General features: G+C 70.0%; 60 protein-coding genes and 1 pseudogene (2 of these 61 running past the window's edge). 31 read left to right on the top strand and 30 right to left on the bottom strand.

The window, feature by feature from the left end:
* The 6 genes from EFL95_RS11165 to EFL95_RS11145 all read left to right on the top strand — a co-directional run.
* Positions 1-1,165, top strand: partial view of an acyl-CoA dehydrogenase family protein gene (locus EFL95_RS11165; protein WP_246004906.1) — the 3' portion only. 1,052 nt of this gene lie to the left of the window's left edge; the window shows 1,165 of its 2,217 coding nt (coding positions 1,053-2,217); the start codon falls outside the window, past its left edge; it ends in the stop codon at positions 1,163-1,165.
* A complete protein-coding gene (locus EFL95_RS19730; protein ID WP_221176368.1) occupies positions 1,162-1,665 on the top strand; it encodes an FAS1-like dehydratase domain-containing protein in 504 nt (167 codons plus the stop codon). Before EFL95_RS11165 ends, EFL95_RS19730 begins: the two co-directional genes overlap by 4 nt.
* Entirely contained in the window at positions 1,662-2,063 is a 402-nt protein-coding gene (locus EFL95_RS19725) for a Zn-ribbon domain-containing OB-fold protein (RefSeq protein WP_246004905.1), read from the top strand. Before EFL95_RS19730 ends, EFL95_RS19725 begins: the two co-directional genes overlap by 4 nt.
* Positions 2,060-2,449 carry a MaoC family dehydratase gene (locus EFL95_RS11155; protein ID WP_123234033.1) on the top strand — a complete coding sequence of 130 codons (390 nt, stop codon included), beginning with the start codon at positions 2,060-2,062 and terminating at the stop codon, positions 2,447-2,449. The genes EFL95_RS19725 and EFL95_RS11155 overlap by 4 nt, the downstream gene beginning before the upstream one ends.
* Positions 2,446-3,612: a lipid-transfer protein gene (locus EFL95_RS11150; RefSeq protein ID WP_123234032.1), complete on the top strand. Its 1,167-nt coding sequence runs from the start codon at positions 2,446-2,448 to the stop codon at positions 3,610-3,612. The genes EFL95_RS11155 and EFL95_RS11150 overlap by 4 nt, the downstream gene beginning before the upstream one ends.
* 106 nt (positions 3,613-3,718) lie before the next feature.
* Positions 3,719-6,352, top strand: a complete 2,634-nt coding sequence (locus EFL95_RS11145) for a hypothetical protein (protein ID WP_123234031.1) — start codon at positions 3,719-3,721, stop codon at positions 6,350-6,352.
* On the opposite strand, the gene EFL95_RS19535 is transcribed toward EFL95_RS11145, so the two are convergent.
* The 5 genes and pseudogenes from EFL95_RS19535 to kstD all read right to left on the bottom strand — a co-directional run bounded on the left by EFL95_RS19535 (position 6,341) and on the right by kstD (position 10,384).
* Positions 6,341-6,772: a VOC family protein gene (locus tag EFL95_RS19535; RefSeq protein WP_246004904.1), complete on the bottom strand. Its 432-nt coding sequence runs from the start codon at positions 6,770-6,772 to the stop codon at positions 6,341-6,343. The genes EFL95_RS11145 and EFL95_RS19535 overlap by 12 nt on opposite strands.
* A 21-nt stretch (positions 6,773-6,793) precedes the next feature.
* Positions 6,794-6,898 (bottom strand): annotated as a pseudogene (locus EFL95_RS19910) (VOC family protein); the annotation flags it as partial.
* Between the two features lie 206 nt (positions 6,899-7,104).
* Entirely contained in the window at positions 7,105-7,836 is a 732-nt protein-coding gene (locus EFL95_RS11135) for a dienelactone hydrolase family protein (RefSeq protein ID WP_246004903.1), read from the bottom strand.
* A gap of 2 nt (positions 7,837-7,838) precedes the next feature.
* Positions 7,839-8,723, bottom strand: a complete 885-nt coding sequence (locus EFL95_RS11130; protein ID WP_123234029.1) for a MaoC/PaaZ C-terminal domain-containing protein — start codon at positions 8,721-8,723, stop codon at positions 7,839-7,841.
* Positions 8,723-10,384 carry a 3-oxosteroid 1-dehydrogenase gene (gene kstD / locus EFL95_RS11125; RefSeq protein ID WP_123234028.1) on the bottom strand — a complete coding sequence of 554 codons (1,662 nt, stop codon included), beginning with the start codon at positions 10,382-10,384 and terminating at the stop codon, positions 8,723-8,725. Before kstD ends, EFL95_RS11130 begins: the two co-directional genes overlap by 1 nt.
* Positions 10,385-10,419: 35 nt before the next feature.
* On the opposite strand from kstD, the gene EFL95_RS11120 reads away from it, so the two are divergent.
* The 3 genes from EFL95_RS11120 to dmpG are packed head-to-tail and all read left to right on the top strand — an operon-like array spanning position 10,420 to position 13,215.
* Positions 10,420-11,229, top strand: coding sequence for a 2-keto-4-pentenoate hydratase (locus EFL95_RS11120; RefSeq protein WP_123234027.1), 810 nt, complete (start codon positions 10,420-10,422; stop codon positions 11,227-11,229).
* A 2-nt stretch (positions 11,230-11,231) separates the two neighbouring features.
* Complete coding sequence (locus EFL95_RS11115) at positions 11,232-12,134, top strand: acetaldehyde dehydrogenase (acetylating) (RefSeq protein WP_123234026.1); 903 nt, start codon at positions 11,232-11,234, stop codon at positions 12,132-12,134.
* A gap of 1 nt (position 12,135) precedes the next feature.
* Positions 12,136-13,215, top strand: coding sequence for a 4-hydroxy-2-oxovalerate aldolase (gene dmpG / locus EFL95_RS11110; protein WP_123234025.1), 1,080 nt, complete (start codon positions 12,136-12,138; stop codon positions 13,213-13,215).
* 66 nt (positions 13,216-13,281) lie between these two features.
* On the opposite strand, the gene EFL95_RS11105 is transcribed toward dmpG, so the two are convergent.
* Entirely contained in the window at positions 13,282-13,884 is a 603-nt protein-coding gene (locus EFL95_RS11105; protein WP_123234024.1) for a hypothetical protein, read from the bottom strand.
* Positions 13,885-14,132: 248 nt separating this feature from the next.
* Here EFL95_RS11105 and hsaA point away from each other — a divergent pair, with 248 nt between their 5' ends.
* The 8 genes from hsaA to EFL95_RS11065 all read left to right on the top strand — a co-directional run bounded on the left by hsaA (position 14,133) and on the right by EFL95_RS11065 (position 20,381).
* On the top strand, positions 14,133-15,299 hold the full coding sequence (gene hsaA, locus EFL95_RS11100) for a 3-hydroxy-9,10-secoandrosta-1,3,5(10)-triene-9,17-dione monooxygenase oxygenase subunit (protein ID WP_123234023.1): 1,167 nt from the start codon (positions 14,133-14,135) through the stop codon (positions 15,297-15,299).
* Between the two features lie 5 nt (positions 15,300-15,304).
* Complete coding sequence (gene hsaD, locus EFL95_RS11095) at positions 15,305-16,198, top strand: 4,5:9,10-diseco-3-hydroxy-5,9,17-trioxoandrosta-1(10),2-diene-4-oate hydrolase (protein WP_123234022.1); 894 nt, start codon at positions 15,305-15,307, stop codon at positions 16,196-16,198.
* Positions 16,195-17,094, top strand: coding sequence for an iron-dependent extradiol dioxygenase HsaC (gene hsaC / locus EFL95_RS11090; RefSeq protein ID WP_123234021.1), 900 nt, complete (start codon positions 16,195-16,197; stop codon positions 17,092-17,094). Before hsaD ends, hsaC begins: the two co-directional genes overlap by 4 nt.
* A 33-nt stretch (positions 17,095-17,127) precedes the next feature.
* Positions 17,128-17,772 (top strand): flavin reductase family protein, encoded by a 645-nt coding sequence (locus tag EFL95_RS11085; protein ID WP_246004902.1) that lies wholly within the window; start codon positions 17,128-17,130, stop codon positions 17,770-17,772.
* A gap of 62 nt (positions 17,773-17,834) precedes the next feature.
* Positions 17,835-18,245 carry a DUF1003 domain-containing protein gene (locus EFL95_RS11080; protein ID WP_123234019.1) on the top strand — a complete coding sequence of 137 codons (411 nt, stop codon included), beginning with the start codon at positions 17,835-17,837 and terminating at the stop codon, positions 18,243-18,245.
* 16 nt (positions 18,246-18,261) lie between these two features.
* The gene (locus EFL95_RS11075) at positions 18,262-18,687 is read left to right on the top strand and encodes a TetR/AcrR family transcriptional regulator (protein WP_123234018.1); all 426 of its coding nucleotides are present in this window, start codon (positions 18,262-18,264) and stop codon (positions 18,685-18,687) included.
* Positions 18,688-18,739: 52 nt separating this feature from the next.
* Positions 18,740-19,597, top strand: a complete 858-nt coding sequence (locus EFL95_RS11070; protein WP_123234017.1) for a type IV toxin-antitoxin system AbiEi family antitoxin domain-containing protein — start codon at positions 18,740-18,742, stop codon at positions 19,595-19,597.
* 10 nt (positions 19,598-19,607) lie between these two features.
* Positions 19,608-20,381 (top strand): GNAT family N-acetyltransferase, encoded by a 774-nt coding sequence (locus EFL95_RS11065; protein ID WP_123234016.1) that lies wholly within the window; start codon positions 19,608-19,610, stop codon positions 20,379-20,381.
* Here the strand turns inward: EFL95_RS11065 and EFL95_RS11060 are convergent.
* Positions 20,378-21,262 (bottom strand): HpcH/HpaI aldolase/citrate lyase family protein, encoded by an 885-nt coding sequence (locus tag EFL95_RS11060; protein ID WP_123234015.1) that lies wholly within the window; start codon positions 21,260-21,262, stop codon positions 20,378-20,380. The genes EFL95_RS11065 and EFL95_RS11060 overlap by 4 nt on opposite strands.
* A 3-nt stretch (positions 21,263-21,265) precedes the next feature.
* A complete protein-coding gene (locus EFL95_RS11055; RefSeq protein ID WP_123234014.1) occupies positions 21,266-22,360 on the bottom strand; it encodes an HpcH/HpaI aldolase/citrate lyase family protein in 1,095 nt (364 codons plus the stop codon).
* A gap of 68 nt (positions 22,361-22,428) precedes the next feature.
* Between EFL95_RS11055 and EFL95_RS11050 the strand changes: the two genes are divergently transcribed.
* The 3 genes from EFL95_RS11050 to EFL95_RS11040 all read left to right on the top strand — a co-directional run bounded on the left by EFL95_RS11050 (position 22,429) and on the right by EFL95_RS11040 (position 23,676).
* Positions 22,429-22,992, top strand: coding sequence for a LysR substrate-binding domain-containing protein (locus EFL95_RS11050; RefSeq protein WP_246004901.1), 564 nt, complete (start codon positions 22,429-22,431; stop codon positions 22,990-22,992).
* 106 nt (positions 22,993-23,098) lie between these two features.
* Positions 23,099-23,329 (top strand): WhiB family transcriptional regulator, encoded by a 231-nt coding sequence (locus tag EFL95_RS11045; protein ID WP_221176367.1) that lies wholly within the window; start codon positions 23,099-23,101, stop codon positions 23,327-23,329.
* Between the two features lie 122 nt (positions 23,330-23,451).
* Complete coding sequence (locus EFL95_RS11040) at positions 23,452-23,676, top strand: three-helix bundle dimerization domain-containing protein (protein WP_123234011.1); 225 nt, start codon at positions 23,452-23,454, stop codon at positions 23,674-23,676.
* Here EFL95_RS11040 and EFL95_RS11035 read toward each other — a convergent pair.
* Genes EFL95_RS11035 through EFL95_RS11020 form a run of 4 tightly spaced genes read right to left on the bottom strand, consistent with a single transcriptional unit; the run spans position 23,673 to position 28,169 of the window.
* Complete coding sequence (locus EFL95_RS11035) at positions 23,673-24,584, bottom strand: acyl-CoA dehydrogenase family protein (RefSeq protein WP_123234010.1); 912 nt, start codon at positions 24,582-24,584, stop codon at positions 23,673-23,675. The genes EFL95_RS11040 and EFL95_RS11035 overlap by 4 nt on opposite strands.
* Positions 24,584-25,453 carry an acyl-CoA dehydrogenase family protein gene (locus EFL95_RS11030; RefSeq protein ID WP_123234009.1) on the bottom strand — a complete coding sequence of 290 codons (870 nt, stop codon included), beginning with the start codon at positions 25,451-25,453 and terminating at the stop codon, positions 24,584-24,586. The genes EFL95_RS11035 and EFL95_RS11030 overlap by 1 nt, the downstream gene beginning before the upstream one ends.
* Positions 25,450-26,622 (bottom strand): acyl-CoA dehydrogenase family protein, encoded by a 1,173-nt coding sequence (locus tag EFL95_RS11025; RefSeq protein WP_123234008.1) that lies wholly within the window; start codon positions 26,620-26,622, stop codon positions 25,450-25,452. Before EFL95_RS11025 ends, EFL95_RS11030 begins: the two co-directional genes overlap by 4 nt.
* Positions 26,619-28,169 (bottom strand): FadD3 family acyl-CoA ligase, encoded by a 1,551-nt coding sequence (locus EFL95_RS11020; protein ID WP_246004900.1) that lies wholly within the window; start codon positions 28,167-28,169, stop codon positions 26,619-26,621. Before EFL95_RS11020 ends, EFL95_RS11025 begins: the two co-directional genes overlap by 4 nt.
* A 90-nt stretch (positions 28,170-28,259) precedes the next feature.
* Here EFL95_RS11020 and EFL95_RS11015 point away from each other — a divergent pair, with 90 nt between their 5' ends.
* From EFL95_RS11015 to EFL95_RS10995, 5 genes are read left to right on the top strand one after another with little or no spacing between them, the layout of a single operon-like run.
* Positions 28,260-29,426, top strand: coding sequence for an acyl-CoA dehydrogenase family protein (locus tag EFL95_RS11015; RefSeq protein WP_123234007.1), 1,167 nt, complete (start codon positions 28,260-28,262; stop codon positions 29,424-29,426).
* Positions 29,423-30,226, top strand: coding sequence for an SDR family oxidoreductase (locus EFL95_RS11010; protein ID WP_123234006.1), 804 nt, complete (start codon positions 29,423-29,425; stop codon positions 30,224-30,226). Before EFL95_RS11015 ends, EFL95_RS11010 begins: the two co-directional genes overlap by 4 nt.
* Positions 30,204-30,815, top strand: a complete 612-nt coding sequence (locus EFL95_RS11005) for a TetR/AcrR family transcriptional regulator (protein WP_123234005.1) — start codon at positions 30,204-30,206, stop codon at positions 30,813-30,815. Before EFL95_RS11010 ends, EFL95_RS11005 begins: the two co-directional genes overlap by 23 nt.
* Positions 30,808-31,971: an acetyl-CoA C-acetyltransferase gene (locus EFL95_RS11000; RefSeq protein WP_123234004.1), complete on the top strand. Its 1,164-nt coding sequence runs from the start codon at positions 30,808-30,810 to the stop codon at positions 31,969-31,971. Before EFL95_RS11005 ends, EFL95_RS11000 begins: the two co-directional genes overlap by 8 nt.
* A 29-nt stretch (positions 31,972-32,000) precedes the next feature.
* Positions 32,001-32,330: a hypothetical protein gene (locus EFL95_RS10995; protein WP_123234003.1), complete on the top strand. Its 330-nt coding sequence runs from the start codon at positions 32,001-32,003 to the stop codon at positions 32,328-32,330.
* A 3-nt stretch (positions 32,331-32,333) separates the two neighbouring features.
* On the opposite strand, the gene EFL95_RS10990 is transcribed toward EFL95_RS10995, so the two are convergent.
* Genes EFL95_RS10990 through EFL95_RS10970 form a run of 5 tightly spaced genes read right to left on the bottom strand, consistent with a single transcriptional unit; the run spans position 32,334 to position 37,086 of the window.
* The gene (locus EFL95_RS10990) at positions 32,334-33,578 is read right to left on the bottom strand and encodes a lipase family protein (RefSeq protein ID WP_123234002.1); all 1,245 of its coding nucleotides are present in this window, start codon (positions 33,576-33,578) and stop codon (positions 32,334-32,336) included.
* Between the two features lie 7 nt (positions 33,579-33,585).
* Positions 33,586-34,653 carry an NAD(P)H-dependent flavin oxidoreductase gene (locus EFL95_RS10985; RefSeq protein WP_123234001.1) on the bottom strand — a complete coding sequence of 356 codons (1,068 nt, stop codon included), beginning with the start codon at positions 34,651-34,653 and terminating at the stop codon, positions 33,586-33,588.
* On the bottom strand, positions 34,650-35,438 hold the full coding sequence (locus tag EFL95_RS10980; protein WP_123234000.1) for a CoA-transferase subunit beta: 789 nt from the start codon (positions 35,436-35,438) through the stop codon (positions 34,650-34,652). Before EFL95_RS10980 ends, EFL95_RS10985 begins: the two co-directional genes overlap by 4 nt.
* The gene (locus tag EFL95_RS10975) at positions 35,435-36,331 is read right to left on the bottom strand and encodes a CoA transferase subunit A (protein ID WP_246004899.1); all 897 of its coding nucleotides are present in this window, start codon (positions 36,329-36,331) and stop codon (positions 35,435-35,437) included. The genes EFL95_RS10980 and EFL95_RS10975 overlap by 4 nt, the downstream gene beginning before the upstream one ends.
* Complete coding sequence (locus EFL95_RS10970; protein ID WP_123233999.1) at positions 36,328-37,086, bottom strand: enoyl-CoA hydratase family protein; 759 nt, start codon at positions 37,084-37,086, stop codon at positions 36,328-36,330. The genes EFL95_RS10975 and EFL95_RS10970 overlap by 4 nt, the downstream gene beginning before the upstream one ends.
* 67 nt (positions 37,087-37,153) lie before the next feature.
* On the opposite strand from EFL95_RS10970, the gene EFL95_RS10965 reads away from it, so the two are divergent.
* The gene (locus EFL95_RS10965) at positions 37,154-37,900 is read left to right on the top strand and encodes an SDR family oxidoreductase (protein WP_123233998.1); all 747 of its coding nucleotides are present in this window, start codon (positions 37,154-37,156) and stop codon (positions 37,898-37,900) included.
* 10 nt (positions 37,901-37,910) lie between these two features.
* Entirely contained in the window at positions 37,911-38,792 is an 882-nt protein-coding gene (locus tag EFL95_RS10960) for an SDR family oxidoreductase (RefSeq protein WP_123233997.1), read from the top strand.
* An 8-nt stretch (positions 38,793-38,800) separates the two neighbouring features.
* Here EFL95_RS10960 and EFL95_RS10955 read toward each other — a convergent pair whose 3' ends face one another.
* Together EFL95_RS10955 and EFL95_RS10950 are read right to left on the bottom strand one after the other, a co-directional pair.
* Positions 38,801-39,589 carry a hypothetical protein gene (locus EFL95_RS10955; RefSeq protein ID WP_123233996.1) on the bottom strand — a complete coding sequence of 263 codons (789 nt, stop codon included), beginning with the start codon at positions 39,587-39,589 and terminating at the stop codon, positions 38,801-38,803.
* 93 nt (positions 39,590-39,682) lie between these two features.
* Complete coding sequence (locus tag EFL95_RS10950) at positions 39,683-40,846, bottom strand: steroid 3-ketoacyl-CoA thiolase (protein ID WP_123233995.1); 1,164 nt, start codon at positions 40,844-40,846, stop codon at positions 39,683-39,685.
* A gap of 158 nt (positions 40,847-41,004) precedes the next feature.
* On the opposite strand from EFL95_RS10950, the gene EFL95_RS10945 reads away from it, so the two are divergent.
* On the top strand, positions 41,005-42,237 hold the full coding sequence (locus tag EFL95_RS10945) for a cytochrome P450 (RefSeq protein WP_123233994.1): 1,233 nt from the start codon (positions 41,005-41,007) through the stop codon (positions 42,235-42,237).
* Between the two features lie 68 nt (positions 42,238-42,305).
* Positions 42,306-42,608 carry a hypothetical protein gene (locus EFL95_RS10940; protein ID WP_123233993.1) on the top strand — a complete coding sequence of 101 codons (303 nt, stop codon included), beginning with the start codon at positions 42,306-42,308 and terminating at the stop codon, positions 42,606-42,608.
* A 1-nt stretch (position 42,609) separates the two neighbouring features.
* Here EFL95_RS10940 and EFL95_RS10935 read toward each other — a convergent pair whose 3' ends face one another.
* From EFL95_RS10935 to EFL95_RS10910, 6 genes are read right to left on the bottom strand one after another with little or no spacing between them, the layout of a single operon-like run.
* The gene (locus EFL95_RS10935) at positions 42,610-43,131 is read right to left on the bottom strand and encodes a hypothetical protein (RefSeq protein ID WP_221176366.1); all 522 of its coding nucleotides are present in this window, start codon (positions 43,129-43,131) and stop codon (positions 42,610-42,612) included.
* Positions 43,132-43,175: 44 nt separating this feature from the next.
* Positions 43,176-43,943 carry a type I methionyl aminopeptidase gene (gene map / locus EFL95_RS10930; RefSeq protein ID WP_123233992.1) on the bottom strand — a complete coding sequence of 256 codons (768 nt, stop codon included), beginning with the start codon at positions 43,941-43,943 and terminating at the stop codon, positions 43,176-43,178.
* Positions 43,944-43,960: 17 nt separating this feature from the next.
* Positions 43,961-44,749 carry a maleylpyruvate isomerase N-terminal domain-containing protein gene (locus tag EFL95_RS10925; protein WP_123233991.1) on the bottom strand — a complete coding sequence of 263 codons (789 nt, stop codon included), beginning with the start codon at positions 44,747-44,749 and terminating at the stop codon, positions 43,961-43,963.
* Between the two features lie 45 nt (positions 44,750-44,794).
* Complete coding sequence (locus EFL95_RS10920; RefSeq protein ID WP_123233990.1) at positions 44,795-45,964, bottom strand: thiolase domain-containing protein; 1,170 nt, start codon at positions 45,962-45,964, stop codon at positions 44,795-44,797.
* The gene (locus EFL95_RS10915; RefSeq protein WP_123233989.1) at positions 45,964-47,016 is read right to left on the bottom strand and encodes a thiolase domain-containing protein; all 1,053 of its coding nucleotides are present in this window, start codon (positions 47,014-47,016) and stop codon (positions 45,964-45,966) included. The genes EFL95_RS10920 and EFL95_RS10915 overlap by 1 nt, the downstream gene beginning before the upstream one ends.
* Before the next feature lie 15 nt (positions 47,017-47,031).
* Positions 47,032-47,967, bottom strand: a complete 936-nt coding sequence (locus EFL95_RS10910; RefSeq protein WP_246004898.1) for a Zn-ribbon domain-containing OB-fold protein — start codon at positions 47,965-47,967, stop codon at positions 47,032-47,034.
* Between the two features lie 103 nt (positions 47,968-48,070).
* Between EFL95_RS10910 and EFL95_RS10905 the strand changes: the two genes are divergently transcribed.
* Entirely contained in the window at positions 48,071-49,117 is a 1,047-nt protein-coding gene (locus EFL95_RS10905; RefSeq protein WP_123233987.1) for an LLM class F420-dependent oxidoreductase, read from the top strand.
* The gene (gene fadD8, locus EFL95_RS10900; RefSeq protein WP_123233986.1) at positions 49,114-50,757 is read left to right on the top strand and encodes a fatty-acid--CoA ligase FadD8; all 1,644 of its coding nucleotides are present in this window, start codon (positions 49,114-49,116) and stop codon (positions 50,755-50,757) included. The genes EFL95_RS10905 and fadD8 overlap by 4 nt, the downstream gene beginning before the upstream one ends.
* 81 nt (positions 50,758-50,838) lie before the next feature.
* Here fadD8 and EFL95_RS10895 read toward each other — a convergent pair whose 3' ends face one another.
* The 5 genes from EFL95_RS10895 to EFL95_RS10875 all read right to left on the bottom strand — a co-directional run.
* A complete protein-coding gene (locus EFL95_RS10895) occupies positions 50,839-51,345 on the bottom strand; it encodes a hypothetical protein (RefSeq protein WP_123233985.1) in 507 nt (168 codons plus the stop codon).
* A 1-nt stretch (position 51,346) separates the two neighbouring features.
* Complete coding sequence (locus EFL95_RS10890; protein WP_123233984.1) at positions 51,347-51,598, bottom strand: DUF4242 domain-containing protein; 252 nt, start codon at positions 51,596-51,598, stop codon at positions 51,347-51,349.
* Between the two features lie 14 nt (positions 51,599-51,612).
* On the bottom strand, positions 51,613-51,846 hold the full coding sequence (locus EFL95_RS10885) for a hypothetical protein (RefSeq protein WP_123233983.1): 234 nt from the start codon (positions 51,844-51,846) through the stop codon (positions 51,613-51,615).
* Between the two features lie 90 nt (positions 51,847-51,936).
* Positions 51,937-54,492 (bottom strand): ATP-binding protein, encoded by a 2,556-nt coding sequence (locus EFL95_RS10880; RefSeq protein WP_123233982.1) that lies wholly within the window; start codon positions 54,490-54,492, stop codon positions 51,937-51,939.
* Positions 54,493-54,553: 61 nt separating this feature from the next.
* Positions 54,554-54,640: the end of a DUF4242 domain-containing protein gene (locus EFL95_RS10875; RefSeq protein WP_123233981.1), read on the bottom strand. The gene runs 162 nt beyond the window's last position; 87 of the gene's 249 nt are visible here — the last part of the coding sequence; the start codon falls outside the window, past its right edge — the gene reads right to left on this strand; the stop codon is at positions 54,554-54,556.

Here is a 54,640-nt window from a genome sequence, read left to right as displayed (position 1 = left end):
CAGCGAGTCGCAGCGCGCCTTCAAGGACGAGGTCCGGGCCTACTTCTCCACGCTGGTGAGCGCGGAGGACAAGCTCGAGATGATGGAGAACCGGCACGGGCCGGCGTACCACCGCAACATCAAGCAGATGGGCTCGGACGGCTGGATGGGCGTCGGCTGGCCGGTCGAGTACGGCGGCAAGGGGCTCGGCGAGACCGAGCAGCAGATCTTCGCCAACGAGGCGGCGTACGGCGACATCCACCTGCCGTCCGTGACGCTGCAGACGGTCGGCCCGACGCTCCAGGCGTTCGGCACCGACAAGCAGAAGGACCTGTTCCTCAACAAGATTCTCGCCGGCGACGTGCACTTCGCGATCGGCTACTCCGAGGCCGACGCCGGCACCGACCTCGCCTCGCTGCGCTGCAGCGCCAAGAAGGACGCCAACGGCGACTGGGTCGTCAACGGCCAGAAGATGTGGACCACCGGCGGGCACGCGGCCGACTACATCTGGCTGGCCGTGCGCACCGACCCGGACGCCCCGAAGCACAAGGGCATCTCGGTGCTGATCGTCGACACCAAGGACCCGGGCTACTCCTGGACGCCGATCATCACCTGCGACGGCTCGCACCACGTGAACGCGACGTACTACAACGACGTCCGGGTGCCCGCCGACATGCTGGTCGGTGTCGAGAACGAGGGCTGGCGGCTGATCACCACCCAGCTCAACCACGAGCGGATCATGCTCGGACCGGCCGGTCGCCTCGAAGGTCTGCGTGACGAGGTCGCCGCCTGGGCGCGCGACCGCAAGGCCCCCGACGGGACGCCGCTCCTCGAGGTGCCGGCCGTGCGCGACACCCTGGCGCGGGTGACGGTCTCGTTCCGGGTCAACGAGCTGCTCAACTGGCAGGTGGCCGGCGGTGGGCACGACGACCCGAAGCAGGCGGTCGCGGACGCGTCCTCCTCGAAGGTGTTCGCCTCGGACGAGGTGCAGCGCCTCGGCCTGGCGCTGGAGGAGGTCGTCACCGCCTACGGTGACCCGGCCGACCCGGAGACCGCCACGCTGCTGCACTCGCTGGACGCGACCTCGAAGCGCAACCTCGTGCTCACCTTCGGTGGTGGCGTCAACGAGGTCCAGCGCGAGCTGATCGCCATGTTCGGCCTCAACCTCCCGAAGGTGCCCCGATGACCGACGACCTCCACGCGCAGATCATGGCCGAGGCGGAGCGGATCATCGCGCTCGGCGAGGCCTCGGAGTCGCAGGCGCCCTACCCGGTGAGCCAGGCGACGATCGGCCCGTGGCTGGACGCGATGGACTACCGCAACGACCGGTTCATCGACAACGAGGCACCGCCGTCGATGGCGCAGGTGTGGACGATGCCCGGTCTCGGTCGTCGTCGCCCGCCGGAGGACCCGTTGTCCCGGATGACCGAGTTCCTGACCGAGAAGGGCTACACCGCCGTTCTCGGCACCAACTGCGAGCAGACCTACGAGCGCTACCTGCGCATCGGCGAGCAGCTCCGGGTGACCAGCGCGCTGGACTCGGTGGCCGGTCCCAAGAACACCGCGATGGGCGAGGGCTACTTCGTCACCTCGCGCAACACCTGGTACGTCGGGGACGAGAAGGTCGCCACGATGCTGTTCCGGGTGCTCAAGTTCATCCCGCGCGACAAGGGAGAGACCGCATGAGCGTCGTCCGCCCGATGATGAACCGGGACTCGCAGTTCTTCTGGGACGGCACCGCCGCCGGAGAGCTGCGGATCCCGAAGTGCAACGCCTGCGGGACCCTCCGGTTCCCGCCCGGCCCGGCCTGCCAGGCCTGCGACGCCTACGACCGCGGCTACCAGGTCGCGGCCGGCACCGGCACGGTCTACTCGTACGTCGTGCACCGGCACCCGCCCGTGCCCGGCAAGGAGCTGCCGATCGTGATCGCGCTGGTCGATCTCGACGAGGGCGTCCGGATGGTCGGCGAGGTCGTCGGGGTCGACGACCTGGAGATCGGCGACCGGTTGCGCGTGGACTACAACCGCATCGACGACGACCTGACGCTCCCCGTCTGGAGACTCAGCAACGAGGAGGGGCGATGACCGCGCTCGAGGTAGGGCAGGTGCTGCCCGAGTGGAGCCTGCCGATGACGCCCACGACGATCGTCAGCACGGCCATCGCGACCCGGGACTGGCAGGACGTCCACCACGACCGTGACATCGCGCAGGCGGCCGGCTCGAAGGACATCTTCATGAACATCCTGACCAGCAACGGCCTGGTCGAGAAGTTCGTGGTCGACAGCCTCGGCCCGGACACCGAGCTCAAGGGCATCGCGATCCGCCTCGGAGCGCCGGCGCACCCCTACGACACCCTGACCTTCAGCGGCAGCGTGACCGAGATCGCGGACGGCATCGCCACGATCGCCGTGGTCGGCAAGGTCTCGCTCGGTGACCACGTCACCGGAACCGTGAAGGTGGTGGCCGCGTGAGCGCGCTCAGCGGCAAGGCCGCCATCGTCGGTATCGGCGCGACCGAGTTCTCCAAGGAGTCGGGTCGTTCCGAGCTCCAGCTCAGTGTCCAGGCGGTCCGTGCAGCGCTCGCCGACTGCGGATTGACCGCGGCCGACGTCGATGGGCTGACCACCTTCACGATGGACACCTCGTCGGAGATCGCGGTGGCCCGCGAGCTCGGGGTGCCGAGCCTGCGCTTCTTCAGCCGGATCAACTACGGCGGCGGCGCGGCGTGCGGCACGGTGCAACAGGCCGCGATGGCGGTCGCCACCGGTGTCGCGGACGTCGTGGTCTGCTACCGCGGCTTCAACGAGCGCTCGGAGAGCCGCTTCGGGCAGTTCAGCCTGTCGGCGGCCACCCAGGTGAACACCAACGGCCTCGACAACGCCTGGTCCTACCCGATGGGCCTCGGCACGCCGGCGGCCACGGTCGCGATGCAGGCCCGGCGCTACATGCACGAGTACGGCGCGACCTCGGAGGACTTCGGCGCGGTGGCCGTCGCCGACCGCCGCCACGCGGCGACGAACCCGAACGCGTTCTTCTACGGCAAGCCGATCACCCTGGAGGACCACCAGGCCTCACGGATGATCGTCGACCCGCTGCACCTGCTCGACTGCTGCCAGGAGAGCGACGGCGCGGTGGCGATCGTGGTGGTCTCGGCGGAGCGCGCCAAGGACCTGCCGCAGAAGCCGGCCTACATCACCGCGGCGGCCCAGGGCAGCGGCCGGGACCAGTACGTGATGACGTCCTACTACCGCGACGACATCGGCATCCCGGAGATGGGCGTGGTCGGCACCGAGCTCTGGCGCCAGTCGGGTCTCGGCCCGGACGACATGCGGATGGGCATCCTGTACGACCACTTCACGCCCTACGTGCTGATGCAGCTGGAGGAGCTCGGCTTCTGCAAGCCGGGTGAGGCCAAGGACTTCGTCAAGGACGGCGCCATCGAGGTCGACGGCCGGTTCCCGCTGAACACCCACGGGGGTCAACTCGGCGAGGCCTACATCCACGGGATGAACGGCATCGCCGAGGGAGTCCGGCAGATCCGGGGCACCTCGGTGAACCCGGTGGCTGACGTGCAGCACCTGGTCGTCACTGCCGGGACCGGCGTGCCGACCAGCGGGCTGATCCTCAGCGCCTGAATCGCTCAGGTCGGCCCGGCGCGCGCCGATAAGCGCAGACCAGCCACACGCTTGCGCGTGCCCGGGCACGGATGCCCGGACGGCTCGTTGCCACGGAAGGTGACACATGCCGCTGCTTGCCCGAAAGCCGCTCGCCCGTCTCGTCGTGACTTTCTTCGCCGCGCTGCTCGCGGTCCCGCTGCTTCTCGCGCACGCCGGGCAGCAGGGACGGGCTGAGCAGTGCACGGCTCCGGCCAAACCGATCAGGGTCGGGAACACGATCGCGTGCGCGCATGCGGACGAGGCGCCGCAGGGAGTGGACGTCACCGAACGACCGAGCACGACGGAGCTCCAGGACCGCGCCGGCGCCGGCGCGGCGGCGTACGCGGCGGCGCAGGACCTCGGTGTCCCGGCGACGTACGTGGCCACCACCGCCAGCAGCCCGAGCGTGACCTGCGACGGTGACGGCACCTCCGGCTACCGGGTCCAGGCGATGTACGTCGTGGAGGCCGACAAGACGAACCGCTACGACGCGTTGAAGAGCAGCTTCCAGCTCTGGGCCGCGGGAGTGGACGACGTGGTGAACCGCTCGGCCGCGTTGACCGGGGGCGTTCGGCACGTGCGCTACGTGACCGAGGCTGGAGGCGGCGGTTGTGTCGCGAAGGTGCTGAACGTGACGGTCCCGGCGGGCTCGATGGCCAGCTTCGGCGCCACCATCTCCGCGGTGCAGGCGCTCGGCTACAACGCGCCCGGACGCAAGTACCTGATGTGGACCGACGCCACGGCGCTGTGCGGGATCGCGTCGATGTACACCAACGACACCGCGAGCCAGGCGAACCCGAACAACGGGTCGTACCCGCAGTACGCCCGGATCGACTCCGGCTGCTGGGGCTTCGGCGACGGCAGCACCGGGCACTCGGTGGAGTCGCACGAGCTGCTGCACACCCTCGGTGGCGTGCAGAACACGGCGCCGCACGCCACGACCGCAGGTCACTGCTGGGACGAGTCCGACGCGATGTGCTACGCCGACGGGGGCGGGCACGCGATGGTGCAGGTGTGTCCGGCGGACCGCGAGTACTTCTACGACTGCAACGCGGATGACTACTTCTCGACCTACCCGGACCCGGGCAGCTACCTGGACACCCACTGGGACTCGGCTGACTCCAGGTTCCTGATCGGCGGCGGCGACGGGAGCGGCGGGGGTGACCCGGGCAGCCCCACCACGCTGGGGGCCAGCATCGCGGTCAACAACCCGGCGATCCCGGGTCTGGCGACCCAGGCCTCGGTCACGCCGTCGCTGCCGAACGGGCGGACGCTGACCTCGGTGGTGTGGACGTCCAAGCGGGCGGACTGCAGCTTCGGCGCGCCCACGCAGATCCAGACCTCGATCACGTGCGACGCGAAGTCGGCGACGGCTACCACGGTGACCGCGGTGCTCACCGACTCCACGGGGGCGACGAAGACGGTGACCAGTCCGCTGACGTTCGCGACCGGAACGCCGCGTGCGGTGACGCTCGCGATCGGTGGCGCGGGCCAGACCGGCGCCACTGCATCGGTGTGCACCGGAGCTGCGTTCCCGCTGCGGGCGACGCTGGTGGACACCGCCAGTGGCCAGCCGATCAAGGGCCTGGCGGTCGCGTTCACCAAGAAGCTCGAGACCGCGACCACCGAGGCTTCGGCCGGGGCGGCGACGAGCACGGTCGAGGGTGCCGCGGTGAGCAACCAGACGGCTACGGCCGTGACTCGGTACACCGCGAAGACGACGGCCAGCACCGTGTACGCCGCCGCTACGCCGGCCTCGGTCACCGCGACGCCGGGCAAGTGCTCGCCGGAGCTGCAGGCCGACACCGACAAGACCACGGTCTTCTACGGAGACCCGGTGACGGTGACCGGGACCCTGACCCGACAGGTCGGCGGCGCGGACGTCCCCGTTGCCGGCGCGAGCCTGCCGGTGAAGCTCACGACGGTCTCCGGGGCGACGACGAAGGTGACCTCCCTCGGCAACGCCGTGGTGGCTGCCGACGGCAGCTTCAGCCTGGCGGTCAAGCCGACCGCGAGCGGAAATTTTGGCGTCGAGCTCGTCGGCACCGCCGGCTACACGGCGACCAAGGTCGACCTGGGTGCTGTCACGGTCAACCTTCCGCAGACCGACTTCGACGCCGAGGTGGCGCCGAGCGACGTCGGCTACGGGAGTGGCGTCACAGTCAGCGGTGCGCTGAAGCGCGACGCGGGCGGCACGGTCACCTCGCTCACCGGAGCGACGGTCACGGTGAAGGTGAAGAAGGACGGCGCCACGACCGCCACGTCGGTCGGAACCGCCAAGGTCACCGCCGACGGCAGCTACTCGGTCGTGGTCCCGCTGAAGGTCAGCGGCGCGATGACAGCCTCGTACGCCGGCGCGGCGGGCCAGCCGGCCGCGAGCGTCGACCTGGGCGCGGTGACGGCCGGGACCTGGACGACTGCGGTGACGGCAGCAGCGTCAGCCGCCCACGTCGTCGTCGGAGGATCCGCGCTGCTCACCGGATCGGTGTCCAAGACGTACGGGGGAGCGACCAGCGCGGCCAACGCCATCAAGGTGACGGCGTACTTCACGCCGTCCGGGGGCAGCCCGGTGGCGGCCGGCAGTGCCACCACGACGGCCACGGGCACGTTCAGCATCAAGGTCCTGCCGAAGGCGAGCGGCACCTGGACGGTGAAGGTCACCGGCGTGGCCGGCTACGGCGAGGCGGCAAGCTCCCCGATGGCGGTGTCAGTCGGCTAGATCACCCGGTGAGGACTCGGGCGGGTAGACGCAGAACGCGTTGCCCTCGGGATCGGCGAGCACGGCCCACGGGACTTCCCCCGGGGAGATGTCGGCGCGGGTCGCGCCGAGGTCGAGCAGGCGCGCAACCTCAGCGTCCAGGTCGCCGTCGGCGAGCAGATCCAGGTGCAGACGGCTCTTGCCGACGTGCGGCCGGTCGGGAGGTCCGCCCCAGGTGATCTTCGGCCCACCGTCAGGGGACTGGATAGCCGTCTCCTCGTCCTGGTCCCAGACCAGGGGCCAGCCGAGGGCGGCGCTCCAGAAGTAGCCGACCTCGGGGCCGCCGTCGGAGGACAGCGCGCCGATCCGGGCGGTGCCCTCGAGGAACCGATTGTCGGGTTCGATCACGCAGAACTCGTTGCCCTCCGGGTCAGCGAGCACGACGTGGCCCTCGTCGCCGGTCTGGCCGACGTCGAGGTGGCTCGCGCCGAGGGCAAGTGCCTGCGCAACGACGCGCTGCTGGTGCTCGAGCGAGGTGGTGGTGGTGTCGAAGTGCGCCTGGTTCAGGCCGACCTTGGGGACGGAGGTCTGCTGGAACCGCAGGGTGAACCCGGGGTTCCTCGCCGAGCAGTGCGTGCCAGAACCGGGACAGCGCCGCAGGGTCGAGCGCGTCGATCGTGAGGGCCAGAATCCGAGAGGTCACCCTGCAGTCTCACCGCGGGACGACCCACCTGTCACGGGAGATCTTGCTGTCACCGGAGATCTTGCCGGCGTCAACCGTCCAAGCGGTCGTGGAAGAACTCGAGCACGCGCTGCACGCTCGGCTCGTCGCGGTCCTCGGTCAGCACTCCGTGCTTGCGGCCCGGCAGCTCAACGGCGACGAAGCCGTCACCGAGCTCGCGACGCAGGGTGTCGAACCGACCGCCCACCGCCGGGTCGCCGGAGTAGCGCAGTCCCAGGACCGGGCAGCCGGCGGCCACGCGAGCCTTCACGCTGTCCAGGTCGGCAGGGCTCAGGTTCAGGTCGCGACCCCGGGCCGGAGTGACGGCGAACGGCATCGACGGCTGGGACAGGACCGGGGCGACGACCGAGGGGTCGACCATCATGGCCAGGGCGAATCCGCCGGTGGCGCACATCCCGAGCGCACCGACACCGGGTCCGCCCAGCTCGGCGTGCAGGTCCGCTGCCAGGGCGCGCAGCCAGGTCGTGATCGGCGAGGTCGTGTTCAGTGCCAGATTGGCGAACTCCGAGGAGATGCAGACCCGGGCCACCGACTTGGCGACGGTCCAGACATTCATCGGGTCGCCAGGGGTGCCGAACAGGGACGGCATCACGACCGTGAAGCCCGAGTCGACCACGTCCTGGGCGAACTGCTGGACCGTCGGAGTGATCCCGGGGATCTCGTGGACGATCACCACGCCCGGCCCGGTGCCCTGCCGGAAGACCGGCAAGGTCTTGCCGTCGGCGGTGAAGGAGCTCTCGGACCATCCAGCGAGCCCGTTCACGGTCAGGCCTTCGTGACGACGCAGTCGGCGAGCACCGGAGCACCGTCGCGCTCCGAGCGCGACGAGGCGATGGTCGCCGAGACCAGGATCTCGGCCCCCTCGTCCCAGGCCTGCACCCGGATGGTCTCACCGGGGTAGACGACGCCGGAGAAGCGCGCCTCCATGCCGCCGACCGCTGCGGCGTCACCGCCGAGCAGCTCGTCGGTGACGGTGCGGAGCACGATCCCGTAGGAGCAGCGGCCGTGCAGGATCGGGGCCGGGAAGCCGGCCGCCTGGGCGAAGCCCGGGTCGGAGTGCAGCGGGTTGCGGTCGCCGCAGAGCCGGTAGAGCAGCGCCTGCTGCGGGGTCACGTCGTAGCTGGTGTCGGCGTCCGGCTTGCGGTCCGGCAGCTCGACGGTGCGCTGATTGCCGCGGTCGCCGCCCCAGCCGCCCTCACCCTTGATGAACATCGAGGAGCGGGTGGTCCAGAGCTTCTCGCCGGACTCGGAGACGGCGACGCCCTCCTGCCAGAGGACGACGGCCTTGCCCTTGTCCCAGATGTCGCTGATCCGGTCCGAGACGGTCGCGGTGCCCGAGGTCGGGATCGGCCGGTGGACGATGAACTCCTGGGCGCCGTGCACGACCTGGGCCAGGTTGATGTCGCAGCCCGGCAGGTCCAGCTTGGGCGGCTCGTCGTCGTGGAACGTCGGCGCCACGATCGCGAACGACGGCAGCACCTGGAGGTTCTCGTCGTCGTTGGTGTAGCGGAGCGCCTTGGCGTCCAGGTTGTCGCCCGGGCGCGAGCCCGCGCCGATACCGAGGTGGTAGAGCAGCACGTCGCTGCTGGTCCACGAGAAGGTCTTGGTGGCCAGCTCGGCACCCAGCGCGATGTCGGGATCGATGGGCATCAGGAAGCGTCCTTCGCAATATCCAGGGCCGCCAGGTACCCGAAGGTCATCGCCGGTCCGATGGTGGCGCCAGGGCCAGCGTAGGTGTTGCCCATCACCGCGGACGAGCAGTTGCCGGCGGCGTACAGGCCCTCGATCACCGAGCCGTCGGCGCGCAGCACCCGGGCCCGCTCGTCGGTGACCAGGCCGCCCTTGGTGCCGAGGTCGCCCGGGACGATCTTGACCGCGTAGAACGGGGCCTGGTCGATGGTGTGCAGCGACGGGTTCGGCTTCACCGTCGGGTCGGAGTAGTACTTGTCGTACGCGCTCTCGCCGCGGTGGAAGTCCTCGTCGACGCCGGTGCCGGCGAAGCCGTTGAAGCGCTCGATCGTCGCCTTCAACGCCTCGGCCGGAACGCCGATGGCCTCCGCGAGGCCCTCGATCGTGCCTGACTTGCAGATCACGCCCTCCTTGAGCCAACGGCCCGGGAACGGCTGGCGCGGGCCGAGGCCGGCGAAGAGGTACCGGTTGCGGTAGCGCTGGTCGATGATCATCCAGCTCGGCACGTGGGTGACGCCGGTGGCCTCGCCCTTGTAGATCTCGTGGGTGGCCTCGACGTAGGGGAGCGCCTCGTTCATGTAGCGCTTGCCGGCGGCGTTGACGATGATCGAGCCGGGCAGGTTGCGCTCGGCCAGGCAGAACCACGGGCCGTTGGGGAGCGGGATCGTCGGGCCCCACCAGGCGTCGTCCATCAGGTCGATCTCGGCGCCGGCGGCGATGCCGGCCAGGATTCCGCCGCCCTGGTTGCTCGGCGCGCCGGTCGTCCAGTCGACCGAGGTCGGCTGCGGCTGGTACTTCTCGCGCATCTCCAGGTTCTTCTCGAACCCGCCGCTGCCCAGGATCACGCCGCGCTTCGCGCGAATCTCGTGAGGTGCTCCGTCGCGCAGCACCTTCACCCCGACCACGCGGCCGTTCTCGATGATCAGGTCGGTCAGCTCGGTCTCGTACTCGACCGGGACGCCGGCGTCCTGGACGCCCTTGCGCAGGCCGATCGCGATGGCGTTGCCCATCGCGAACATCTTCTTGCCGAGCAGCAGCGTCAGCAGCCGCATCAGGGTCGCGCGGATCAGGGTCAGCGGGCCCTTGAGGGTGCGCATGCCCAGGCTGATCTTCCGGAAGTCGGCCTGGGTGATGATCATGTTGGCCGGCGCCTTGCCGTACGGCGGGTGCAGGTGCTTGAGCTCGTCGCCGAGGAAGCGGGCGTCCAGCGGGATCGGCTCGACGGTGCGGCCGCGCGGGCGGCCACCGGGGGCCTCGGGCAGGTAGTCGGCGTACTCCGGCACCCACTTGAAGCGGACCGGGGTGTTCTCCTTGAGGAAGTCCATCAGCTCCGGACCGCGGTCCAGGTAGGTCTCCCGGCGGATCGCGGGCACCTTGTCGCCGACGATCGACTCCAGGTACAGGCGGGAGGCTTCCTCGTCGCCCGGGTCGACCTCGCCGGCGGCCTTGATCGCGTAGTTGCCCGGGATCCAGACGCCGCCACCGCTGCGTGCGGTGGAGCCGCCGAACCAGGGGGACTTCTCGATCAGGACGGTGTCGAGCCCGTTGCGGGCTGCGGCGATGGCGGCCGTCATCCCGGCGCCACCGGCACCGACGACGACCACGTCACAGGAGGCCTTCATGGCACAAAACTGTAACAGGTTCTATTATCGGTGTCGTGACCACTCAGGAAGCGATCGAGGCGGCGGTGACCCGGCTCGCAGAGGCCCAGCAGAGCGGGGTTCCGTGCGAGCCGGTGAGGGATCTGATCGGCACCGACGACCTGCCCGCGGCGTACGCCGTGCAGCAAGGTCTGGTGCAGGCACGGCTGGCGGCCGGAGCCGTCGTCGTCGGCCGCAAGATCGGCGCGACGAGCAAGGCCGTGCAGGACCAGCTCGGGGTCGACCAGCCCGACTTCGGCTACCTGCTCGACGAGATGGACGTCAGTGCCGCGGCGCAGCCCGGCGGCGCGCCGATCTCGATGGCGTCGCTGCTGCAGCCGCGCGTCGAGGCCGAGGTCGCGTTCCGTCTCGGCAAGGACCTGGACCTGCCCGAGGACGAGATCACGCTGGACGCGGTCCGCGACGCGGTTGCGGTGGCGATCCCGTCGCTGGAGATCGTCGACTCGCGCATCGCCGGCTGGCAGATCAAGTTCACCGACACCGTCGCGGACTGCGCCTCCAGCGCACTGTTCGTGGTGGGCACCGACGAGAAGACGCTCGACGAGATCAACCCGATCGACGTCGAGATGAGCCTGACCATCAACGGCGAGGTGAAGTCGTCCGGCAACGGCGCGGCCTGCCTCGGCGACCCGCTGGAGGCGCTGCGCTGGCTCGCCGTCCAGTCCGCCCGCTTCGGCGACCCGCTGCGTGCGGGCCAGCTGATCCTGTCCGGGGCCCTCGGCCCGTTCGTACCCTTCGCCGCGGGAGATGATGTCGTGGCGACCATCAGCGGGTTCGCCCCGCTCAGCGTGAAGTTCGGGAGTTGAGAATGGCAAAGCTGACCGCAGCCATCGTCGGGCCGGGGAACATCGGCACCGACCTGATGTACAAGCTGCTCCGCAGCGACGTCATCGAGCCACGCTGGATGGTGGGCGTCGACCCGACCAGCCCGGGCCTCGAGCGCGCGCGCAAGGAGGGCCTCGAGGCGACCGCAGAGGGGGTGGACTGGCTGCTCAAGCAGGACGAGCTGCCGGACTTCATCTTCGAGGCGACCAGCGCCTACGTGCACCGCGAGTACGCGCCCCGGTACGCCGAGGCGGGCATCAAGGCGGTCGACCTGACCCCGGCCGCCGTCGGTCCGGCCTGCATCCCGGCGGTGAACGGCAACGAGCACGCGGGTGCCGAGAACGTCAACATGATCACCTGCGGCGGCCAGGCCACCATCCCGATGGTGGCCGCGGTCTCGCGGGTCACGCCGGTCTCCTACGCGGAGATCGTGGCCTCGGTGGCCTCGCTGTCCGCCGGCCCCGGCACCCGCCAGAACATCGACGAGTTCACCCGGACCACCGCGGCCGGCGTGGAGACGATCGGGGGCGCCGCGCAGGGCAAGGCGATCATCATCCTGAACCCGGCCGAGCCGCCGATGATCATGCGCGACACGATCTTCTGCGCGGTGGCTGCCGACGCCGACCGCGACGCGATCACGAAGTCGGTCCACGACATGGTCACGGCCGTGCAGGACTACGTGCCCGGTTACCGGTTGCTGCAGGAACCTCAGTTCGACGACCCGTCGGTGGCCACGCGTGGCGCCACGAAGGTCTCCGTCTTCATCGAGGTCGAGGGCGCCGGCGACTTCCTGCCGCCGTACTCGGGCAACCTCGACATCATGACCGCCGCCGCGACACGCGCCGGCGAGGGAATGGCGCGCGCGATCCTGAACGGGAGCAACTGACATGACGATCAGCGGAGCACCGGAGCTCAACCAGCTCACCCGCACCTGGCGGGACACCGACCCGACGTCCGACCTGGACATCCGGCTCACCGACACCTGCCTGCGCGACGGCTCGCACCACAAGCGTCACCAGTTCACCGCCGAGGAGGTGCGCTCGATCATCGGCGCCCTCGACGAGGCGGGCGTGCCGGTCCTCGAGGTCACCCACGGTGACGGACTCGGCGGGTCGAGCTTCAACTACGGGTTCTCGCACACCCCGGAGCAGGAGCTCATCAAGATCGCGGCCGAGACCGCGAAGCAGGCGAAGATCGCCTTCCTGATGCTGCCCGGCGTCGGCACCAAGGACGACATCCGCGAGGCGCAGGGCAACGGCGGTTCGATCTGCCGGATCGCCACCCACTGCACCGAGGCCGACGTCTCCGAGCAGCACTTCCGGCTGGCGCGCGAACTCGGCCTGGAGACGGTCGGCTTCCTGATGATGAGCCACACCCAGCCGCCGGAGGTCCTGGCCAAGCAGGCCCGGATCATGGTCGACAGCGGCTGCCAGTGCGTCTACGTCGTGGACTCGGCCGGCGCGCTGATCCTCGAGGGCGTCTCGGACCGGGTCGCCGCGGTGGTCGCCGAGATCGGCCACGAGGCCACGGTCGGCTTCCACGGTCACGAGAACCTCGACCTCGGCGCGGGCAACACGGTGATGGCGGTCCGCGCGGGCGCCACCCAGATCGACGGCTCGGTACGGCGCTTCGGTGCCGGTGCCGGCAACACGCCGCTGGACGCGTTCGTCGGCATCTGCGACAAGCTCGGCTGGAAGACCGGTGTCGACTTCCTCAAGATCATCAACGCCTCCGAGGACGTGGTCCGCCCGGCGATGCCGGAGGAGTGCCGCCTGGACCGGATGACGATGATGATGGGCTACGCGGGGGTCTACTCCAGCTTCCTCAAGCACGCGGGCAACGCGGCCGAGCGCTACGGCGTCTCCGGCGCGGAGATCCTCGCCGAGGCCGGCCGGCGCAAGCTGATCGGCGGCCAGGAGGACCAGCTGATCGACATCGCGCTGAAGCTCAAGGAGCAGCAGGGCTGAGGGCCCGCTCGCGCACACCAGAAGGCCCCGCACCCGTTTCCGGGTGCGGGGCCTTCTGCCCCCAGATCAGATCGCGGCCCCAGTCGCGGTCTGCTGACGACGGCGTCGGGCGACCGCCGCCAGGATCAGGGCGCCGGCACCGGCGCCACCGAGGACGAACAGCAGCGGGTTGATGCCGCCGTCCTCGTTCGCGGACGGGGCGAGCACCTCGCCGCGGTCAAGCTGGTCAGCCGCGGACGGCTTGGACGAGTCCAGCGCCGGGACGACGGTCGGCTTGGCGGTCGGGGCGGCCTCGTCCGGCAGGTCGCACCCGGTGAAGCAGCCCTGGTCGAGCGGCGCGTTGTGGGCCGGGTCGTCCTCGGGGTCCAGCGCGACGAGCGGGCCGCCGTTGGTGACCTCCTGGTCCGGGGCCGGCGCGATGTCCTTCGGGCCCTCGGGGCCCTGGTTCCCGCCACAGCCGTGGGTGCACTTGGGCGGGTTCACGACGTCCTTCGGGCCGGACGGGACCGGCTTGGGCTGCGGCTTCGGGTCCACGACCGGGCCCGGCTGCACGGTGCCCAGGTTGCCCGGGCCGCTGGGGATGCCGTCGGCGTGGGCCGGGGCGGTGATGCTCATTCCGGCGACGGCGACGCCGGCGGCGAGGATCAGGCTCTTGATGCTGCGGTTCATGTCTACTCCTTGGTCTGGTGCGGCCTCCGCGGCGCGCTGTCAGGGGTAGGAGCAGGTGGGGGACGGAACCTTGCAGGTTTCTCGAGAACTTTTTTCGCAGACGCCGTCTGAGCGTGAACCCGGGGCTGAATGTGGCAAATGTCGGGAGCGGCGGCGCAGATCTCTGTTGCTTCCCGGGGGTCGTGGACGGAAAGGTAGAACGTGTTCTAGTATTGGTTCTAGTTGCACCCCAACGACGAGGAGAAGTCATGAGCCAGGCAGTTCTCGACGGCGTCCGTGACCTGCTGCCCACGCTGCGCGAGCGGGCAGACGAGGCGGAGCGGCTGCGTGTGGTCCCGGAGGCCTCCATCAAGGAGATCGCCGAGACGGGCTTCTTCAAGCTCCTGCAGCCCACCCGGTACGGCGGCCTGGAGTCGAGCCCGATCGACTTCTACGAGGGCGTCCGCCTGATCGCCGGCGCGTGCGGCTCGACCGGCTGGGTCTCCAGCGTGGTCGGCGTGCACCCCTGGCAGGTCGCGCTGTTCGCCGACGAGGCGCAGCAGGCCGTGTGGGGCAACGACCCGAACGTGCGGCTGTCCTCCTCCTACGCGCCGACCGGCAAGGCGACCCTGACCGAGGGCGGCTTCCGCCTCTCCGGCAAGTGGAGCTTCTCCTCGGGCTGCGACCACTGCCAGTGGGTCCTGCTCGGCGGTCTGGTGTTCAACGAGGACGGCAACGTCGTCGACTTCCGGACGTTCATGATCCCGCGGAGCGACTACCAGATCATCGACGTCTGGCACATGGTCGGTCTGGCCGGCACCGGCTCGAACGACATCGTCGTCGACGACGTCTTCGTCCCGGAGGCGTTCACTCTGTCGATGGGCGAGACCGGGCAGTGCAAGGGCCCGGGTCAGGCCGTCAACACCTCGAACCTGTACAAGCTGCCGTTCCACTCGGTCTTCACCACCACGATCTGCACCCCGATCATCGGCATGGCCTACGGCGCCTACGAGGAGCACGTGGACATGCAGCAGAAGCGGGTCCGCGCGGCGTACCTGGGGGAGAAGGCCTCGCTCGACCCGTTCGCGGCGGTCCGCATCGCCCGCGCCTCCAGCGACATCGACGCCGCCTGGGCGCTCGCGATGAACAACATCCGCGAGGAGATGGCGCTGGTCGAGAAGGGTGAGGAGATCCCGCTGGGCCTGCGCCTGAAGGTCCGCCGCGACCAGGTGCTCGGGACCCAGCGCGCGATCGACGCGATCGACGCCCTCTTCGAGGCCTCCGGCGGCCGCGCGCTCGCCAACGGCACCTACCTGCAGCGGGCCTGGCGCGACGCCCACGCCGGTCGCGTGCACGCCGCCAACGACCCCGAGCGGGCGCTGCAGATGTACGGCGCCCACGAGTTCGGTCACAAGGTCGACCCGGGGATGTACTGAGCCTCATGGCTGACTACTCCAAAGAAGCCACGCGCCGGTCCGCCAAGGCCGGCGACATCACCCTGAACTACTACGAAGCCGGCGAGGCGAAGGCCGACGTCGGGGCGGGACTGCCGTTCGTGCTGCTGCACGGTGGCGGTCCGGGTGCCTCGGCGTGGAGCAACTTCGGCTCGGCGCTGCCGCGGTTCGCGGAGAACTTCCGCACCCTGCTGGTTGACCAGCCCGGGTTCGGGCAGTCCGACAAGCCCGAGGTGGGCGCGAACTACTTCCGGCACTCGGCGTCGTACCTGGTGAAGTTCCTCGACGAGCTGCAGATCGAGAAGGTGCACCTGCTCGGCAACAGCCTCGGCGGCGGCACCGCGACCCGGTTCGCGCTGGAGTACCCCGAGCGGGTCGGTCGCCTGGTGCTGATGGGCCCGGGCGGGCTGTCCCTGAACCTCTTCCACGCGGACCCGACCGAGGGCGTCCAGCGGCTGATGGACTTCTCGATGGACCCGAGCCGCGAGGCGCTGCGGAAGTTCATCTCGAGCATGGTCGTCAACCAGGCCCTGGTCACCGACGAGCTCGTCGAGGAGCGGTTCGCCGACGCGACCGCGCCCGGCTCGCTGGAGGCGATGCGCTCGATGGGCGCCTCGTTCTGGAACCCGGAGTGGGCCGAGGACGGCATGCTCTGGCGCGAGGTGCACAAGCTCCGCAAGCAGACCCTGCTCACCTGGGGGCGCGAGGACCGGGTCAACCCGCTCGACGGTGCCCTGGTGGCGCTCAAGACGATGCCGAACGCCCGCCTTCATGTCTTCCCGAACTGCGGGCACTGGGCCCAGATCGAGGCGGCCGAGGAGTTCGCCACGGTCTGCACGGACTTCTTGGCGGCTCACCACGAGAGGGAGAAGAAGTCATGACCATCGACATCAAGTCCATGGGCTACATCCGGGTGGCTTCGACCGACCTGTCCCAGTGGACGACGTTCGCGGGCAAGGTGCTGGGTCTCGCCGAGGGCCGCGGCCCGAACCCGGAGAACCAGTACTGGCGGATCGACGCGGTCTCCGCGCGCATCGTCGTGGTCCCCTCCGACGTGGACCAGCTCCAGGCCACCGGCTGGGAGGTCGCCGACCACGTCGCGCTGCAGAACGCCCGCGTGCACCTCAAGCAGGCCGGTGTGGTCTTCGAGGAGGGCACCCCGGACGAGCTGGCCGACCGCCGGGTCCAGGAGCTGATCCGGTTCACCGACCCGTGGGACAACGTCTTCGAGCTCTTCCACGGCATCACCTACGAGTCGCGCCCGGTGGTCACGCCGTACGCCGCGACGTTCGTGACCGCCGACCAGGGCATGGGCCACATCGTCATTCCCGTCCTCGATGACGTCGAGGCGCTGCGCTTCTACACCGAGGTGCTCGGCTTCCGGCTGCGTGACTCGATGAGCATGCCCGGCGAGTTCGTCGGCAAGGAGCCGGGCTCGAAGGTCTGGCTGCGCTTCCTCGGCGTGAACCCGCGCCACCACAGCCTGGCGTTCCTGCCGATGCCGAACCCGTCCAAGTGCGTGCACGTGATGCTCGAGGTCGACAAGCTCGACCACGTCGGCCGTGCGCTGGAGCGGGTCAAGAAGTTCGGCGCGCCGCTCTCGGCCACCCTGGGCCGGCACATGAACGACGAGATGGTGTCGTTCTACGTGAAGTCGCCGGGTGGTTTCGATGTCGAATTCGGCTGCGAGGGTCTGCAGGTCGACGACGCCCGTTGGGTCGCCCGCGAGAGCACCGCCGTCTCGTACTGGGGCCACACGTTCGGCGGGGGCCAGTAACCCGTGAATACTGCGTCGTCTAAGGGGGGTGGGGTGACACACCGTATCGAGGGGGACGTCCCCGAGGGGATGAACCCGGACGCGCGCGCGACCTGGCCCAGCCAGGAGCTGGTGCAGTCGTGGCTCGGCAACGAGCTCGACTTCGAGCTGCGCCTCGGTGAGCACACCCCGATCCCGGACGACCCGGAGGCCGCCGCGCAGGCGCGCAAGTTCCGCGACGTCCTCGGCCTGTTCTGCAGCGGCGTCACCGTGGTCACCTCGGTCTCCGAGGGCAAGCCGGTCGGGATGACCTGCCAGTCGTTCTCCTCGGTGTCCCTGGAACCGCCGCTGATCATGTTCAGCCCGGCGAAGACCTCACGGGCCTGGCCGCTGATCCGCCGTGCCGGCTACTTCTGCGTGAACATCCTGGCCGCCGACCAGTCCGAGCTCTCCAACGGGATGGCGACCAAGGGCGAGGAGAAGTTCGACGGCGTCGCGTGGACCACGGCCACCACCGGAGCCCCCGTCATCGAGGGCGTGCTCGGCTACATCGACTGCCAGGTGCAGCAGGTGGTCGAGGCCGGTGACCACTACATCGTGGTCGGCCTGGTCAAGGAGCTGTCCTTCGGCGACCGCAGCGGCGGCTCGAAGGTCGACCCGCTGCTGTTCTTCCAGGGCAAGTACACCCAGCCGCAGTAGCCGCAGCGACCCTCGCGGCGCGTGCCTGAGAACTTCTCAGCAAACCGGTGCAGGATGCGGCCATGACTGACGCAACCGTCCCTGCCGCCGTGCCGCCGGACTCCGGCCACCCGGCGTACGTCAAGGTCGCCGAGCAGCGCGCTTCGCAGCTCCAGCTGCGCGTCGCCGACGCGATCACCAAGTTCGCGGGCTCGATGAACTTCGTGTACCTGCACGCGCTGATCTTCGGCGTCTGGATGCTCGTCGTCGAGAAGTCGCCCTGGCCGACCCTGACCCTGGTGGTCTCGCTGGAGGCGATCTTCCTCTCGACGTTCGTGATGATCGGGCAGAACCGGCAGGCGGAGTTCCAGCAGGCGAAGGCCGACCACGACTTCGTCGCCCAGGAGCTGGAGCTGAAGACCAACACCGACCTCACCCGCGAGATCCACCGGCTGACCACGGAGCTGCACCGGCGCACGATGGGCGACGGCTGACGGATACCGTTGTCCGGTGATCCCGGTCTACCCCGACTCGCCGACCGTCGTGGCTGCCACGGAGGCGGCCCTGGCGGAGGTCGCCGAGCTCGGTGACGACGCCTCGACCGACTTCGCGGTGCGGTTGCTGCGCAACTTCCTCGGTCTGTGCGAGAACCCCCGCACCCGCCAGCACATGCTGCGGATGGTGCGCGGGTCGGTGGGCAGCGCCCGTGCCGGGCAGGCGTTCTACCGGGTGCTCAACCGGAGCGTGGTGAACCCGGCGGCCAAGGCGACCGGGTTCCACGCCTCCGCGCTGCGGGTGGAGCTCGTCTGCGGTCAGCTCGTCGGTCTGGCGATGATGCGCTACGTCCTCCAGGTCGAGCCGGTCGCGTCCACGCCGGCTGACGAGATCGTCCGCCAGTTCGCACCCGCGATCCGGGCCACGCTGCAGCCTTCCTAGGGGCTGTGGACGGCGACCCGCACGGGTCGCGTGCATCGGTGAGGGTGTGCCGATGCAGTCCTCCCTCCACCCGTCCGCACTTCTTGAACCGTTCACGCCGGCGATGGCCGCCCGGGCCGGCATCGGTCGCTCGGCCCTGGAGCGGCTGCTGCGCCAGGGCCGGATCATCCGGGTCCTGCGAGGCGTCTACCTCGACGCCGAGGTCGATCCGGACCGCTCGCTGCGCGCCCGCGCGCTCGCACTCGTGGTGGGGCGGCGCCACCTGGTCGTGGACCGGACCGCCGCCTGGGTCCACGGGGGCGAGCGGATCGAACCCGCCGCGCGGACGGCGGTGCCGCTCGACCTGCACGGACGTCGTCGCCACCTGGGCGGTGAGCTGCCGCTGGGGCCGCAGGACGTGGTGCGGCTCGGACCGGTCCGGGTGACCTCACCGCTGCGGACGGCGCTCGACGTCGCGCGCCGGCTCGCTCCGGACCGGGCGCTGGCCGCGCTCGACGGGATGCTGCGCTCCGGCTCGCTCGAGCACCGCCGACTGCTCGCCGCAGCCGGGTCGCTGCTCGGTCAACCGGGCGCGACCCAGGGACGGGAGCTGATCGCGATGGCCGATGCTCGGGCCGTTGACGGCGCGGAGTCGGTGCTGCGGCTGTGCTGGCTCAACGCCCGGATGCCGACCCCCGTTCCGGGCCTGGTGGTCAACGGGCACCGGCTGGCGCTGGCGCTGCCGACCCAGCGGTTCGCCGTCAGCCTGGAGGACGTGCCGGCGTTCGTCGACTGGCCGGCGCAGGAGTGGCGGGTGCTGGCGCTGGACCGGGGCCGGGTGCTCGCCGGCGACCGGGGCTACCTGTCGGAGCACCTGGAGCGCGAGTTTCACCAGCACCTGTTGAGCGCTGTCCACGGCCTCAACGTCTAGATTCGCGGGCATGGATGCGATCGGGCTGGGCTGGCGCACCGACCTCGCGGTGCTCCGGTACGGCGGCTCGGCGGTGGAGGAGCACCCGGACCACCTGGTGGTGCGGACGCCGGCCAACCCGACGTACCACTGGGGCAACTTCGTCCTGGTCACCGATCCGGAGGCCGCCGACGACGCCGACCGCTGGCGTGCGCGGTTCGGGGCGGAGTTCCCCGAGGCGCGGCACCTGGCCATCGGCCTGCCCGGTCAACCGGACGCGGCCGCCTGGCAGGGGACCGAGATCGAGGCCAGTGATGTCCTGGTCGCGACCGGTGCGGTGGCGACGCGCGACCTCGCCGACGGCTACACGGTCCGCCCGATCGAGAGCGCGGAGGACTGGGCCGCCTCGACCGCACTCAACGACGAGCACTACCCCGGCGAGCTCGAGTTCGCCCGGCTGCGCTCTCAGATCCGGTCACGGATGGTCGAGGCAGGCCACCTGACCTGGTTCGGCGCCTTCACGCTCGACGGGGACCGGCTGGTCTCAGAGCTCGGCATCGTCCCGGTCGAGGCCGGGCTCGCCCGCTACCAGAGCGTGCTGACCCACACCGAGCACCGTCGACGAGGGCTGACCGGCCACCTGCTCGGCGTCGCGGCGCAGCACGCCCGCTCGGCGGGGGAGACCACGCTGGTGATCATCGCCGATGCGAACAGTGCTGCCGGGCGGCTCTACCGCGCAGCCGGGTTCGCGCACACCGAAACCGCGTGGCAGGCCTACGTGCCGCCCGCTCGCGAGTCCGACTAGGCCCCGAGCGCCTCGATGGCCTCGGCGATCGAGAGCGTCCGCTTGGCCGACTCGACGTGCAGGTTCTCGACCATCCGGCCGTTGTAGGTCACCACGCCACCGGTCGAGGACTCGAAGGCCTCGATCAGTCCGCGCGCGTCCTCGACGGCCTTCTCCGACGGAGCGAACGCGGTGTTCGCGCCCTCGACCTGACCCGGGTGGATCAGGGTCTTGCCGTCGAAGCCCATCTCGCGACCCTGCTGGCACTCGGCGAGGAATCCCTCTTCGTTCTTCACGTCGTTGTAGACGCCGTCGATGATGACCTTGCCGGTGGCGCGCGCGGCGAGCAGCGCCAGCGACAGACCGGTGAGCAGCGGCTGGCGGCCGGGCACGTGCTCGGCGTACAGCTCCTTGGCCAGGTCGTTGGTGCCCATCACCAGCACGGTCAGCCGGTCGGAGGCTGCGGCGATCTCCTCGGCGTGCAGCATCGCGTACGGCGTCTCGACCATCGCCCAGAGCTTGGTGTGCTCGGGTGCGCCGTGGTCCTCCATCGCGGCGACCAGGGTGCGCACGGCGGCGGCCGAGTTCACCTTCGGGACCACGATCGCGTCCGGGCCGGCGGCGCAGGCGGCGGCCATGTCCTCGTCGTGCCACTCGGTGTCGGCACCGTTGATCCGGATGGTCAGCTCGCGGTTGCCGTACTCACCGGAGGCCACGGCAGCGCACGCGGCAGCCCGCGCAGCGGGCTTCGCGTCGGGGGCGACGGCGTCCTCGAGGTCGAGGATCAGGCCGTCGCACGGGATCGTCTTGGCCTTCTCCAGCGCACGCTCGTTGGAGGAGGGCATGTACAGCACGGAGCGACGGGGACGAAACACCGGGCTGGTTGAGCTTGTCGAAACCATCTCTCAGGCCTCCAGCGTGATCGCGTCGTAGGAAGCCTTCAGGTCGGGGTCGATCGCGGCGAGCTGCTCGGCCAGGGCGACCATGACCTTGCACTGCTTGACCGAGGCGTCGTCCTCCATCTTGCCGTCGAGCATCACCGCGCCGGTGCCGTCGCCCATGGCGGCGATGACGCGGCGGGCGTGCTTCACGTCCTCGACCGAGGGGGAGAAGACCCGGTTGGCGATCTTGATCTGGACCGGGTGCAGCGACCAGGCGCCGACGCAGCCGAGCAGGAAGGCGTTGCGGAACTGGTCCTCGCAGGCGACCTCGTCCTTGATGTCGCCGAACGGGCCGTAGTACGGGTAGATGCCGTGCATCGCGCAGGCGTCGACCATCCGGGCGATCGTGTAGTGCCACAGGTCCTGCTGGTACGTGGTGCGATCGGCGTCGTAGACCGGGACGTCGAGCTCGTTGCGCGGCGGGTCCTGGCGCACCAGGTAGCCGGGGTGACCGCCGCCGACGCGGGTGGTCTTCATCCGGCGGTCGGCGGCGAGGTCGGCCGGGCCGAGGGAGAGGCCCTGCATGCGCGGGGAGGCGGCGCAGATCTCCTCGATGTTCGCGACGCCGCGCGCGGTCTCCAGGATCGCGTGCACCTGGAGGGGCTTGGTGATGCCGGCCTTCGCCTCGAGCTGGGCCAGGATCCGGTCGATGTAGTGGATGTCCTCGGCGCCCTGGACCTTGGGGACCATGATCACGTCGAGCTTCTCGCCGATCGCCGGCACCAGCGTGGTCAGGTCGTCGAGCACCCAGGGGGAGTCGAGGGAGTTGATCCGGGTCCAGAACTGGGTGGGTCCGCTGGTGCTTCCAAGATTGGCGACCGACTGACCGATCTTGACCAGGCCCTCGCGGGCGATCTCCTTGTTCTCCGCCTTGACGGCGTCCTCGAGGTTGCCGAGCAGCACGTCGACGGTGCCGACCATGTCCGGGACCTTGGCGGCCATCTTCTCGTTGCCGGGGTCGAAGAAGTGGATCGCGCGGCTCGGTCGGGCTGGGATCTCCCGGAGGGGAGCAGGGGCTCCGACGGCGAGGGGCGCGAAGAAATCCTTGGCGGAACGCATGTGCCGGAAGTTATCACCGGGACTTACCGGCCGGTATGACGCATCTGACAGGCGGATACCCTGCGCGAGTGCAAGATCTCACACCGTTCCGCGTCGGGTTCGTCCCCGGGGTGACCCCCGACAAGTGGGACCGCTCGTGGACCGAGCACGAGCGGGCGTCGCGGCGCTGGCGGCGCCTGGAGCTGGTGCCGGTGGCGGTGGTCGACCAGGCGCGGCTGCTGCGCGAGGGCGCGCTGGACATGTGCCTGGTCCGCGGCGAGATCGACCGCGACGGCCTGCACCTGGTCGCGCTCTACCGGGAGGTCCCGGTCGCGGTGGTCGCCAAGGATCACCCGGCCACGGCGTACGACGAGCTGACCCTGGCCGACCTGGCCGATGAGCTGGACATCCTCCAGGAGTTCACGGACCTGGACCTGCCGATGGCGATCGAGACGGCGGCGGCCGGCTCCGGATACGTGCTGGTGCCGATGTCGCTGGCCCGGCTGCACCACCGCAAGGACGTGGAGTACCGCCCGGTGACCGATGCCGAGGAGTCCCCGATCGGGCTGGCGTGGCTGGTCAGCCGGGACGACGAGGACTGCCAGCAGTTCGTCGGGGTTGTCCGCGGACGGACCGCGCGCAGCAGCCGCTGACCGGCAGATTTTTCGGCACCTCAGGGTTCATCTAAGGCATCTTCCCGATGTGGCGCCCTACCTCAGATAGCGAGAGTGAGGGCGTCACCTGGAGAGGATGCCCGCAATGCCCGATCTGCCCTGCCAGACCCACGCTGATCTGTTCTTCGCTGACGCCCAGGCCCAGCTCGCCGTCGCCCGCGACATGTGCGCTGGCTGCCCGGTGAAGGACCTCTGCCTCGCGGGCGCGCTCGAGCGCCACGAGCCGCACGGCGTCTGGGGCGGCCAGATCTTCCTCAACGGCATCGCTGTGGACCGCAAGCCCCCGCGTGGCCGGCCCCGGAAGCACGCCGCCTGACCAGACGCCCGGACCGGCCTGTGGAAGACTCGCCGGGCTCGTTCACCTGTTGTTCACCGAGTGGTGGTCAGAATGCACGTGTGCCTACCCCCGAGTGGCACTCTCTCTCCCAGGAGCAGCCCGTGGACGCACCAGGAATCGAGCAGCAGATCAGCACCATCGTGGAGGACCTCAGCAAGGAGTTCTCCACGACGCACAGCAGGGAGCAGGTCCAGTCGATCATCGACCGCTGGCGTCAGGACATCGAGCCGTCGGCGAAGATCCAGGACTTCATCGCGGTGCTCGTGCGCCGCTTCGCCCGGGAGGAGATCGTCGCGGGGCTGAAGCCGGCCCGCGTGGCCGTCTAACCCAGGAGTGCGGCCCGGAGCCGGTGAGCCGGGCCGTTGAGCTGGGACAGCGCGTGCGCCCGTTTGAACACGAGGTGCGCGTCGTGCTCCCAGGTGATCGCGATACCGCCGTGCAGCTGCACCATCTCGGCGGCGACGAGGTCGAAAGCATCCGAGCAGTAGGAGCCTGCGGCCGCGGACCGGCGCTCCACGGTGGCGAGGGTCTCGGGACCGGGTGAGGCGAGGTACGCAGCCGCCGCGGCGGTCGCGCCCCAGCTCGCCGAGCGCGAGGCCTCGACCTTGACCAGCATGTCGGCCATCCGGTGCTTGAGCGCTTGGAAGGAACCGATCTGGCGGCCGAACTGGACGCGCTCCTGGGTGTAGCCGACCGTCATGTCCAGGGCCCGCTGCATCCCGCCGACCTGAAGCGCAGTGACCAGTGCGACCGCGATCGCGCGCACGTCAGCGGGCGTCGCTGCGGGCTGCTCGGCAGCGCCGATCCGCAGCGTCTGGTCCATGGCGTCCGTGCGGTCGGAGGGCTCGAGCACCAGGTCGCCCAGCGTGAACGGCAGCACCTCGCCGGCGGCCAGCCGGGGGAGCAGGTCGGACTTCTCGTCGTCGGTACCGTGCAGCAGCGTCTGGGCCGCGAGCAGTGCGCTGGCCAGCAGCGGTGCCGGGGTGAGGAACTCGCCGAGCACCTCGAGGACGACCGCGGTCTCGACCAGCGAGGCCCCGAAGCCGTCGTACTCCTCGGGCACGGCCAGCGCCGCGACGCCGACCTGCTCGCAGAGCGCGGACCACAGCGCTTCGTCGTACCCGGCGTCCGTCGCGATCGCGGCGCGCACCGCCGCGCTGTCGGACCGCTTGGTCAGCAGCGCCCGGACGGTCGCGGCGAGCTCGTCCTGCTCCTCGGTGCGTGCGAAGTGCATCAGCCCGCCACTCCGGTCAGCGTCTCGAGCACGCGTCCGCGGTGGTACGCCGGCGTGCCCCAGGCCGTCACCAGCGCGCGGATCCGGTTGAGCCAGAGCGACAGGTCGAACTCGGCGGTGTAGCCGATCGCGCCGTGCACCTGCAGGCCGGTCCGGGCGGCCAGGTAGGCGGCGTCGGAGGCGTAGACCTTCGCGGCCGAGACCGGGATCTCGCCGAGCGCGGCGCCCAGGACCAGCGGGCGGGCGAAGTCCAGCGCGATCCGTACGTCGGCCAGCTGGTGCTTGATCGCCTGGTACGAACCGATCTCGCGCCCGAACTGCTTGCGCTGCTTCACGTAGGTGACCGAGTCGGCGAGCACCCGCTCGCCGGCGCCGACGAGCTGCGCAGCGCAGGCAAGGACGGCGCGATCGAGCGCAGCGACATCGAACGCGTCCGCGCCGGTCACCTCGGTGAGCGAACGGGTCGTGTCGATCGACGGGTGCGAGGCACCAGCGACCCCGGACAGCAGCCGCGCGACCTGTGCGTCCGCGGCGTACGGGGCCAGCGGAGCGGCGGCAGCGGTGACCATCTCACCCTCGAGCTGCGGTGCCAGGGCCGCGGACTCGATCCACGGTCCGACGGCGAGCTCGCGGCCGAGCACCTCGAAGGCGACGACGAGGTCGACCAGGGTGCCGCCCAGTCCGCCCTCGTCCTCGGGAACGACCAGCGCGGTCAGGCCCAGGTCAGCCAGGCGCTTCCACAGCGCGACGCCCGGTGCGGTGTCACCGGACGCCCACGCCCGCGCAACGGCGACGGAGTCGGAGGCGCGCATCAGGTCCGTGATCGCCTCGCCGAAGGCGACCTGGTCCTCGGTCAGCTCGAACTTCACTTCGCGGTCTCCTTTCCAGCGGGTCCCTTCGGCTCCCGCGGGAGGCCGAGGATCCGCTCGGCGACGATGTTGCGCTGGATCTCGTTGGTCCCGGCGTAGATCGGGCCGGAGAGGGAGAAGACGTAGCCGTCCATCCACGGAGTGTCGAGCAGCTCGGCGTCGGCGCCGAGCAGGTCGAGCCCGGCCTCGTGGATCGCGATGTCCAGCTCGCTCCAGAACACCTTGTTCACCGAGCCGGCCGCGCCCATCTCGCCGCCGTCGGCGAGCCGGGTGACGGTGCCCCAGGTGAAGAGGCGGTAGGCCTGCGCGCCGATCCACGCGTCCACCACGGCGTCCCGGACCTGCGGAGCGTCAGCTCCGCGGTCCTTCCACAACTCGAGCAGACGGTCGGCCGCGGCGCAGAAGCGGCCCGGCGAGCGCAGCGAGAGGCCGCGCTCGTTGCCGGCAGTGCTCATCGCGACGTTCCAGCCGGCTCCGACCGCACCGAGCACGTCGGCGTCCGGCACGAAGACGTCGTCGAAGAAGATCTCGGCGAAGCCCGCCTCGCCGTCGAGCTGGGCGATCGGGCGCACGGTGATGCCCTCGGCGTCCAGCGGGAACAGGTAGTAGGTCAGGCCGGCGTGCTTCTCGCTGGTGGGGTCGCTGCGGAACAGACCGAAGCCCCAGTGGGCGAAGGTCGCGCGCGAGGACCAGGTCTTCTGACCGTTGAGGACCCAGCCGCCGCGGGCGTCGTCGCGCACCGCGGTCGAGCGCAGCGAGGCGAGGTCCGACCCAGCCTCGGGCTCGGACCACGCCTGCGCCCAGATCTTTTCCCCGGTGGCCATCGACGGCAGGAACCGGGCCTGCTGCTCGGGGGTGCCGTGGTCGAAGATGATCGGGGCGAGCAGGAAGATGCCGTTCTGGCTGACCCGGCCCGGTGCGCCGGCGCGGTAGTACTCCTCCTCGAAGATGACCCACTCGACGAGCGAGGCCTCGCGGCCACCGACCTCGCGCGGCCACGACACGACGGAGAGCCGCTCGGCGGCGAGCTTGGCCTCCCACTCCTGGTGCAGGGCCCAGCCCTCGGCGGTGTCCATCGAGGGGAGCGGCTCGGCCGGGACGTTCGCCTCCAGCCAGGCCCGCACCTCCGCCTGGAACGCCAGCTCCTCCGGGGTCAGATCGAGATTCACCGTGCTCCTCGCAGGTCGTTCTTCAGCACCTTGCCGCCGGCGTTGCGGGGGAGCACGTCGATGAACTCCACCTGCCGGGGCGCCTTGTAGTTCGCGAGCCGCTCCCGGGCGAACGCGATCACGTCCTCCTCGGTGACCGCGGCGTCGGGCCGGCGTACGACGTAGGCCTTGCCGACCTCGCCCATCCGGTCGTCGGGCACGCCGATCACCGCGACGTCGGCGATGCCGTCGTGGCGGGCCAGCGCCTGCTCGATCTCAGCGGGGTACACGTTGAACCCGCCGGAGATGTACATGTCCTTGAGGCGGTCGGTGATCCGCAGGTTCCCGGCGTCGTCGAGCGTGCCCACGTCCCCGGTGTGCAGCCAGCCGTCGGCGTCGATCGCGTTGGCCGTCGCCTCCGGGTCGTCGAGGTAGCCGAGCATCACGATGTCCCCGCGGACCAGCAGCTCGCCCTCGTCGCCGATCCGGGTCTCCACGCCCGGGATCGCGCGACCGCAGGTGGTCGCCACCAGCTCGTCGGAGTCGCCCTCGCGGCACATCGTCACGACGACGGCCTCGGTCATGCCGAAGGCGGTGTAGACGTTGTCGATGCCGAGGCCCTCGGGTGCGGCGGCGCGCATCCTCTCGATCAGCACGACGGGGACCACCGCGGCGCCGGTGATGGACAGCCGCAGCGACGACAGGTCGCGCGCAGCCCGGCCCGGCGCGTCGAACAGGGAGGTGAAGATCGTCGGGGCACCGGGAAGCAGCGTGATCTGCTCGCGTTCGATCAGGTCCATCACGCCGTCGACGTCGAAGGTCGCGACCGGGTACAGCGTCGCGCCGGTCAGCAGCCCGACGACGATGCCGATCTTGTAGCCGAAGGAGTGGAAGAACGGGTTGACCACCAGGTACCGGTCGTCGCTGCTGACCCCGCCGATCTCGGCCCACGCTGCCGAGACGGCGATCGTCTGGCGGTGGGCACTCATCGCGCCCTTCGAGCGGCCGGTGGTGCCGGAGGTGAACAGGATGTCCGCCACATCCTCGGCGGAGACCGCGTCCGCGCGAGCGTCAGCGAGCGCCACCGACTCCACACCGAGCTCCGCGAGGTCGGAGAACCCGACCACCGAGTCGGCAGCCGACGATCCGGGAAGCGCGACCAGCGCCAGCAGCGCGGGCAGCTCGCCGACGGCGCGCAGCTCGCTGACCTGGTCGCGGTCGAGGAAACCGTTGTCGACCACGAAGATCTTCGCGCCCGTGCGCAGCGCGATGTCGTGCGCCTCGTGCCCGGTGTAGCGGCTGTTGATCGGGACCAGCGTGCCCCCGGCGTACGACGCGGCCAGGCCGGCGACGATCCAGTCGGTGCTGTTCGGAGCCCAGATGCAGACCCGGTCCCCGGGCTCGAGCCCGAGGGCGACGTACCCGGCAGCGGCGGTGCGAACCTGGTCGAGGAGCTCGCTGAAGGCGACGGTCCGGTCGCCCTCGACGACGGCAGCCTTGGAGCCGTGCGCTTCGGCCGCCGTTCGCAGCGCGGCCGGCAGCGTGGTCGGACCCAGCGTGTGCGCCACCCGTCCTCCTTCTCCGATACCAAGCAAGTGCTTGGTAGGCTACTCTACACGGACAGAGCCCGATTTTGGTGTCCCGGCAGAGGAGCAACAGTGGACCTGAGCGACAGCAGTGAGGACAAGGCCTTCCGGGCCGAGGTCCGGGGCTGGCTCGAGGACAACCTGGTCGGCGAGTTCGCCGCGCTGAAGGGGCTGGGCGGCCCGGGCAAGGACCTGGAGGCGCACGACGAGCGCCTGGAGTGGGACCGGCACCTGGCCAAGCACGGCTGGACCTGTATCGGCTGGCCGACCGAGTACGGCGGCCGCGGGCTGACCCTGATGCAGCAGGTGATCTTCCACGAGGAGTACGCCCGCGCCAACGCACCGTCCCGGGTCAACCACCTCGGCGAGGAGCTGCTCGGGCCGACCCTGATCCACTTCGGCACCGACGCCCAGAAGGAGCGCTTCCTGCCGCGGATCCGCGAGGTCAGCGAGCTGTGGTGCCAGGGGTACTCCGAACCGAACGCCGGCTCCGACCTGGCGAACGTGGCCACCAAGGCCCGGCTCGAGGGTGACGAGTGGGTCATCGACGGCCAGAAGGTCTGGACGAGCCTGGCCCAGTTCGCCGACTGGGTCTTCGTGATCGCCCGCACCGAGCCCGGCTCGCAGCGGCACCACGGCCTCAGCTTCCTGCTGGTGCCGCTGGAGCAGGACGGCGTCGAGATCCGCGGAATCGAGCAGCTCACCACCGGGGCCGAGTTCAACGAGGTGTTCTTCACCGGTGCGCGCACCGCCGCCGACCTCGTCGTCGGTGAGCCGGGCAACGGCTGGGGCGTCGCGATGGGCCTGCTCGGGTTCGAGCGCGGGGTCTCCACCCTCGGTCAGCAGGTCGGCTTCCAGCGCGAGCTCGCGTCCCTGGTCGAGCTGGCGCGCGCGAACGGCGCCATCGACGACCCGGTCATCAAGGACCGGCTCGCCCGCGCCGACGCCGAGCTTGAGGTGATCCGGCTCAACGCGCTGCGCACGCTCTCGGAGGAGCAGGCGCCCCAGCAGGCCAGCATCGCCAAGCTGCTCTGGGCCACCTGGCACCGCACGCTGGGCGAGATCGCGATGGACGTCCTCGGCACCGGCGGGCTCACCGCAGGTTCGGGCTACGACCTCGACGAGTGGCAGCGCCTCTTCCTGTTCACCCGAGCGGACACGATCTACGGCGGGTCCGACGAGATTCAGCGCAACATCCTTTCCGAGCGTGTGCTCGGCCTACCGAGAGAGTCCCGATGACCGCGACCCGCCCCGAGCAGCCCACTCCCGACTACGTCCCGGCCCACGGCCTCCTGGCGGACAAGGTCGTCGTCGTGACGGCTGCGGCGGGCGCCGGGATCGGCGCCAGCGTCACCCGGCGCGTGCTCGAGGAGGGCGCCAAGGCGGTCGTCCTCTCCGACACCCACGAGCGTCGCGTCGCCGAGGCGCACGAGGCGCTGGCGGCCGAATTCGGCGCCGACCGGGTGCTCTCGACAACGTGCGACGTCACCCACGAGGACGACGTCCAGGCGCTGCTCGACCTGGCCGACACCGTCGGAGGTGTCGACGTGATGATCAACAACGCCGGCCTCGGGGGCACCGCCAGCGTGCTGGAGATGACCGACGAGCAGTGGTCGAAGGTCCTCGACATCACCCTCACCGGGACCTTCCGGAGCGTGCGCGCGGCCAGCAACCGGATGATCGCCAACGGCACCCGCGGCGTCATCGTGAACAACGCCAGCGTCATCGGCTGGCGCGCCCAGGAGGGCCAGGCGCACTACGCCGCCGCCAAGGCCGGTGTGATGGCGCTGACCCGCTGCGCTGCCCTGGACGTCGCCCCGCACGGGATCCGCGTCAACGCCGTGAGCCCGAGCCTGGCGATGCACCCCTTCCTGGCGAAGGTGACCTCCGACGAGCTGCTGCACGAGCTCAAGCAGCGCGAGGCCTTCGGGCGCGCTGCCGAACCGTGGGAGGTGGCGAACGTGATGGTCTTCCTCGCGAGCGACTACTCCTCCTACCTGACCGGCGAGGTGATCAGTGTCAGCAGCCAGCACGCCTGAGTCGCCCGAGAACGGGCGCAGCCGGCGCGACGAGCTGCTCGCCATCGCGGCGGGCCTGTTCGCCGAGCGCGGGTTCAAGAACACGACCGTGCGCGACATCGCCGACGCGGCCGGGATCCTGTCGGGAAGCCTGTACCACCACTTCGACTCCAAGGAGTCGATGGTCGACGAGCTGCTCGACACCTTCCAGACCGAGCTCTGGAAGAAGTACGACGCCATCGAGGCCAGCGACCTGACCCCGAAGGCCAAGCTCGAGGCGATCGTCCGGGCCTCGTTCGAGGCGATCGGCGAGCACCGGGACGAGGTGGCGATCTTCCAGAACGACGCTCTCCACCTGGCCACCTTCGAGCGCTTCGGCTACCTCATCGAGCGGAACCGGAAGTTCCGCACGCTGTGGACCAGCCTGCTCGAGGCGGGCGTCGCCAGCGGCGAGCTGCGGGCCGACCTCGACGTCGCCCTGGTCTACCGCTTCGTGCGCGACACCGTCTGGGTCGCCGTTCGCTGGTACCGCCCCGGCGGCACCCTCACCCCGGCCGACGTGGCCGACCAGTACCTCGCGATCCTCCTGGAAGGAATCAATCATGGCTGAGGCCTACATCATCGACGCCGTCCGGACCCCCGTCGGCAAGCGCCGCGGTTCGCTGGCGAGCATGCACAGCGCCGACCTGGGCGCGCACGTGCTCCATGCCCTCGTCGAGCGCACCGGCATCGACCCGGGCGCCGTCGACGACGTGATCATGGGCTGCTGCGACACCATCGGCTCGCAGGCCGGCGACGTCGCTCGCACCGCCTGGCTGGTGGCGGGTCTGCCGGACCACGTGCCCGGCGTCACCATCGACCGCCAGTGCGGCTCCTCCCAGCAGGCCGTGCACTTCGCGGCCCAGGGCGTCATGTCCGGCACCCAGGACCTCGTGGTCGCCGGCGGCCTGCAGAACATGTCCGCCATCCCGATCTCCGCGGCCATGCTGGTCGCGGACCAGTACGGCTTCACGACCCCGTTCGCCGAGTCCCCGGGCTGGGTCAAGCGCTACGGCGACGTCGAGGTCTCCCAGTTCAACTCCGCCGAGATGATCGCGGAGAAGTGGGACATCAGCCGCGAGGAGATGGAGGAGTTCGCCCTCGCCTCGCACAACCGTGCCAAGGCCGCGATCGCCGAGGGCCGCTTCGACAACGAGATCGCTCCGGTCACCCTGGCGGACGGAACCGTCTTCACCACCGACGAGTGCCCGCGCGACACCTCGCTGGAGAAGATGGCCGCGCTGGAGCCGCTCGCGCCGAACGGTCGGATCACCGCCGGTGTCGCGAGCCAGATCTGCGACGGCGCCTCGGCGCTGCTGATCGCCAGCCAGGCAGCGGTGGACGAGCACGGCCTCAAGCCCCGGGCGAGGATCCACCACCTGAGCGTGAAGGGTGACGACCCGATCTGGATGCTGACCGGCCCCATCCGCGCCACCCGGCACGCGCTGGAGAAGACCGGTCTGACCGTCGACGACATCGACCTCTTCGAGTGCAACGAGGCGTTCGCCTCGGTCGTGCTGGCCTGGGCCAAGGAGCTCGAGATCCCGCTGGAGAAGGTCAACGTCAACGGCGGCGGCATCGCTCTGGGACACCCGATCGGGGCGACCGGCACCCGGATCATGGCGACGCTGCTCAACGAGCTCGAGCGCACCGGCGGCCGTTACGCGCTGCAGACGATGTGCGAGGGCGGCGGGCAGGCTAACGTCACCATCATCGAGCGGCTCTGAGCGCCGCTCCCAGGGACGAGGAGTCCAGGATGCGCAGGTTCGGTGCGGCACTTGCCATCAGCGTGCTGCTGGTGACGTCGGCGTGCGGCGGCGGTGGTTCCCGTCCGTCCCAGGACGAGGTCTCCCAGGCGCTGCAGAAGGGCGGGGACAACTCCATCCTCGGCGACAGCGGGAGCAAGGTCAGCAAGAAGGCCGCGGACTGCGTCGCCAAGGTCCTGGTGGACTCACGGATCTCCGACCGGGCGCTCCAGGCGATCGTGGACGGCAAGCGGAACTACTCACCGTCCAAGGCTGACCAGACCGCAGCGGTCGGGGTGGCCAACAAGATCGTGAAGTGCCTGCCCGCCGGGCTGAAGTAGTACTCAGGCCTCGACCAGGCTGTGCAGGTAGCGCCGGGTGTTGGCGCGCATCGGCTTGCCCGCGAAGCGTCCGGACAGGAAGGCGAACGCGGTCCCGTACGACGTCAGCGCGGCCGCGGCGTGCGTCGGCGCGAGGTTGACCGACAGCCGCACCCGCCCGCCCTGACCGGCCCAGCGCTCGGCCAGCCCGCGTCCGCACTCGAACGGCACCACGTCGTCCAGGCGGCTGTGCGAGACCAGCGCCTCCATCCGCGGGTACCGGCCGTCGCCCAGCTTCTGCTCGGCGACGATCGTGGCGAACGGCTCCTCGCGCAGCATCGAGCCGACCGACCGGCCGTCGGCGGTCAGGGTGTTCGAGCGGGTGAACGCGTAGCGACGCAGCGACTCGAACATGCACTGCTCGCTGATGGCTGCGGCCACCTCGTTGCCGCGCTCGTTGAGCAGCGGCGCCAGGTCGATGCCGTAGTCGCTGGACAGGCCGACCAGCGCGTAGCCGAGGAACGCGAAGTAGGGACTGCCGTCGAGCATCCGGGCCACCAGCGGGAAGTCCGAGGGAACCGCACCGCAGACCGCGCCCTTGATGTCGAGATCGGGCGCGTACTCGTGCGCGATCTCTGCGGCGGACGCAGCCGCGCCACCACCCTGGGAGTACCCGGCGATCGCCGTCGGCCCGTCAAGCGGGATGTCGGGGTGGCCGAGGCCCTGCGCAGCCCGGAGAGCGTCGAGCACGACGTGCCCCTGGACCTGGCGCGACATGTAGGTGTGGGTGCGCTGGTCGGCCGCACGCATGCCGAGACCCTGGTAGTCGGGCACCACGACGTTGTAGCCGCGCGCCAGCAGACCGGTGATGAACACCGACTCGTACTCGCGTCCCGCGGCCATCTGCCGCGAGGGGGCGCACTGGGTGCCCATGCCCTGGGTGCCGACCGCGAAGGCGACCAGCCCGCGGTCGTCGCGCTTGGTGCGCGGGCGGGTCGGCGTCATCACGGTGCCGGTGACCGGGATCGTGCTGCCCTGCCGGTCGGTGGTGGTGAATATGATCCGCTCGACGTGCGCCGGGGCGGGCACCAGCCGGAACGGGTCGATGTAGAACCGGCCCGGTTCGGCCTTGAGCAGCTCGCCGGGGCGGTCCGGGAAGTCGGCGGGCGCCTCGTAGAACTCATCGGCCGGACGGGACTCGAGCTGGCGCGCACCCACGGCGGTGAGGGCGAAGCGGACGGCGCGCTCGACGACTCCGGATTCAGTCACCCGCTGATCAGATCAGGTAGGAACCGGTACGCGCCAGCGCCGCGGCCGCCTGGGTGACGACGCGGTCGATGAGCTCCTCGCAGGTCGGCAGGTCGTCGATCACGCCGACGACCTGACCGGAGGCCAGCACCCCGGCGGTCGGGTCGCCGTCGACGAGGCCCGCCTTGAGCATCATCGGCGTGTTCGCCGCCAGGATCAGCTGGGTCCAGGTGCGCTCCTGGCCGTGCTTCATCGCCTGGCCGTCCTTGACCAGCGCCGGCCAGGACATCCCGCTCATCTTCTTGAACGCGAGCGTGCGGCGGGTCGTCGGTCCGAGCCGGCGCAGGAAGCTGGACTCCTCGACCGAGGCGACCAGGTCGGTCGTCAGCATCCGGTGCGGCATGCCGTCGACCTTCGCCGTCACCACCGTGCCGTTGAGGTCGGCCTCCAGGTAGCGCTGCTTCACGGCCTCGGGGACCCGCGAGTCCTGGGTCAGCAGGAACCGCGTGCCCATGCCGACGCCGGCGGCGCCGTAGGACAGCGCTGCGGCCAGACCACGGCCGTCGAAGAACCCGCCGGCGGCGATCACCGGGATGTCGACGGCGTCGAGCACCGTGGGGAGCAGCAGGGTCGTCGGGACGTTGCCGGTGTGGCCACCGCCCTCGCCGCCCTGGATCATCACGGCGTCGGCGCCCCAGGAGGCCACCTTCACCGCGTGCTTGGGGGCGCCGATGCTCGGCACCACGACGATGTCGTGCTCCTTGAGCTTCGCGATCAGCTCGGGCTTCGGGGCCAGGGCGAACGAGGCGACCTTCACGCCGTGCTCGATCAGCAGCTGGCAGCGGTCACCGGCGTCGCCGGCGTCCGCGCGCAGGTTCACGCCGAACGGCTTGTCGGTGCGGCCCTTGACCTCGATGATCGCGGCCTCGAGCTCGGCGAGCGTCATCGTGGCGCTCGCCAGGATGCCGAGCCCGCCGGCGTTGGCGGTGCCCGAGACCAGGCGCGGACCCGCGACCCAGCCCATGCCGGTCTGCACGACCGGGTGCTTGATGCCGACCAGCTCGGTCAGCGGCGTCTTGAGCAGCTGGTCGATCATGCCTTCGGTTCCTGATCCTGTCGAAGGGCCACCGGCGGGACCTCACGGTCGCGCAGCGACCGGGGGTCGAGCACGTTGCGGATCAGCATCAGCTCGGTCTCCGTCGGCTCCCGCGTCACCGGAACGTCCCCGTCGATGGCGAGGGCGAAGCCCGTGTTCTCGACGACCTCCTCGACACTCACCCCCGGGTGCACCGAGAGCAGTCGGACGGTGTCGTCCGGACCGCGCACGTCGAAGACGCCGAGGTTGGAGACGATCCGGTGGATGTCGTTGTACTTCGAGGCACCCGGGCCGGCCTCCTTGGCCCGCTTGGGTCCGACGCCGGAGACGATGTCGACCTGCTCCACGAACACGCGGGAGTTGTGCTTCGGGACCCAGTACGACGTCCGGTTGTTGACCGTGTTGCCGGGGGCGCCGCGGGAGCCGAGGAGCTGGCGCTTCGGCTGCGCGAAGTCACCGATCGCGGAGATGTTCTGGTTGCCGTGGCGGTCGACCTGCGTCGCGCCCATCATCACGTGACGCTTGCCGTAGGCGACCACGTCGAAGACGCGGCGGAACGGGATCCAGCCCTCGACGACGTCGGCCTTCGCGAACAGCGGGGGAGTCCCGCCCAGGAACAGCGACTCGCCGTCGGAGATCACCAGGTCCGGGTTGGACGTCAGCTTGGCCAGACGAACGCCCAGCATCGGCATCGTGCCCATCGGCGAGGCGAAGATCTCGCCGTCATCCTTGAACGCGTCCGCGACAGCGATGGCGCACACCTCGGCGCGCGAGAACTCACTCACTGGGCAGCCTCCTCGGCGTGAAATGCCGCGACAGCGGCTTGGTACGCCGCCTCGTCGCCGGACAAGAACCGGTCAGCAAAAGCCGCCCAGTCCTCGTCGGAGCCGGACGCAGCAGCGGCGTACACCTTCTGGAACTTCTCGTCCCGCTCGTAGTCGGGCGTGCAGGTGGTGAAGTGCGCGCCGTTCGGGGTCTCGACGACACCGCTGACGGCCATGCGGCTGATCAGCAGCCGCTGGACCGGGGTGTCCACGGTCAGCCCGGCGGTGTCGACGATCTGCTCGCAGGTCACGAACGCCCGGTCCGCGGCCTGCACGAAGAGGTCGTCGAAGTACGGGTCCGGACCGAGGTACGTCGCGTTCCCGTGCGCGTCGGCGCGGTTCAGGTGCACGAGCGCCACGTCGAGCTTCAGGGCCGGAACGGCCGTGAGCTCCTCGAACGCGCCGTCGGAGTCGGCGTACGGGGACGTGACCGTCCTGATCCACGGATTGTTGACCAGCACGTCGGAGCCGAGGCCGGCGCGCATCGGCAGGAAGGGGAGTCGCTGCGCCGCGGCGTACAGGCCGGTCTGGAACATGCCCTCGTCCAGCTCGACGACCTCGGGGATCGACTTCTCCTGGCGGGCCTTCTGGAAGTTCGGCTCCAGCGGGATCGAGTCCAGCGAGACGAAGGCGTAGACGAGCTTCTTGATCCTGCCGGCCCGGGCGAGCAGGCCGACGTCGGCACCGCCCCAGGAGACGATCGTGAGGTCTGTCAGGTCCGAGCGCAGGATGGCGCGGACCAGGGCCATCGGCTTGCGCCGCGGGCCCCACCCGCCGATCCCGATCGTCATCCCGTCGGACAGCTGGGCGACCACCTCGTCGATGGTCATCACCTTCTCGCGAGGCTTGCTCACTTCTTGCTCTTCTCCGTTCCCGCGAAGTCGTCGCGGAGCTCGTCGGACACGCCCATCAGGTTCAGCTCGAAGGTGAAGCCCTGCTCGAAGCGGTAGCTCTTGTTCACGTCGACCGGCTCGATCCCGTTCAGCGCCTCCTTGGCGGCGCGGATCACCCGGGTGTCCTTCTCGGCGATGGCGCCCGCAACCTCCAGCGCAACAGCGTCCAGCTCGGCGCGCGGGGCGAGCCGGTAGACCGACCCGAAGCGGTGCAGCTCGGTCGCCGGGATGGTGGCGGCGGTGAAGTACAGCGCGCGCATCATCTGCTGGGGGACCAGGCGAGCCATGTGGGTGGCGGCGCCGAGGGCGCCCTGCTTGACCTCCGGTACGCCGAAGTAGGCGTCGTCGCTGGCGACCACGATGTCCGCGTTGCCGACCAGACCGACGCCACCGCCGACGCAGAAGCCGTTGACCGCGGCGATCACCGGGACGCTGCACTCGTAGACGGCCTTGAAGGCGGCGTAGCAGCCCTTGTTCGCACCGATCAGGGCGTCGAACCCGGTCGTGTTCTGCATCTCCTTGATGTCGACGCCGGCGTTGTAGCCCTTGCCCTCGGCACGCAGGATCACGACCTTGGTGCTCAGGTCGGCCGACGCCTCGTCGAGGGCGGTCGCGACGTCGAACCACTGCTGCACGGTCAGCGCGTTGACCGGGGGAGCGTTCATCGTGATGACGCGGATCCCGTCCGCGCGCAATTCACTGCTCACTGCTGACATCGAACGCCGACCTCCGGTTGTTGAGCATGTCGAAACAAACCAAGCACTTGCTTGGTACTGTATCAGCATGGCTCTCTCGATCGACCTCTCCGGCAAGGTCGTCCTCGTCACCGGCGGGTCCCGCGGGATCGGTCGCGGGATCACCGAGTCCTTCGTAGCCGCGGGCGCGACCGTCGTCACCTGCGCGCGCTCGGAGGCCGAGCCGCTGCCCGGGACGAGCCACGTCCGGTGCGACGTCCGGGACCCGGACTCGGTCCAGGCCATGGTCGACGGCATCGTGGCGACCCACGGTCGTCTGGACGTCCTGGTCAACAACGCCGGCGGCGCCCCCGCGGCCGACGCAGCCACCGCGTCCCCGCGCTTCCACGACAAGATCATCGGACTGAACCTCAGCTCGCCGCTGCTGGTCGCCCAGGTCGCCAACCAGGTGATGCAGGCGCAGGGGAGCGGCAGCATCGTGAACATCACCTCGATCAGCGCCCACCGCCCGGCGCCGACCATCGCGGCGTACGCCGCCGCCAAGGCCGGGCTCGAGAGCCTGACCAAGAGCCTGGCGATGGAGTGGGGGCCGGCGGTCCGGGTGAACTCCATCGAGGTCGGCCTGTGCCGCACCGAGCAGACCGACGACCACTACGGCGGCGACGACCGGGTCGCCAAGATCGAGGCCACCATCCCGCTGGGCCGGATGGCCCGCCCGGACGAGGTCGGCGGCGTCGCCGTCTTCCTCGCCAGCGACCTCGCCTCCTACGTCAGCGGCGCCAGCGTGGGCTGCCACGGCGGTGGCGAGCCCCCCGTCTTCTTGCACATCAACTAAGGAGCAGTACGTGTCTGGTCTTCTCGAAGGTCGCATCGCGATCGTCACCGGCGCGGGTCGCGGCATCGGCCGTGCGCACGCGCTCGAGCTCGCCCGCCAGGGCGCCAAGGTCGTCGTCAACGACTTCGGCGTGACGAACAACGGTGAGAAGAGCGACAGCCCGGCCCACGAGGTCGTCGCCGAGATCGAGGCGATGGGCGGCCAGGCGGTCGTCAACGGCGCCGACGTCGCCGACTTCGAGCAGGCCGGTGCGCTGATCCAGCAGGCGATCGACACCTTCGGGGGCCTGGACATCCTGGTGAACAACGCCGGGTTCGTCCGCGACCGGATGCTGGTCAACGCCACCGAGGACGAGTGGGACGCCGTCATCCGGGTGCACCTGAAGGGCCACTTCGCGACCCTGCGGCACGCCGCGGCGTACTGGCGCGCGGAGTCCAAGGAAGGCCGCCAGCGCGCGGCCCGGGTCATCAACACCACCTCCGGCGCCGGCCTCCAGGGCTCGATCGGTCAGGTGACCTACTCGGCCGCCAAGGGCGGCATCGCCACGATGACGCTGGTCGCCGCCGCGGAGCTGGGCCGGGTCGGCGTCACCGTCAACGCGCTGGCGCCGGTCGCCAAGACCCGGATGACCGAGGGTGCCTTCGACACCTCCGAGATGGCGCTGCCCGAGGACAACTCGCCGATCGTCGCCTGGCTGGCCTCCGAGGCCGCCGGCCACGTCACCGGCCGGGTCTTCGAGAGCGACGGCGGCAAGCTCACCCTCGAGGACGGCTGGCGCCACGGCGCGAGCCGCGACAACGGCTCCCGCTGGGACGCGACCGAGCTCGGCGAGGTCGTCGACGCCCTCATCGCCGAGGGCGAGAGCCCGGAGCCGGTGTACGGCGCCAGCTGATCGGCTGATCAGCCGCCGAAGGCCACCGAGTCCTGGGCGGCCGGGACCACGACTGCCGGGATGTTGTCGTAGACGAACCGGAGCGAGCCCGGGTCGTTCTTCGTCTCGCTGTCCAGGCGCAGCACCCGGTGCGGCTCGGCGACCTCGACGAGGAAGCTGTAGGTCTCCGAGCCCTGGGAATCGCTGACCTCGATCACGTCCTGACCGTGGTACGTCTGGACTGCGCTCACGGTCCCGTCCGAGTCGGCCGGGTCGCCGGAGACCTTGCCGCCCGCCTGGGCGATCAGCGTGCCCACGTTGCACAGGTTCGCGAATTCCTTCGACGCCTCGACCTTGGCCCACCGTCCGTGCAGGTAGGAGATCGTCGTCGCCGCGTCCTTGCCGACGCTCTGCTTCCAGAACTCCCGGTCGCCCTTGAGGTACGTCGCCCGCTTGGTCGCGACGAACTGCGTGGTCGCGCCGTCCTGGGTCAGCTTCCCGGCGCAGTTGCCGGCGCCGTCCGTGCGCACGTCGAGGTCGAGGTGCTTGCCGTCATCGATGAAGGTCCCGGTGAGGCGGATCTTGTGCACCTTGCTCATCGCGTCGATCGCGTCCTTGACGATGATCCCGGGGGGCTGCTTCGCGAAGTCCGGAGTCGCCGGGACGGTGGGCGTGGCCGGGGTCGTCGAGGTCGCCGGCGTCGAGGGGCCGGATGCTTTCTTCCCGTCAGAGCTGTCCTTGCTCCCGCACCCCGTCACCGTGACGGCGAGCACTGCTGCCGCCGTCAGGGCGAGGATCCGCGCACCTGTCCGAGCCATCCCGAGCCTCCTGGCTGTCATCGTCGTGAGGGCACAGCCTGACATGCAGAACACCCGCCCGGGGACCGGACGGGTGTTCTGGTGGTGCAGGGATCAGATGCGCTCGATGATGGTGCCCGAGCCCTGGGCGCCACCGGCACACATCGAGATCAGCGCCGTGGTCTTGTCCTGGCGCTCGAGCTCGTGCAGGGCGGTGGTCAGCAGCCGGGTGCCGGTCGAGCCGACCGGGTGTCCGATCGCGATGGCGCCGCCGTTGACGTTGTAGCGGTCCTCGGGGACGTTGTGGACCTTCGCCCAGCTCATCACCACGGCCGCGAACGCCTCGTTGACCTCGAACAGGTCGATGTCGGAGATGCTCATGCCCGAGTCCTTGAGCACCTTCTCGGTCGCCTGGACCGGGCCGTCGAGGTGGTAGTACGGGTCGGCGCCGACGAGCGTGGAGGTGATGATCCGAGCCCGCGGCTTGAGGCCGAGCGACTTCGCCAGGTCCTCGTCCATCAACAGCAGGGCGGAGGAGCCGTCGGAGATCTGCGAGGACGTGCCGGCGGTGTGGAACCCGCCCTCGAGCACCGGCTTCAGCGTGGCCAGGCCCTCCAGGGTGGTCTCGCGGAGGCCCTGGTCGGTGTCGACGACGCGGGTCTCACCGGTCGGCTTGCCCTCCTCGTCCAGGAGCGGAGCCTCGACCCCGAAGATCTCGCGCTTGAAGCGGCCCTCCGCAACGGCGACGGCGGCCTTGCGCTGGGACTCGAAGCCGAAGCGGTCCACGTCCTCGCGGGTGAAGCCGCGGTTCTTGGCGATGCGGTCGGCGCCCTCGAACTGGGTCGGCAGGTCGATGTTCCAGCCCGGAGGGCGCGGGTCACCGGTGCCCGGAGGAACGTTGGCGCCGAGGCCGATGCGCGACATCGACTCGATGCCGCAGGCGATGCCGACCTTGATGGCACCGCCGGCGATCATCGCGTTGATCAGGTGGGTGGCCTGCTGGGCCGAGGAGCACTGGGCGTCGACCACGGTCGAGGCGGTGGCGTTCGGGAGGCCGGCGTGCATCCAGGCGCGGCGGACCATGTTGTTGGACTGCTCGCCCGCCTGGGTGACGACTCCACCGATGACCTGGTCGACCAGCTCGGGGTCGATGCCCGAGCGCTTGAGCACCTCGACCTGAGATGCGCCGAGCAGCTCGGCGGCGTGCAGGCCTGCCAGCCAGCCGCGGCGCTTGCCGAGGGGAGTGCGGACGGCCTCGACGATGACCGGGTTGCCCATGGAGTTCCTCCTGTGACGGGTGGGAAGTTCCTCACCAAAATAGAACACGTTCTCGTCCAAAGATAGCCTGAAAGTGTGCCCGAAGGGCTTTGTTCACGTGGATAAATGTGTCACCATGACCACTAGAACGTGTTACAGAAACCTGGGAGGACAACCCCGTGACCGCAGCGCCCGTACTGCCTGACGCCTTTGACCCGACCGACCCCGGTCTGAACGAGATCGAGATCCCGCTCAGGGAGTTCGCCGAGCTCCGCAAGACCGCTCCGGTGTTCTGGGTCGAGCAGGCCCCCGAGGCCCGCGCCGGCTTCCTCGACCAGGGTTTCTGGGCGATCAGCCGGCACGCCGACATCCTCGCGGTGTCGAAGAACAGCAAGGACTTCTCGGCCAACGAGAACGGCGTGATCATCCGCTTCGGCGCGGACATGACCCGCGAGCAGGTCGAGCTGCAGAGCGTGATGCTGGTCAACCAGGACCCGCCGGACCACACCAAGCTGCGCCAGATCATCAGCCGCGGCTTCACCCCGCGCTCGATCAACGCTCTCAAGGAGGTGCTCGTCGAGCGCGCCGAGAAGATCGTGGACGAGGCGCTCGCCCGCGGCGAGGGCGACTTCGTCTACGAGGTGGCCGCCGAGCTGCCGCTCCAGGCGATCGCCGAGCTGCTCGGTGTCCCGATGGCGGACCGCGGCAAGCTGTTCGACTGGTCGAACCAGATGCTCGCCTACGACGACCCGGAGTACAACGCGGACCCGGCCACGGCCGCCGCCGAGATCCTCGGCTACGCGATGATGCTCGCCGCGGACCGCAAGGAGAACCCGCAGGACGACATCATCACCAAGCTCGTCACCGCCGGTGAGGACGGCGAGGGTCTGACCGACGACGAGTTCGGGTTCTTCGTGATCCTGCTCGCCGTGGCCGGCAACGAGACCACCCGCAACGCGATCACCCACGGGATGATGGCCTTCTTCGAGAACCCCGAGCAGTGGGACATCTGGAAGAAGGACCGCCCGACCGGCATGGTCGACGAGGTCATCCGCTGGGCGACCCCGGTGACCGTGTTCCAGCGCACCGCGCTGCGCGACGTCGAGATCGGTGGCCAGCTGGTCAAGAAGGGCGACCGCGTCGCCCTCTACTACGCCTCGGGCAACCACGACGACGAGGTCTTCGACAACCCGACCGTCTTCGACGTCAACCGCGAGCACAACCCGCACCTGGCGTTCGGCGGTCACGGCGCGCACTACTGCATCGGTGCGAACCTGGCCCGCCTCGAGGTCGAGGTGATGTTCAACGTGCTCGCCGACAAGGCGCCGAACATCTCCCAGACCGGTGCGCCGCGTCGCCTGCGGCACGCCTGGATCAACGGCATCAAGGAGCTCCCGGTCAAGTACGCCTGACCTGGGTTCCGTACGACGAAGCCGCCGTTACCGACCGGGTGACGGCGGCTTCGTCGTACCCTCGGGAGATGACGCGGACCCACCGCCACGCCTTCGCTGTTGGCGGCGTTTCGGCTGCGCTTGCTGCGTACACCCTGGGTCCGTGGCTGCCCGGGGACTGGCTCGCGCGCCATGCGACGCTCTGGTGGATCTGGCTCGCCTCGGTCCTGGTGCTGGGCTTCGCGTGCGTCCTCATCGGAATCCACCTGTGGTCGACCGAGGAACGCGCGACGCTCGGCTTCGGCCTCGTCTGGGGGTCGGTCCTGTTCTACCTGCCGTTCTGGGGCTGGGTGTTCCTCATCCTGCTGCCGAGCGAGTTCGCGGACGGCTGAGTCAGACCTGCGGACCCTCGGTCCGCAGCCGCTGCACGTCGGACATCGCCTCGCGCAGCTTCCCGAGCCAGTCCTCGGTGTGCTCGCCCACCAGCCGCACGCACCAGCCGAGCGCGTCAGCCCGGCTCCGGGCCACGCCGGCCTCGACGAGGGTGTCCAGGACCTGGCGCTCCGGCTGCCGCAGCCGGGTCATCACCGGGGCGGCGACGTGGGTGAACAGCGCCCGGGTGTCCCCGGAGGCGGCGCCCCAGGCGACCTTGCGCTCGAAGCGGTGCTCGGCCTCGCGGGCGATCTTGATGCGCGCCTCGCGGGTGTCCTCCCGGAACCGGGAGATCCGCCCGACGGCGGCTTCCCGGGCTTCCTCCGGGGGAGTCTCGTCGGTGACGCCCTCGGGTCGCTCCAGGCGTCCGACGACCGTGATCTCCTCGCGGTCGACGGTCACCTCGGCCGCCTCGGTGAACCAGTCCTCGGGCAGGCGCCCGTGCACCCACGCGGTGATCTGCTCTGCTTCTGTGGCACCCATGATTCCAACCTCCTGCAACGTTGTAATCATGTAATCACACTCAGTCAAGAGCGGGCGGTCAGCACCAGCGGTCCGTCCTCGGTGATGGCGATCGTGTGCTCGCTGTGGGCGCCACGGGAGCCGTCCTTGCTGCGCAGGGTCCAGCCGTCGGGGTCGGTGTAGATCTCGTCGGTGGTGTGCATGAACCACGGCTCGATCGCGATGACCAGGCCCGGCTTCAACGGCAGGCCGCGCCCGGGGCGGCCGTCGTTGGCCACGTGCGGGTCGCCGTGCATCGTGCGCCCGACGCCGTGACCGCCGAACTGCAGGTTCACCCCGAGTCCGGCAGCGCGCGCCACGTCGCCGATCGCGGCCGAGATGTCACCCAATCGGTTCCCGACGACCGCAGCGGCGATGCCGGCCTCGAGCGCCTCCTCGGTCGTCCGGATCAACGCCAGATCTGCAGGATCCGCGGAACCCACCACCAGAGACGTCGCCGAGTCCGCCACCCAGCCGTCCACCGAGCAGGCGAAGTCGACGCTCAGCAGGTCGCCGTCACGCAACCGGTAGTCGAACGGCAGCCCGTGCAGCACGGCGTCGTTCACCGACGTGCACAGCACCTTGCCGAACGGCATCGCCCCGAACGACGGGTGGTAGTCGACGTAGCAGGAGGTGGCTCCGCGCTCGGCGATCATCCGCTCGGCCAGGGCGTCCAGCTCGAGCAGGTTGACCCCGACGTCGGCGGCCTCGCGCAGGGCGGTCAGCACCTCGGCGACGAAACGCCCGGCCGGGCGCATCTGCTCGATCTTGGCGGGGGAGAAGAGCTCGATCACGTGCCCACCCTAGGGACTCACAGGCCCGGGAACGCCGAGCGGAGCTCGTCGAGGGTGACGTTCCCGGTCACCGTGACGGCGGCGGGTGTGTACGCAGGCCCGAGGCGACCGACCATCAGGCGGAGCGCCGCCTCGACCGGCCCGGAGAAGGTCGCGGTGGGTTCGTCGGCGGACGACGCGAGGGAGACGGTGTCGGTGATCGCGATGCTGTAGCCGGAGTCGCCGAGGGACAGGACGACGTCGTCGGCGATCCGGTCCGCCTTGCCGATGAACCCCAGCAGGAAGCCGAGGTCGCCGGCGAGGTGCTCGAGCAGCACGGCGGTGCTGCGATCGAGAAGTGCGGCACCCCGGTCCATGGCGACCCGCGCGTCCCAGCCGTGGTGGGTCGCCTCGCTGAGCCGGAGCCCGGCGTACGTCGCCACGCTGATCGGAGCCGGCAGGTACGGCACCGGGACCTGGAGCGACTCGCGCTGGTCGGCGCTCAGGTCCTCGTAGGCCTCGACCATGGTGAGGTTGTGACGCAGGTACTCGCTGCGCTGCTCGTCGGGACCCATCGCGTCCCAGCGAGCCCAAACGGACGGGTTGAACGAGTCGTCCAGCGGTTCGCGTAGGCCCAGCGCCACCTGGAGGCCGGCGAGGCCGATCTCCGAGCCGCTGCCGAGGTGCGAGAGCACCTGGGCCGCCGACCACTCGCTGGCACCCGAGGGTCCGGTCAGCTCCGCATCGGTGAACGCAGCCACCACCGCCGCCAGATCGTCGTGCTCGTGGCGGAGGGCGTCGATCGTGCGTGCGGCGAGAGTCGTCATGCCGGACCAACCGCGATGACGCGCCCGGTGTTCCCGGTGCCGCCGTCAGTTGCTCGGCTTGTCCGCGCCCACCAGCCACATCGCGAAGAACTGCGAACCGCCGCCGTACGCGTGGCCGAGGGCCTTCCGCGCGCCGTCGACCTGGTGCTCGCCGGCCTCGCCCATGACCTGCAGCGCCGCCTCGCCGAAGCGCAGCATGCCGCTGGCGCCGATCGGGTTGGAGGACAGCACGCCACCGCTCATGTTGATCGGGAGCTTGCCGCCGATCGCGGTCTCGCCGGCCTCGGTCAGCTTCCAGCCCTCGCCCTCCGGCATGAAGCCGAGGTTCTCGATCCACATCGGCTCGAACCAGGAGAACGGCACGTAGATCTCCGCGCAGTCGATCTCCTCGAGCGGGTTGGTGATGCCGGCCTGCTTGTAGAGGGCGGCCGAAGCAGCCCGGCCGGCAGCCGGGTTCACCTGGTCGCGCTCGGCGGCCGTGGTCGGCTCCGAACGCATCTGGGTGCTGTGGATCCAGGCCGGGTTCTTGATGCCGGACTTCGCGACCGCGTCCTCGGAGGCGATCACCAGCGCGCAGGCGCCGTCGGAGGACGGGCAGGTCTCGTCGTACCGGATCGGGTCCCACAGCATCGTGGAGGCCAGCACCGACTCGACCGTGGTGCCCTCGTTCTTGAGGTGGGCGTACGGATTCTTCAGCGCGTTCTGGCGGTCCTTCGCGGCCACCATCGCGCCGATGTGGCTCGGGGCGCCCGAGCGTCGGATGTAGGAACGCACGTGCGGGGCGAAGTAACCGCCCGCGCCGGCGTGCACCGGCATGATGAACGGCACCGGGATCGAGAGCGCCCACATCGCGTTCGACTCGGACTGCTTCTCGAAGGCGACCGTGAGCACGCGCTCGTGCACGCCGGACTGCACCAGGGAGGCGGCCACGATCGCGGTCGAGCCGCCGACCGAGCCGGCCGTGTGCACCCGCAAGAGCGGCTTGCCGGCCGCACCGAGCGCGTCGGCCAGGTACAGCTCGGGCATCATCACGCCCTCGAACAGGTCCGGTGCCTTGCCGACGACGACGGCGTCGATGTCGTCGAAGGTCAGTCCGGCGTCGAGCAGCGCACGGTCGACCGCTTCGCGCAGGAGGCCGGCGATCGAGACGTCCTCGCGGACGGCGCGGTGGTGGGTCTGGCCGACCCCGATGACTGCTGCGGGAACCTTGCCCATCAGTTACGTCCCTCCAGGGTGCAGACCAGGTTGTGCTGGAGCACCGGACCCTGGGTCGTGTGCGCGAGCGCCTTGTCGGAGTTGCCGGCCCAGATCCGCGAGGCGGCCTCGCCGATCCGGTTCAGACCGGCGGAGAACATCGGGTTCGCGGTCAGCGCACCACCCGACGGGTTGATCGTCACGTCACCGGGCAGGCCGAGCGCGTTGCGCAGGATCAGCTCCTGGTGCGAGAACGGCGCGTGCAGCTCAGCCGTGTCGACGCCATCCACACCAGCGGCCGTCCCGGCGGCCGCGGTGGAGACCGACTCGGTCAACGAGCGCGCGTTCAGCGCGATCGGCTCGATGCGGTGCTCGAACCCGGTGATCCAGGCCGGACGCTGCCGGGCCTCGCGCGCCTTGTCGCCGGCGGCCAGGATGATGCCGGCCGCACCGTCGGAGACGGGGGCGCAGTCCCAGCGGCGCAGCGGGTCGGCGTACACCGGCTGGGCCAGGACGTCGTCGATCGAGGTCGCGCCCTTGCGGATCGCCCACTCGTTGGCGGCGGCGTCGGTCATCGAGCGGGCGACGACCTCGGCCATCGCCTTCTCGTCCCACAAGCCCTTCTCGATGCCCTCACGCGCCTGGATGCCGGCCAGCGACACGGTGTCCGGCCACAGCGGCTGGGTCGTGTACGGGTCGAGCTGGAGCGCCAGGATCCGGCGCAGGGTGCCGGCCGAGGACTTGCCGAAGCCGTAGACCAGCGCGGTGTCGACCTCGCCGGTCTGGATCTTGATCCAGGCCTCGTACATCGCCCAGGCCGCGTCCATCTCGACGTGCGACTCCATCACCGGCGGCAGGGTGCCGATGGCGTCGACGGCCGAGACGAACGAGAACGACCGTCCGGCCAGGTAGTCGCTGGAGCCGGAGCACCAGAAGCCGATGTCGGACTTGGTCCAGCCGGTCTGCTCGTACAGGTCCTGGATGATCGGGACCAGGATCTCCAGACAGGTCGGGGACCCGTCGAGCTCCTTCATCTGCTGCTGGCTGAAGCCAACAACTGCTACGTCACGCATGTCTGTCCTCGCCTGTCAGAGGTGGTGCTTGTAGGTCTCGAAGTCCGCGTCCGGCTCGCCCGTGGGCTTGAAGTACCGGATGTTGTTCAGGTCGGTCGTCCACTCCTCGCGGGGCTTCCAGACCGCCTCGACCCGCATGCCCATCCGGACGTCGGCAGCGTCGATGTCCAGGATCAGGTGCAGGAACGCGATGTCCGCACCGTCGAGCAGGACGTACGCCGAGACGTAGGGGATCGGGATGGTCTGGCCCTGGAACGGGACGTTCACCACGCAGTAGGTGGTGACCGTGCCGCGGTCGGGTAGCTCGACCTCGTCGGTGGTCGGGATGCCGTCCACCGGGCAGGCGCCGCGCGGCGGGACGTAGACCTTCTCGCACTTGGGGCAGCGCTGGCCGAAGATCTTGCCCTCGGCCAGGCCGCGGAAGAACTTCGTCTCCTCGGGGGAGGCGGCGTAGTCGTAGGCCAGCTTCACCGGCGAGACGATGCCGGTCACCTCGGGCGCACCGAACTCCATCGACGCGGAGCCCTCCGAGCTGCCGTCACCGGCCGGCTCGAAGTGCGCGATGTCGCGGATGGTCCCGGTCGGGTCCTCGGCCCACACCACCCGGACGCGGAGCCCGGTCGAGATCTCGGCGGGGGAGTCCACGGCCACGGCGTGCAGCAGGGGAGCGTCGGCCCCGTCGAGCAGGATCTGCGCGAACGCGAACGGCTTCTCCAGCGGCTGCTGCGCCACCGGCTCGGCCACCCACGACCAGCTCTGCACGACCCCGTGGTCGCTGACCGGGACCAGCTCGGTCACGGCCGCGTGGGTGATCGGGTCGTACTCCGGCGGCGGCACGACGACGCGACCGTCGGAGGTCACGCCCCCGAGGATCGAGTGCTGCTTGAGAGCGGACATGAACTGGGAGAGCACGGGGCCGAGCGACCGGGTGTAGTCGAACTCGACCTTCATCGGCGCGTGAAGAACCCGCGATTCTGTGGTGGGGGCCATGGCACAGAAGTGAAACACGTTCTAGTATTCCGGGCAAGGACATCGGTACGAAGTGAGGAGCGTCATGAAGCTCGGACTGCAGCTCGGCTACTGGCAGGCAGGCCCGCCGACCAATCACGCGGAGCTGGTGGCCGCTGCCGAGGAGTCGGGGTACGACGCCATCTTCACCGCCGAGGCCTGGGGCTCGGACGCCTTCACCCCGCTGGCCTGGTGGGGACGTGAGACGAGCCGGGTCCGGCTCGGCACCAGCATCGTCCAGATGTCCGGCCGTACGCCGACCAGCATCGCGATGCACGCCCTGACCCTGGACCACCTCTCCAACGGCCGGCTCATCCTGGGCATGGGCGTCTCGGGCCCGCAGGTCGTCGAGGGCTGGTACGGCCAGCCGTTCAGCAAGCCGCTGGCGCGCACCCGCGAGGTCGTCGACATCATCCGCCAGGTGCTGGCGCGCAAGGGCCCGGTCACCAACGACGGCCCGCACTACCCGCTGCCGTTCAACGGTCCCGGAGCGATGGGCCTGGGCAAGCCGCTCAAGCCGATCACCCACCCGCTGCGCGAGGACATCCCGATCTGGCTCGGCGCCGAGGGTCCGAAGAACGTCGCCCAGACGGCGGAGATCGCCGACGGCTGGATCCCGATCTTCTACACCCCGAAGTCGGCCGGCATGTACCAGCCGTGGCTCGACGAGGGCTTCGCGCGCCCCGGCGCCCGGCGTACCCGGGAGACGTTCGAGATCGCGGCCACCTGCCACCTGCAGTTCACCGAGGACGACGGCCCGGCCAAGCAGGCGGTCGTGGACGCGATGAAGCCGATCGTGGCGCTCTACATGGGCGGCATGGGCGCCAAGGAGATGAACTTCCACCACCAGGTCTTCACCCGGATGGGGTACGGGGAGACGGCCGACGAGGTCCAGCGCCTGTTCCTCTCCGGCCAGAAGGACGAGGCCACCCGGCTGATCCCGGACGACCTGGTCAACGACATGCACATCATCGGAACCGAGGGCTACGTGAAGGAACGCGTCGCCCAGTGGGAGGAGACCGGAGTGACCACCCTGTTGCTGAGCGCGCACAGCGCCGACGAGATCCGGAAGGTCGCGGAGGTCCTGGCATGAGCACCGTGAACGAGATCGCGAACGCCGGGGACCTGCGCACCGGCACCCACAACGGCCACCTGATGGTCGCCGCGCTGCGCCGGCACCACAACCGACCGATCATCCACCTGGGCGACGTCACCCTGACCGGCCAGCAGGTCGCGGACCGGATCAGCACGTACATCCAGGCGTTCGAGTCGCTGAACGCGGGCTTCGGCACCGCGGGCGCGCTGCTCGCGCTCAACCGACCCGAGGTGCTGTTCATCCTCGGCGCCGGCCAGACCCAGGGCTACCGGCGTACCTCGCTGCATCCGCTGGGCTCGGCCGACGACCACGCCTACGTGATCAACGACGCCGAGATCACCACGCTGATCATCGACCCGTACTTCACCGAGCGCGCCCTGGCGCTGCTGGAGAAGTGCCCCGGCCTGACCCAGGTGCTGACGATCGGTGAGGTCCCGGAGGAGATCGCCAAGGCGGCTGCCGACAGCGGCCGGACCACCGCGAACCTGATCGAAGCGGCGGAGGCTTTTGGGCCCCAGCCGCTGGAAGCAAGGCTCCTCCCCGGCGATCACATGGTGAGCATCACCTACACCGGTGGCACCACGGGCAAGCCCAAGGGCGTCATCGGGATGAGCCAGACGATGAACACGATGACCGGCATCCAGCTGGCCGAGTGGGAGTGGCCGGCCGAGCCGCGCTTCCTGATGTGCACCCCGCTCTCGCACGCGGGCGCCGCGTTCTTCGTGCCGGTGGTCATCAAGGGCGGGACGCTCTTCGTGACGAGCACGTTCAACCCGGCCGAGGTCCTGGCCACCATCGAGGAGAAGAAGATCAACTCCCTGATGCTGGTCCCGACGATGCTCTACGCGCTGCTGGACCACCCGGACAGCCACACCCGCGACCTCTCGAGCCTGGAGACCGTCTACTACGGCGCCAGCGCGATGAACCCGGTCCGGCTCAAGGAGGCGATCGAGCGCTTCGGGCCGATCTTCGCCCAGTACTACGGCCAGTCCGAGGCGCCGATGGTGATCACCTACTTCAACAAGGGCGACCACGTGAACGCCGACGGGACCCCGGCCGAGCACCGGCTGACCTCCTGCGGCCGCCCGACCGCGCTGGCGCGCACCGCGCTGCTCGGCGAGGACGGGAACCCGGTGAAGCGCGGCGAGCCGGGCGAGATCTGCGTCGCGGGCCCGCTGCTCTCCGGTGGCTACTGGAAGCTGCCCGAGCAGACCGCCGAGACCTGGAAGGACGGCTGGATGCACACCGGCGACGTCGCCCGGGAGGACGAGGACGGCTTCTGGTACATCGTGGACCGCACCAAGGACATGATCGTCACCGGTGGTTTCAACGTGTTCCCGCGCGAGGTCGAGGACGTCGTCGCCGAGCACCCGGCGGTCGCCCAGGTCGGCGTGATCGGTGTCCCGCACGAGAAGTTCGGCGAGTCCGTGATGGCCGTGGTGGTCATGCGCGAGGGCCACGAGCTGACTGAGGCGGTCATCGCTGAGATCCAGGACATGGTCAAGGAGAAGAAGGGCTCCGTGCAGGCGCCCAAGCAGGTGGTCGCGGTCGACGCGCTGCCGCTGACCGGGCTCGGCAAGCCGGACAAGAAGGCGCTGCGCGCCCAGTACTGGACCGGGGACCGCGCCGTCGGCTGACCAGGAGAACAGGCACGACGAAACGGGCCCACGAAAACGGGGCGGGGGAAGGAGTTCCCCGCCCCGTTCGCGTCCCCCGGGCTAGGCCTTGGGGCAGAGCGGCACGTTCGCGTTGTACGACTGGAACAGGCCGTCGGGGTTGTCCCGCCAGATCCAGGCGTGCAGCGTCCACAGTCCGAGCGCGTCGTTCGGGATCATCTTCTGACCCAGGAACGTCGGCCGGTCGGGCGAGTCGCTCATCTTGACGAGGTACTCGACCGCGACGAGCTTCAGCCCGCCCTGGTGCTCCTCGTAGACGAGGGCCTCGGGGTGCAGCGGGTCGAGCGCGCCACCGTCGTTGAGGTAGTTCCCGTTCACGAGGTGGAAGCCCATGCCCTGGTTGGTGCTGGGGCTGTCGAAGCACGGCAGTCCCGGGTCCCCGTAGCCGGCGGCACGGGCCTCGGCGGTGGAGTGGAACTTCGCCGTCGCGGTCCGCACCTTGTCCAGCGTGTGGTCGCTGTGCGCCTGCGCCGTACCCGCCCAGGCGAAGCCGCCCACGAGCGCCACCGCGGCCGCGGCGACCGCGACCCGGAGTCCTTCGCGGCGCATGTCAGACGCCTTCGGTGACGGCGTAGATCTCCTCGGCGACCAGGCCGTGCGCCTCGCGGTGCACGGTGTTGGCCGCCTCGGCGTCCGGCGCGTCGACGAGGCAGAAGATCTTGCCCTGGCCCTCGTCGACCCAGTACCGCAGGTACTGGACGTCGTGGTCGCCCTGGGTGGCCAGGTCGGCCTGGTGGGCCTTGGCGACGTCGTCGATCGCGACTCCGCCCTCGAGGGTGTGGACGTCCATGAACAGAGGCATGGATTTCTTCCTTCCTACTTGGTGGCGAACTGGCTGCGGAGGTCCCGCAGCTCGGCCCGCACGTTGGCCGCCTGGTTCGAGGTGACCAGGTGGGTGACTGCGATGTCCGCCGGGGCCGGCGCCAGCACGGCGGGGGCCTCGGGGATGGCGCGGACGGCCTGGGCCGTGCCGACGGTGGTGGCGCTGATCGCCAGGACTGCGAACCCCAGAGCCGCGAAGCGGACCCGGGGAGAGGTGTTGTTCTTCATGGTGTGCTCCTTGGTCGAGGTGATGTCTCGACGCTAGGAGCGCGGGGTGGTCCCGGAGATCGGTGAGAACCACCCACATTGGGTGGGGGACTACCCAGATTGGGTAGCGGCGTACGCGGCGGCCTCGGACCGCTTGCTGACCCCGAGCTTGGCCAGCACGGAGGACACGTGCCGGTCGACCGTCCGCGGCGAGAGCACCAGCCGGTCGGCGATCTCGGCGTTGGTGAGCCGTTCGCTCAGCAGCTCCAGCACCTCGGCCTCACGCGCCGTGAGCCCCGCCGGGTGCGCTGCGGTGGCCGCCCGCGGACCACGCTGCGCCGGAACCCGTACGCCGTCCTCGGCGAGCAGCTCGCGGACCCGGGTCACCGCAGGATCAGCGCCGATCGAGGTGAAGATCTCCACGGCGCGCAGCCGCGCGTCGTTGTCGCCGGTCCAGGTGAGGTTGACGGCCTCCTCGAACGGGCAGCCGAGCTCACGCCAGAACTCAGCAGCTGCGAGGTGGTCGCCGGACTGCTCGAGGGAGAACGGCACCGGGAACCGGTCGCTGTCCTCGACCTCGTAGCCGAGCCGCTGCAACCAGGCGCTGAGCTCGCCCTGCTTCCAGGGGTCGTTGGTGATGCCGCGTCGGTAGACGTCGAGCACGCGCTCGTCGACCAGCCCGAGGTCACCGGTGAGCCAGGCGCCCTGCGCGGCGCAGGTGGCGATCTGGATCAGCCAGAAGGTCTCGTCGTTGCCGCTGCCGAGCTCCCAGGTCTGCTCGAGCCACTCGCGGGCCTCGGGCAGCCCGAGCCGGAAGCCGGCCTGGGTGAGCCCGACACCGAGGTGCATCCGGTTCACCGGGGAGATCGTCTCGGTCATGGTGAGCAGGGCGAGCTCGACGGCCTCGGCGTTGTGGCCGCGGCGCATCAGCTCGTAGACCCGCGACCCGCGCATGCACACGCTGTAGGTGTGCTGCTCGTGGTCGAAGGCGTAGGCCAGGAAGCTCTCGTAGCGGTCCGAGTAGGCGTCGAGCGCGAGCACGTCGACCGAGCCCTCGTAGAGGTTCGTGTAGATGCACGCGGTCAGGTAGGAGTCGTCGGTCTGCAGCGCGTGCTCGAGCGCCTCCTCGAGCAGCCCGAAGTCGATGACGCCGCCCTCGCTCTCGCTGAACGCCTGGCCCATCTTCACCCGCCCGATGAGGGCGTGGTCGTCGAGGTCCTTGCCGATCCGCTCAGCCTCGTCGAAGGCAGCCCGGCGTTCCGCAGGGGTGGCGTCCTCGCTGTTGCCGCGGCTGTAGAGCACCAGAGCCCGCTCGGCCGAGTCGTCCGCGTCCCGCATCAGCTCGTAGGCCTCGGCCTCGGCCACCCGGCACTCGTCGGTCCGGCACAGCCGCCACAGCGCGACCCCGTACCGGCGCAGGGCCCGGGCCAGGTCGACCGGGGCGCCGAGCGACCGGCGGAGCTCGATCGTCCGTTCCCAGTGCGGCCCGGCGTCGGCCCAGTGGTCGCGGGCGGACAGCGACTCGGCGAGCGCCTCCTCGATGTCGGCGAGCTGTGCGGGTCCGAGGTCGTCGGCGAACTCCAGGGCCCGACCGAACTGGATGGTCGCCTCACGGTGCGCACTGGCAGCAGCGGCGATCCGGCCGGCCTCGGGCGCATAGCGCAGGACCGCGACCCCGTCACCGGCGCCGTAGGCGTGGTGGGTGAGCTCGGCGACGTCGGCGCCCTCCTGCTGCAGGGCGATCAACGTGATCCGGTGCAGCTCGGTGGCCTGGTAGCTCGGGATCGTCTGCTCGACCGCCCGGCGGATCAGCTCGTGGCGGAAGGCGAACCCGCGCTCGACGGGGACCAGGGTCCCCGAACCGACGCACTCGTCGACGTGGTGGGCCGCGGTGCCGGCCACCGCTGCAAACGTCGAGGCGAGACCGGGACGGCCGAGGACGGAGGCGGCCGCCAGGATCCGCTGGGCCGGTGCGGAGAGGTGCTGGAGACGCGCGCGCACCAGGTCGGCCACCGACGGCGGCACGTCCGCCGAGCCGAGGGCGAGCACCTCGCCGAGGTAGAACGGGTTGCCCCCGGTCAGCTCGTGCAGCTCAGCAGCCTGGTCCGGCGCGAGCTTCTCCACCGCCCCGATCGACAACGGGGCGAGCTGCATCCGGCGGGTGCTGCCGTGGGTCGCGATCCGGCCCATGACGTCGGTGAGCAGGCTGTCGGAGGCCTCGTCCTCGCGATAGGTGGCGAGCACCAGAGCGCCGAGGTGCCCGAGCCGGCGCGACAGGTGTCCGAGCCAGTCGAGCGTCGCCTCGTCGGCCCAGTGCAGGTCCTCCACGACCACGACCGGGGTGCTCGGAGCGTCCTCCACCGCAGCGAGGAACTCGGCGAAGAGCTCGTTGCGGTCGGCGTCCTCGCGGCACAGGTCCCGCAGCCGGCCGCCGACCGTGGTGGCGATCTCGTGCAGCGGGCCGAGGGGTCGCGGCGTGAACCCGCCGTCGCAGGCGCCCCACCACCAGCTCAGCTCCGGGCGGGCGGCGTGGAAGGCGTCGACCACGGCGGTCTTGCCGATTCCGGCCTCGCCGGTGATGAGCACCAGACGACCGCGGCCGGACATCGCGTCCGCCGCGTACTCGTCGAGCGCCCCCAAGCAGGAGCCCCGCTCAAGCAACTCCATGGTTCGATTTTCGACTGCTATCCCGGGCCTGTCCACGGTTTGCCTACGTGGACCGCTGGGTTCAGGTTCCCTCGACCACCTCGTGGATCTCGTCCGCGACCAGGCCGTGCGCCTCGCGGTGGACCGTGTTGGCCGCCTCGGCGTTCGG

Source organism: Nocardioides marmorisolisilvae (assembly GCF_003725775.1).
Lineage (GTDB): Bacteria > Actinomycetota > Actinomycetes > Propionibacteriales > Nocardioidaceae > Marmoricola > Marmoricola marmorisolisilvae.
Note: the sequence above shows the minus strand (reverse complement) of the source record. Positions and strands in the feature narration are given on the sequence as shown.

What these genes read in the sequence shown, in the direction of transcription:
- EFL95_RS19730 (WP_221176368.1), top strand. Translation starts at nt 1,162, where the DNA reads ATGACCGACGACCTCCACGCGCAGATCATGGCCGAGGCGGAGCGGATC.
- EFL95_RS19725 (WP_246004905.1), top strand. Translation starts at nt 1,662, where the DNA reads ATGAGCGTCGTCCGCCCGATGATGAACCGGGACTCGCAGTTCTTCTGG.
- EFL95_RS11155 (WP_123234033.1), top strand. Translation starts at nt 2,060, where the DNA reads ATGACCGCGCTCGAGGTAGGGCAGGTGCTGCCCGAGTGGAGCCTGCCG.
- EFL95_RS11145 (WP_123234031.1), top strand. Translation starts at nt 3,719, where the DNA reads ATGCCGCTGCTTGCCCGAAAGCCGCTCGCCCGTCTCGTCGTGACTTTC.
- EFL95_RS11130 (WP_123234029.1), bottom strand. Translation starts at nt 8,723, where the DNA reads ATGCCCATCGATCCCGACATCGCGCTGGGTGCCGAGCTGGCCACCAAG.
- kstD (WP_123234028.1), bottom strand. Translation starts at nt 10,384, where the DNA reads ATGAAGGCCTCCTGTGACGTGGTCGTCGTCGGTGCCGGTGGCGCCGGG.
- EFL95_RS11115 (WP_123234026.1), top strand. Translation starts at nt 11,232, where the DNA reads ATGGCAAAGCTGACCGCAGCCATCGTCGGGCCGGGGAACATCGGCACC.
- dmpG (WP_123234025.1), top strand. Translation starts at nt 12,136, where the DNA reads ATGACGATCAGCGGAGCACCGGAGCTCAACCAGCTCACCCGCACCTGG.
- EFL95_RS11105 (WP_123234024.1), bottom strand. Translation starts at nt 13,884, where the DNA reads ATGAACCGCAGCATCAAGAGCCTGATCCTCGCCGCCGGCGTCGCCGTC.
- hsaA (WP_123234023.1), top strand. Translation starts at nt 14,133, where the DNA reads ATGAGCCAGGCAGTTCTCGACGGCGTCCGTGACCTGCTGCCCACGCTG.
- hsaD (WP_123234022.1), top strand. Translation starts at nt 15,305, where the DNA reads ATGGCTGACTACTCCAAAGAAGCCACGCGCCGGTCCGCCAAGGCCGGC.
- hsaC (WP_123234021.1), top strand. Translation starts at nt 16,195, where the DNA reads ATGACCATCGACATCAAGTCCATGGGCTACATCCGGGTGGCTTCGACC.
- EFL95_RS11080 (WP_123234019.1), top strand. Translation starts at nt 17,835, where the DNA reads ATGACTGACGCAACCGTCCCTGCCGCCGTGCCGCCGGACTCCGGCCAC.
- EFL95_RS11070 (WP_123234017.1), top strand. Translation starts at nt 18,740, where the DNA reads ATGCAGTCCTCCCTCCACCCGTCCGCACTTCTTGAACCGTTCACGCCG.
- EFL95_RS11065 (WP_123234016.1), top strand. Translation starts at nt 19,608, where the DNA reads ATGGATGCGATCGGGCTGGGCTGGCGCACCGACCTCGCGGTGCTCCGG.
- EFL95_RS11060 (WP_123234015.1), bottom strand. Translation starts at nt 21,262, where the DNA reads ATGGTTTCGACAAGCTCAACCAGCCCGGTGTTTCGTCCCCGTCGCTCC.
- EFL95_RS11055 (WP_123234014.1), bottom strand. Translation starts at nt 22,360, where the DNA reads ATGCGTTCCGCCAAGGATTTCTTCGCGCCCCTCGCCGTCGGAGCCCCT.
- EFL95_RS11045 (WP_221176367.1), top strand. Translation starts at nt 23,099, where the DNA reads ATGCCCGATCTGCCCTGCCAGACCCACGCTGATCTGTTCTTCGCTGAC.
- EFL95_RS11035 (WP_123234010.1), bottom strand. Translation starts at nt 24,584, where the DNA reads ATGCACTTCGCACGCACCGAGGAGCAGGACGAGCTCGCCGCGACCGTC.
- EFL95_RS11010 (WP_123234006.1), top strand. Translation starts at nt 29,423, where the DNA reads ATGACCGCGACCCGCCCCGAGCAGCCCACTCCCGACTACGTCCCGGCC.
- EFL95_RS11000 (WP_123234004.1), top strand. Translation starts at nt 30,808, where the DNA reads ATGGCTGAGGCCTACATCATCGACGCCGTCCGGACCCCCGTCGGCAAG.
- EFL95_RS10995 (WP_123234003.1), top strand. Translation starts at nt 32,001, where the DNA reads ATGCGCAGGTTCGGTGCGGCACTTGCCATCAGCGTGCTGCTGGTGACG.
- EFL95_RS10985 (WP_123234001.1), bottom strand. Translation starts at nt 34,653, where the DNA reads ATGATCGACCAGCTGCTCAAGACGCCGCTGACCGAGCTGGTCGGCATC.
- EFL95_RS10970 (WP_123233999.1), bottom strand. Translation starts at nt 37,086, where the DNA reads ATGTCAGCAGTGAGCAGTGAATTGCGCGCGGACGGGATCCGCGTCATC.
- EFL95_RS10965 (WP_123233998.1), top strand. Translation starts at nt 37,154, where the DNA reads ATGGCTCTCTCGATCGACCTCTCCGGCAAGGTCGTCCTCGTCACCGGC.
- EFL95_RS10955 (WP_123233996.1), bottom strand. Translation starts at nt 39,589, where the DNA reads ATGGCTCGGACAGGTGCGCGGATCCTCGCCCTGACGGCGGCAGCAGTG.
- EFL95_RS10950 (WP_123233995.1), bottom strand. Translation starts at nt 40,846, where the DNA reads ATGGGCAACCCGGTCATCGTCGAGGCCGTCCGCACTCCCCTCGGCAAG.
- EFL95_RS10940 (WP_123233993.1), top strand. Translation starts at nt 42,306, where the DNA reads ATGACGCGGACCCACCGCCACGCCTTCGCTGTTGGCGGCGTTTCGGCT.
- EFL95_RS10935 (WP_221176366.1), bottom strand. Translation starts at nt 43,131, where the DNA reads ATGGGTGCCACAGAAGCAGAGCAGATCACCGCGTGGGTGCACGGGCGC.
- EFL95_RS10925 (WP_123233991.1), bottom strand. Translation starts at nt 44,749, where the DNA reads ATGACGACTCTCGCCGCACGCACGATCGACGCCCTCCGCCACGAGCAC.
- EFL95_RS10920 (WP_123233990.1), bottom strand. Translation starts at nt 45,964, where the DNA reads ATGGGCAAGGTTCCCGCAGCAGTCATCGGGGTCGGCCAGACCCACCAC.
- EFL95_RS10915 (WP_123233989.1), bottom strand. Translation starts at nt 47,016, where the DNA reads ATGCGTGACGTAGCAGTTGTTGGCTTCAGCCAGCAGCAGATGAAGGAG.
- EFL95_RS10910 (WP_246004898.1), bottom strand. Translation starts at nt 47,967, where the DNA reads ATGAAGGTCGAGTTCGACTACACCCGGTCGCTCGGCCCCGTGCTCTCC.
- EFL95_RS10905 (WP_123233987.1), top strand. Translation starts at nt 48,071, where the DNA reads ATGAAGCTCGGACTGCAGCTCGGCTACTGGCAGGCAGGCCCGCCGACC.
- fadD8 (WP_123233986.1), top strand. Translation starts at nt 49,114, where the DNA reads ATGAGCACCGTGAACGAGATCGCGAACGCCGGGGACCTGCGCACCGGC.
- EFL95_RS10895 (WP_123233985.1), bottom strand. Translation starts at nt 51,345, where the DNA reads ATGCGCCGCGAAGGACTCCGGGTCGCGGTCGCCGCGGCCGCGGTGGCG.
- EFL95_RS10890 (WP_123233984.1), bottom strand. Translation starts at nt 51,598, where the DNA reads ATGCCTCTGTTCATGGACGTCCACACCCTCGAGGGCGGAGTCGCGATC.
- EFL95_RS10885 (WP_123233983.1), bottom strand. Translation starts at nt 51,846, where the DNA reads ATGAAGAACAACACCTCTCCCCGGGTCCGCTTCGCGGCTCTGGGGTTC.
- EFL95_RS10880 (WP_123233982.1), bottom strand. Translation starts at nt 54,492, where the DNA reads ATGGAGTTGCTTGAGCGGGGCTCCTGCTTGGGGGCGCTCGACGAGTAC.